Raw genomic sequence first — 57,671 nt, forward strand, 5'->3', positions numbered from 1 at the left:
CATCGGCCCGGGCCCACTGGGCGATGCCATCATGGACCACCCGCGGTTGGCCGGACTGTCCTTCACCGGCTCCACCGGGGTCGGACGCCAGCTGTGCGCCGCCGGCGCGGCGCGCGGGGTCCCGGTGCAGGCCGAGATGGGCGGCAAGAACGCCTCGGTGGTGCTGGCCGACGCGGACCTGGAACTGGCCGTGGAGCAGGTGCTGTTTGGCGCGTTTCGCTCCACTGGCCAAAAATGCACCGCCACCTCACGGCTGATCCTGGACGCGGACATCGCCGAGGACTTCTTGGGCCGGCTTACCGCCCGGCTCGATGACTGGGTAACCGGGGACCCTCTGGACGCGGCGGTGCACATGGGTCCACTGGTGGATGCCCGGGCCCGCGATGCGGCCCAGCAGGGGCTGGAACGTGCCCTGGAGCAGGGCGCCAGCATCCGCTATCGGGGCGCCGCCCCGCAGGAGGCCGGGTTCATGCCGCCCATCATCCTGCAGCTGCCCGAGGGGCCGCGGGGGCGTGAGAACGCGGGATGGCGTGAGGAATTCTTTGCCCCCATCCTCTCGGTCATCCAGGTCGCCGGCGCCGAGCAGGCCTTCGCCGCCGCCCAGGACAGTGAGTTCGGGCTGAGCCTGGCGCTGTTCACCACCAACCTGGCCACGGCGATTCGCGCGCAACAGCAGCTTGATGTGGGTATTCTGCATGTGAATTCCGAATCGGCCGGGGCCGACCCGCACGTACCCTTCGGTGGGGCCAAGGCCTCCGGATACGGGCCGAAGGAACAAGGGGCTGCGGCCCGCGAATTCTATACGCACACCACCACCACCTACCTGCGCGGCTAGCACGGGCACGGGAATCGGAAGGACAACGATGCAGATACAGCGGATCCTGGTCATCGGGGCGGGCACCATGGGGCGCCAGATCGCCATGAGCGCGGCCCTGGCCGGCTACAACACCACCCTGAACGACATCTCCGGCGAGGCGCTAAAGGCCGCGGGGCGGGAACTGGATAAGTGGGCCGCGGGCCGGGTGGCCAAGGGCAAGCTGACCCAGGCCGATGCCGACGCGGCCCTCGCCCGGCTGGAACGCAGCACCGACCTGGACGCGGCGGCCGGCAACGCGGATCTGGTGATCGAGGCGGCCGTGGAGAAGCTGGAGGTCAAGAAGGCGCTCTTTGAGCAGCTGGGCCGCAGCACCCCGGCACACGCGATCCTGGCCACCAACTCCTCCACCTTGGCCTCCTCGCATGTGGCGCAGGCTTCCGGGCGCCCGGACTTGGTGTGCAACATGCACTTCTTCAACCCGGCCCTGGTCATGAAGTGCGTCGAGGTGGTGCGCAACGAACACACCAGTGACGCCACCGTGGAGGCCGTGATGCAGGTGGCGCGCGCCATGGGCAAGGACCCGGTGCTGGTGCAGAAGGAGGTCCCCGGGTTTGTCGCCAACCGCATGATGGGCGCGCTGCAGCGCGAGGCGCTGGAACTGGCCGCCAACGGGGTCGCCAGTTTCCTGGACATCGACACCACGGCCAAGACCGCGCTGGGACATCCGATGGGTCCCTTTGAACTGATGGACCTGGTGGGCATCGACGTCATCGACTTCATCGCCCAGGCCACCTACGCCGAGACCGGCGACGCCGCCGACAAGCCGCACCCGCTGATAGCCGAGAAGGTCGCCGAAGGCCGTCTGGGACGCAAGAGCGGCGCCGGGTTCTACGACTACTCCTAGCGTCGGGCACCGCCGATGGGAAACGTCAGGGGACCGCGAGAATTCCCGGTCCCCTGGCGTGGTGGCGCCCGGCGCGGGGCAGGGCGGGTGAAGCGGGAATCAGGCCTCGTCGGTAACCTCGGGTTGGGCGCCGAGGATGAAGTGGCGTCCGGAGATCCGCTCGACCTTGACCCGGACCCAGGCGTCCTTCAGGGTGGGGATCCACGGGGTGACGCCCGACTCGCGGGCCTCGCGGATCTCCTCCTCGCTTTCCAGCACGGCCGCGGTGCCGTGCACCACGACGCTCCAGGCTTCGTCGGAGAGCACCCCGTCGGCCTCGAAGGCGATGGAGGAGTTCACGGTCATTGCCGCGAGCTTGTTGCCCGGAGCGGTGCGGATGAAAATATAGCCCTTGTGCACGGCAAAATTCACGGGAACGATGTCGATGATGCCCGCCGCGGCGGTGGCAACACGTCCGTGGGCGCTATGGGCCAGCAATTCCCAGCACTGTTCCTCGGTCAGTTTAAGGACCGGATCGTCATTGTCGTGTTCAAATCTCATACCCTCAGTTTTCTACGTCCTGTAGAAAAAGTCCAGTGCATTCGGGCACAAATTTCTGGCGACACCCCCAGTCGGGGCCAGTCGTGAAAGACTGGTTGCATGACTCATGCTGCAACTGACGGCACCGCGCGCCATATTGCCGCACGCATGGAAGACGGCTTTCACCGCTGGCGCGCCCGTCGGGCTCAGGGCCGGGGGCTGCGTCCCATCATTATGCCGTATCTGGGTTATGGATACAGCAGCGGCGACGGGGGCTGGGTGCGCGTCTTCGCCCGGGTCGCCCTGGCGCGTCCGGGATTCTTCGAAAACGGGCGACACAAGGCCCAGATGATCGAGGACGGGATTCGCGGCTTTCGAAACTTCATTTCCCCGATCCTGCCTTACGCCGAGGTCATGGTCCACGTGGCCGGCCAGGACTTCAAGGTCCACGCCGACCGCGGCGGGGTGATTGATGCCAAGCTCAGCGTCGACCTGACCCCCGGGTGGCACCGGGTGGATGTCAGTGTGGCCCAGGGGGAAGGAGCCAGCACCGAGGTGCTGGTCATTGACGAAAACCAGCGCACCGGGGTGATCTGCGATGTGGACGACACCGTGGTGGTCACCGCGCTGCCCCGGCCGTTGCTGGCGGCCTGGAACTCCTTTGTGCTCTCCGAACATGCCCGGGTGCCCACCCCCGGGATGGCGGTCATGATGGAGCGGCTGGTCACATCGCGCCCCAACACCCCGACCATCTATCTTTCCACCGGCGCCTGGAATGTCGCGCAGACCCTGAACCGGTTCCTGAGCCGCAACCTCTATCCCCGGGGGCCCATGCTGCTCACCGACTGGGGACCCACTCCCAGTGCCTGGTTCCGCAGCGGAGTCCAGCACAAGGTGGACCAGCTGCGCCGCCTGGCCCACGAGTTCCCCAACATCCGCTGGGTGTTGATCGGTGACGACGGGCAGCATGACCCGAGCACCTACGCCGAGTTCGCTCGGCGCTATCCGCAGCACGTGCGTGCCATTGTCATCCGCCAGCTCACCCCATCCGAGGCGGTGCTGGCCGGCGGTCGCTCCCACGAGCTGCAAATGTCCACCCCGGACACCGACTGGGTCTACGAGGCCGACGGATCGCGCATCGCGCTGCGGCTGCAGCAACTGGGCCTGCTGGAAGGTGAAAAGCGTGGCGCCGCAGCCGCGCCGGAGTCCGGGAGCCAGGCCGATGACGGAAAGGGATAAAACGATGGAAGCCGGAACCGTATTGCGCGTCGAGGTCCCCATGCGCTGGGGCGACATGGATGCGTACGGGCACGTGAACAACGTGAACCTGATCAGGCTCATGGAGGAGGCGCGCATCGCCGGCTTTGGCGTGCCCGGGGGCACCGGCGCGCCGGGGATGCGTCCGAAGGTGGATATCTTCTCCGCCGTCCCGGCCGGGGTCCAGATCCTGGTGGTCGAACACCGCGTGCGGTACTCCAGACCGCTGGAATACCGCAACGTCCCGGTCAACGTGGACCTGTGGATCGCAAGCGTGAAGCCGGCCAGCTTCGATATCTGCTATGAATTCCGGGATCCCGTGGAGGACACCCTGTGTGTGCGGGCCACCACCACGCTGGCCTTCTTTGACACCGCCAGCTCGCGGGTACAGCGCCTGAGTGAGGCCGAACGCGCCGGGCTGGCACCCTTCCAGGGGCGGCCGGTCTTTGGGCGCTAGGTGCCGTTGGGCCCAAAAATGAATTAGGCTAGCTATATCTAACCTATTAGTTCAAGGGGTGTTTTTGTGGCCAAGAGTGATGGTCGTCGTCCGGTGCGTCCGCAGGTAGTGCTCGAAGTGGTGGCTCGCCAGCAGATCTCCGCGCACCTGGTGCGCCTGACCTTCGGCGGTCCAGGGTTTTCCGACTACCAGGACAAGGAGGTCACCGACCGCTACGTGAAGATCCTCTTCGCCAAGCCCGAGCTGGGGCTGCAGCCGCCCTACAACCTTGATGAGCTGCGGGCCATTCTCCCGGCCCAGGATCTGCCGGTACGCCGCACCTACACTGTGCGCAACGTGGACACCGAGGCCCGGACACTGGACATCGACTTTGTGGTCCACGGGGACGAGGGGCTGGCCGGGCCGTGGGCACGCGACGCGCAGGTCGGTGACAAGATCTGCTTCAGCGGTCCCGGCGGACGCTATGCGCCCAGCGCGGAGTACGACTTCCAGTTCCTGGTCGGGGACGAAACCGCGATCCCTGCCATCGCCTGCGCGCTGGAGGCCATGGATGAGGACATGGTTGGGCGGGTGATCATCGAGGTCAACGATGCCAAGGACGAAGTACAGTTCCAGGCGCCGAAGGGCATCGAGATCACCTGGCTGCACCGCAATGCGCCGTTCTCTCCGCAGACAACCATCCTTGAACAGGCGGTTCGCCAGGTGCCGTGGCCCGAGGGCAAGGTGCAGATCTTCTGCCACGGCGAGCGTGAGGTCATGAAAAAACTGCGCATGTACTTCCATGGGGAGCGCGAAGTGCAGCGCCAGGCGATGTCCCTGTCCGCGTACTGGGCCTACGGCCGGGTGGAGGATGAATTCCAGGCCGAAAAGCGCAGCGCCATCGGCCAGATCTTTGACGAGGAGCCGGCGCCGGCAAAATAGCGTCAGCGGCGGAAGATTCTAGGGGCCTGGCCCCGCAGTGGCTCGGAGCGACACCCGCTCCGGGCCGCTTTTTCTTAGATTAGACACACCTAAGAAAAGCTTTGAAAAATTAAGCCAGATGCACTTGACGTTATTGTGGTGGGGTGTCGTATGCTTAGTGCGGAGCCTTCCCCGTGTGTGGTCGGGGGAGGCGCTGACTTTGGTCGATGCGAGTCGACCAAGAGCCGTCACGGGACTTGCTCAATCCCCGGCGGTGGTCGGCCTAGCCGGCTTGAAGTAAAAGGGAAAGGGAACGGCTGACCTGCTCAGTCAGCCGATTCGCAGAATGAAGCGCATCAAGCATGCACGCCTTGATGCGCTTCTTCTGTTTTAAGTCCGGGTTTTGGCTGCGTGAGATTTGCCTGGGTGAGCCAGGGCCGTCCTCACATCGGTAGCGCGCCTGCGCCTGGCGGAGCGCCAAGTTCGCCCGCGACCTTCCAGAGCAGCACGGTCGCCAGCGCGTTGTCCTTTTCCCAATCCAGCAGGGACGCCTTCTGCTCCCAGCCCAGCAGTTGCAGGGCGCGGCGCACCACCAGGTCCGAAGCCAAGAAGACGCGCGGGTCGCGCAGCCCGCGCAACGCCACATAATCCACCGTCCACGGGCCGACTCCCTTCAGGGCCAGTAGACTCTGGCGCAGCTGCGGGGCCGGGGCCTTCATCGACGGGCCGAAATCCAGGTACCACTGGGCCACCCGTTGCAAGGTTGCCGCCCGGGAGGCGGGGCACCTGATGATGGACACCAAATCGGGAACCGATGTTCCGGCGACCCTCGCGGCCTCTGGAAAGGCGTGGAACCCGCTCGCGTGCTCGACCCCCAGTGCCGTGACAAGCCGCAGCGCCAGCGTGCGGGCGGCACGGGTGGAAATCTGTTGACCCAGCACCGTAGTCACCAGGGCCTCAAAGAAATCCGGGTAGCTGATCAGGCGCAGGTGCGGATGCCTTCGGGCGCAGGCGCTGAGCAATGGATCCCTGGACAGGCGGCGCAATCCCGCAGTGCCGTCCTGCGCCAACCCCAGCCAATGGGTCACGGCGTCCCGCAGCCCTGCTTCGGCGCTCGCCGGCGCCTCGGTGGTCACCCCGACGCCGCCGGCATCTACCCGCAGCTCGGTCAGCTGCCAGCCGGTGGCCGTGCGCAACAGCCGGGTGATCGTGCCCTGCGCCGGATCCAGGGTTTCCTGAATGGGCAGTGAATGCACCTGCAGCACCTGGAACAGATGCGCCACATCCAGCGCCCCGGTGGAGGTGAGGCGGAACCGGTGCGTCACTGTCGCCAGATTCCGGAACTGCCGCGGCGGTGCGAACCCAGCAGGTGGGTGTCCACCATGCCGATGGCCTCCATCAGCGCGAACATGGTGGTGGGTCCCACGAACCTGAAGCCGGCCCGTTTCAGCGCCTTGGACAGCGCCACCGATTCGGGGCTCTGCGTGGGAATCTCGGCCAGGGTGGCCGGCTGTGGGGTGTGCTGCGGGCGGTGTGACCAAATTAGCTCCGATAATCCGCCGGCGGCGCGCAGGGCGACGGTTGCCCGCGCGTTGCTGATGGTGGCCTCAATCTTGCGCCGGTTGCGCACGATCCCCGGGTCCTGCAGCAGCTGGTCAATCTGCGATTGGCCGAAGGCCGCGACCGCGTCGGGGTCAAAGCCGGCGAATGCCCGGCGGAAGTCCTCCCGCTTCTTCAGGATGATCGCCCACGACAGGCCGGACTGGAAGGCCTCCAGGCTCAGGCGCTCAAACAGGCCGCGCTCATCGGTGATGGGCATGCCCCATTCGGTGTCGTAGTACTCACGCAGCAGCTCGCTGCTGGCTGCCCACGGGGGCCGCGCCAGCCCGTCGACCCCGATGATTAAATCTCCCATGCCACCATCCTGCCACTGCCGCCTGGCCCCGCTTGCCCTCGCGTCCGTTCCTGCTATCATCGTTATATGGCGATAATAGAGTCAGTGACCGATGAAGATGCGGGTGCGGTGACCCGCCGACGCACCGCGGCCCTCTTCCACTGCCTGGCCGACCCGATGCGGCTGATGATCCTGGAACACCTGAAGACCGGGGAGCACAAGGTCAAGGAACTGACCGAGCACCTGGGCCTGGCCCAAAGCACCGTGAGCGCCCATTTGGCGTGCCTGCGCGAAGGCAACCTGGTCAAGGCCCGTTCGGTGGGGCGTTCCAGCCTCTACTCGCTGAACGACGAGGCGGGGCTGCAGACCCTGCTGAAACACGCAGGACCGTTGGTGCGCGCCGAGCGGGGCGAGCACCACTGGCTCGACGAACACGAAGGCCCGAATTCCAACCAGGAGGCGCTGCACAGTGTCCCATGACCACTCCCATGACCACGGCCTGGCCGAGATGAACCGCAAACGCCTGGCCTGGGCGTTTGGCATCACCGCCACGATCCTGATCGCCGAGGTCGTCGGGGCGCTGCTGACCAACTCGCTGGCGCTGCTGGTGGACGCCGCCCACATGCTCACCGACACGCTGGGGCTGCTGATGGCGCTGACCGCCGCCAACCTGGTGATGCGCAAATCCACCGACCAGCGCACCTGGGGTTTCCGACGTGCCGAGGTGCTCTCCGCGACGCTGCAGGCGGCGCTGCTGCTGGCGGTGGGCATCTATGCGGCCATTGACGCGGTGCGCCGCATCTTTGAACCGGCCGAGATCCAGTCCACCGGCCTGCTGGTCTTTGGCGTAATTGGGTTGCTGGGCAACCTGGTTTCCATGTGGATCATCTTCGCCGGGCGGCAGGACAACCTGAACATGCGCGCCGCGTTCCTGGAGGTGCTGAACGACGCGCTGGGTTCGGTGGCGGTCATTGTGGCCGCAGTGGTCATCTGGCTGACCGGCTGGGCCACCGCCGACTCGCTGGCCGCACTGTTCATTGCCGCGCTGATTGTGCCCCGCGCACTGAAGCTGCTGGGGGAGACCACCCACATCCTGCTCGAATCCACCCCCCGGGGCCTGGACCTGCATGACGTGCGCCAGCACCTGGAGAAGCTGCCCGGGGTGTTGGCGGTGCATGACCTGCACGCCAGCCAGATCGCCTCGAACCTTCCGGTGCTCACCGCCCACGTGGTGGTGGCCGATGAAATGTTCTCCTCGGACTCCACCGGCGAGCTGCTGCGCCTGCTGCAGCAATGCGTCGCCGAGCACTTCGAGGTGAGCATCAGCCACTCGACCTTCCAGATCGAACCGGCCTCACATCGCCGGAGCGAATACCACGTGGACTGCTGATCGTGTGGGGCGCGTGCCTTGCGGCACTGCGACGGCCGGTGGGCGCAGCTCTCCACCCCTGGTATGACACTGTGGCGCCAAACACCGTTCATTTGGCCGATCCCTTGGTGGCATGCGGGTTTGTAGTCTTGGACTATGAATCAAGAAACCGTTGTGGAAACAGATTTCGCCGTGCAGGCCCGGGGCCTGACCAAGACCTACGGGCACGGCTCGACCCGTGTCGAGGCGTTGAGGAGCGTTGACGTTTCCTTCGTGCGTTCGCGCTTTACCGCCATCATGGGCCCCTCCGGCTCCGGCAAGTCCACCCTGATGCATTGCCTGGCCGGGCTGGACACCGCCGATGACGGGCAGATCCTGATCGGCGGCAAGAACCTGATGCAGCTCAGCGACGACCAGTTGACCGAGATGCGCCGCGAACAGATCGGCTTCGTCTTCCAGTCCTTCAACCTGGTGCCCACCATCACCGCGCGGGACAACATCCTGCTGCCGCTGGCGCTGGCCGGCAAGAAGCACGACCCGGCCTGGTTCGAGCAGGTGGTGGGGATCCTGGGGCTGAACGACCGCCTGGATCACAAGCCGCACGAGCTCTCCGGCGGCCAGCAGCAGCGTGTGGCCGTGGCCCGCGCCCTGCTCACCCGCCCCGAGGTGGTCTTTGGCGATGAACCCACCGGCAACCTCGATTCGCGCACCGGCGCCGAAGTGCTGTCCCTGCTGCGCGCCTCCACCCGCGAAATGGGCCAGACCATCATCATGGTCACCCACGACCCGGTGGCCGCCTCCTACGCCGACGAAGTGCTGTTGATGAAGGACGGGCAGCTGGTGGGCAAGCTGGCCGAGCCGACCGTTGCCTCGGTGACCGACGCGCTGGCCAACCTGGCGGAGTAGGACTGATCATGCTTCACGTCGCATTAGCGAATATCAAGACCTATGCGCGGCGCTACATCGCCGCGGTGTTGGCGGTGGCCATCGGCACCGCATTCCTCGGGGCCAGCCTGGCGGTGGACACCTCCACCCGGGCCACATTGAAGAACTCCGTGGGCGAGGTCTACCGCAACGCCGACCTGGTGGCCTTCCAGGACTGGAAGAACGAGGACTACGGCACCGAGTCGGACAAGCCCATGACCCTGGACGTGCTGAACTCGGTGCGCAAGCTGCCCGAGGTGTCCACCGCCTACGGTTCGGTGCGGGCCGGCACCAGCCTGCGCACCGACAAGAACGCGTTCGGCGCCTGGCTGGTTCCGGTCTCCGCCGAGAACCGCTTCTCCGGGCTGAACCTGATCGAGGGCCGGGCCCCGACGAAGGAAACCGAGATCACCGTCGATGAGAAGGGCGCCCAGGAGGAAGGCCTTTCGCTGGGGGACGTCGTCGCCCTGGACGGGGTCAGCGGCGAGGACGGACTGCAGGAAGTGCGCATCGTGGGGCTCAGCGCCCCCAGCGCCGACCCGTTCATGGGCGGGATGATGCAGGTGGGCGTGTCCGAAGACGCCTTTGAATTTTTGATGGGCGAGCAGGCGCAACTGGATGAGCTGATCGTCAACGCCTCCGGTGACGTTTCCGCCGCCGCGCAGGCGCTGCGCGAAGAACTGGCCGAGCAGTCGGTGAAGAGCGCCTCGGTGCTTACCGCCGATGAAAAGATCATCGAGGACGTCGCCCAGCTCACCGGCGGCACCGACCAGCTGACCGTGGTGCTGCTGATCTTCGCCCTGGTGGCCCTGGTGGTCACCGGCCTGGTGGTGATGAACACCTTCTCCGTGGTGATCGCCCAGCGCACCCGCGAACTGGCCCTGCTGCGCACCCTGGGGGCCAAGCGGGGGCAGATCCGCTCCTCGGTGCTCATTGAGGCGCTGCTGATCGGCGTGGTCTCCTCGCTGCTCGGCGTGGCCGCCGCGGTGGGCCTGATGGCCGGGCTGATCAAGCTGCTGCAGGTGACGGTGCCGGACATGGCCTACGCCACCCTGGCGCTGGATCTGAAGGTGCTGCTGGTGCCGTTGGCCATCGGCATCGTGATGACCGTGCTCTCCGCCTGGGTCCCGGCCCGCCGGGCCATGAAGCTGGCCCCGCTGGCGGCGCTGCGCCCCTTTGACGCGGCCAGCGTGAAGAACCGCGCCGGCAAGCTGCGGATCGTCTTTGGCGCCATCCTGGCCCTGGCCGGGATCGCCGGGCTGGTGGCCGGGGCGATGCTCAAGTCGCTGCCGATCGCCTTCCTGGGCGGATTGTTCTCCTTCCCCGGCATCCTGATGCTCGCCTCGCTGTTCGTGCCCTCCGCGGTGTACGGCATCGGGCGCCTGGTCTCCGGGGGCAAGGTGGCCGGCAAGCTGGCGGCACTGAACTCGGTGCGCAACCCCGGGCGCACCACGGCCACCGCGACGGCACTGCTGATTGGCGTGACCCTGGTGTCCATGATCATGGTGGGCGGGCAAAGCGCGAAGGTGTCCCTGAACCAGGGGCTGACCGAGGAATACCCGGTGGACCTGATGGTCCAGTCCGGGGACCTGAACCCGGCGCAGGAAACCCAGCTGCGCCAGATTGAGGGGATCTCGGCGGTGAGCCGGTACGAATCCGGGGCACCGAAGATCGAGCTGGACAACGGCACCAGCGACGAGTCCTACCTGTTCATCGTGGACACCACGACCCTGCAGGATGTGCTGCAGCAAAACGCCCCGCTGCCGCAGGACGGCGAGCTGGTGTACGCCACCGGGGCCAGCGGGGACGCCAAGGCCACCACGGCCACCATCAAGGGGCATGAGCTGAAGCTGGTCACCTCCTCGGCCAGCTACCTGCCGAACATGATCACCCAGGACACCGCGCAGCGGATCGGGCTGCAGCATGAAGAGGTGATGGGCGGTGCCCTGGTTCGCCTGGACGACTCGGTCAGCGACAGCCAGGTCAAGCAGATCGTGGAGCAGATCTCCAAGACCCTGAACGTTGACCAGGCGCTGGTCAGCGGCGGGGTGACCGAGAAGGCGATGTTCTCCCAGATCATCGACGTGCTGCTGATGATCGTCTCCGGCCTGCTGGCAGTGGCGGTGCTGATCGCGCTGATCGGTGTGGCCAACACGCTCAGCCTCTCGGTGCTTGAACGCACCCGGGAGAACTCGCTGCTGCGGGCCCTGGGCCTGAAGAAGAAGCAGCTGCGCTCCATGCTGGCGGTGGAGGCGGTGCTGATCGGCGGGGTGGCCGCCCTGCTGGGCCTGATCCTGGGCGTCATCTACGGCATGTTCGGGGCATACAGCACCCTGGCGGCCGTGGGCACGGTGTACTTCGACATCCCGTGGCTGCAGCTGGCTCTGGTGCTGGGTGTCAGCCTGGTCGCCGCGCTGCTGGCCTCGCTGACCCCCTCCCGCCGGGCCGCGAAGCTCTCCCCGGTGGAGGGCCTGGCCACCGAGTAGCCCTCCGGGGCTGGGCACAGTGAAGGGCTGGTTCCACCTGATGGTGGGACCAGCCCTTCACCTGGTTAACCACAAGGTTGGGGCCGCGGCAACCAACGCCGCCGCCCGCCGCCCCTTCTAGTCGCGCAGCGCGATGGTGGTGGCCATCGCCGGGGAGCGCCCGGTGGTGACAAACCCGGAGATGTTCGAGCCCGGGTGCTTGATGATGTCGGTGATGGAGCCCAGGTGGCTGCTCAAGTCGATCTTGTCCTCCGGGGCGGCCAGCACCAGGTGGAAGCCGAACTCCTGCAGGGCCCGGATGCCGGCGGCGGCATATTCCGAGTTCGCCTGGATGAAGGCCTCGTCGATCATCACGGTGCCGTAGGAGGTGAACCCGGCGGTGGCGAAGCCCAGCTGGTAGGCCAGGGCGGCGCCCATCACGAACGAGGTGAAGCGCTGGCCCTCACCGCCGGAGAGGGTTCCGGGCTCCAGCCCGGTTTCCACCTCGCCATTGGGCTTGTGCTCATCGCAGCGGATCACCACGTGGTGGCGCACATCCAGCACGGTGGCCCGCCAGGAGCTGCGGCCCGGGTCGGCCAGCGCCTCCACGATTGCCTCCAACGCGGCGTAGGAGCGCTTCAGGGTGCTTTCCTCCCGGGTGCTGTAGGCCTCGTTCAGGGCCTGCTTCAGCTCGCGGCGGAACGTTCCGGCCTCGGCCGGGATGGCCGGCTCCACCTCGAAGCGCAGGATCGATCCGTGCTCGAAGGGCACGTCGGCCAGGATCTGGTTCAGCGGCTTGATGCGTTCGGCGATCATCCTGCGTTCCTCGTCAAGCAGCTGCAGCAGGTCGCTGAAGCGCTCGTAGGAGCGGTTGGCGAAGTACTCGCGGAACTGGGCCTCATGGTGCGGCAGGCCCTCGGCGACGATCTGGTCGTGCAGCCGTTCATAGTGTTCGCCGGCCTGCGCCCCGGTGCCGTGGGTCTGGGCGTGGGAGGTGCCGAATTCGCGGGCGAAGCGCTTGAAGGTGTCGCTGAGCTCGTTGGCCACCGCCACCCGTTCGGCGTTCAGGGTGCCCAGTTCACCGGTCAGCTGCACCCGGGCCTCGGCGAAGACGGTGGTGAGCTGCGCCGGGTCGGCGTGCTCGGCCTGCTGCAGCGCACCGATCACCGTCTTGACCGGTTCCAGCTGGGTGACGCCCTCGGGCAGGCGTCCCAGCAGCTGCCGGGCGTCGGCCTGCTCCTCGCCCAGGGCCTGCACCACCCGGCGCGCCTTGGCGATCTCGGCCTCCAGCTCCTGGATCCGGGAGCGGATCAGCGCCAGCTGGCCGATCACCTCATCGGATTCGGTCTGGGCCTGCTTCAGCTGCTGACGCAGCCCGGAGGAGTCCCCGGACCGGCTCAGCGCGTCCCCGAGCTTCTGTTCGCTGCGGCGCAGCGCCTCCAGCGCCGCGGAGGTGTCCAGCTGGGCGAAGCTGCGATCATCCTCGGTCAGGGCCTGGAGCACCCGCGCCTTGGCCAGCACCTGCTCCTTGGCGGCGCTGCGCTGGTCGGCGGCGGCCTGCGCGTCGGCGATCTGCTCCTGCAGCCGGGCCTGCTTGGCCTGCAGCTCGGTGATCTTCGCTTCGTTGGTGAACCCCAGCAGGTGCTCGGAGACCGGCAGGCTGCGGGTGTCGCGTTCGAAGCTGCCGGTGCCGGACTTCAGGGTGCCGGCCGGGGTGATCGCCTTGGCGTGCCGGTGCATCTGGGCATCGTTTTCCACGCACACCAGCGGATAGTCGGCGGTGATCTTGGCCTGCAGCCAGTGCCCGGCGGCGGTGGACATGAATTCGAGCTTGCTCACCAGGTCTGAGGCCCCGGCAACCGCCGGCTTGGGGGTTTGGGACATGTCCACCCAGCGGATCCGGCCCAGCCCGTCCAGCTGGTCGATGGCGTGGGTGACCGCAGCCAAATGCTCCCCGGGGACCAGGATCGAGCGGGCCAGGGTGCGCAGCGCCTTTTCCGCGGCCGTGCGCCAGCCCGCCTCGCTGGCCGCCACGTCCATCAGCTCCCCGGCAAAGGGCAGCTGGTCCTCGGGCACGCCGCTGGCCGAGGCGATCGCCCGCCGGGCGGCCACCGAACGGTCATCGATGTTGCTGGTGCGCCGCTGGTAGGAGTCGATCTGCTTTTGCAGGTTGGCCGCCCGCTGGCGCAGGTTCATCAGCGAGGCCATGGCCTCGTACTCCACGGTCTGCGCGTCCTTGGTGATCGAGTCCAGCTGCTGCACGGTGCGCGCCGCATTGGCGCGCAGCTCATCCAGGCCGGTGGCGCTGAAGTCAAAGCTCAGCCCGGCCTGGGTGACCTGTTCGTGCAGGGCACGCAGCACGCTCTCCTTTTCGGACAGCGCCTTGCGCGCCGCATCGGCCTCCCGCTCCAGCAGCATCAGCGCCTGGGCGCCGGTGTCGTCCTGCAGCTGGCGCAGCTGGCCAAGCTGGCCGGCCAGCTCCTCCTTGCGGGCCTGCAGCTGCCCCTCCTGCTCGCGCAGCGTGGAGAGCTGCGTGGTGTGCACCTGCAGGTCCCGGCGCAGCACCTGGGCGCGCACGGCCTGCTCCAGTTCGGCCAGCTGGGTGTTCACCAGCTGCTCAATCCCGGCGATCTGCTCGGCCAGGGCCGCGTACTGCCGGTTCTGTGCCGGCACCTGGGCCAGCACGTCGCGCTGGCGCCGGGCGGTGTCCAGCTGGCGGTAGATGCCGCGCAGGTGGGCGAAGTCCTCCACGGCCGCGGCCGCGGCCTTCAAGGTGGCCGGTTCCTCCAGCACCTCGTGGCGGAAGAACTGGTTCACGCCCTTGGCCAGGCCCTTCCCATTCTGCAGGGTGCGCAGCAGGGCGAAGGCCTTGTCGTTCTCCACCCCGAGCCGGCGGCGCAGCCGTTCCACGAACGCCTTGTGGGTGTCGAACGCCTCGGCCGGGTCCAGCAGCTTCTGCAGCGAGGAGACGGTGAAGCGCCGCGCCCCATGGTGTTCCAGCTCGGCCACCTCCAGCGGCCCCTCGCACAGCAGGTAGTGCTTGGAGACCTGGTTCTCCAGGCCCGCCTCGGGCAGGTCGAAGACGGCCGCGGCGGTGACCGTGTTGCCCATCCCGTCCTCGTAGCCCAGACTGACCGCGCTCCAGGTGGCCCCGGGCCGCTGGTAGACGGTGCCCGAGCCGGTCTTGAACTTGCGTCCGCGCATGTAGGAGAACGTGGTGCGCCGATCCTCGCGGGTGGCCGCGTCGTTGGCGGACTCGTTCAGCCTCGGGGTGGCGAAGAACAGGTGGCCCATCGCGTCAAAAAGCGTGGACTTGCCCACCCCCGGGTGCCCGGTGATCAGTGTCCCGGCCCGGTCCACCTGCAGGGTGTGCAGGCCGTGGAAGGTGCCCCAGTTCACGATCTGGATCCGGGAAAGCCGGTGCTGGCCCGGGTTGAGGGTGTCGCCCAGCGGCAAGGTCATTTCTATGCTCATCGGTGCTACTCCTGAACCATCTGGGATTCGTCGCTGATCCGGGCGTCGCCCCCGCCGGGCAGCGGCGGCTCATCAGGATCCTCCGCCAGCTGCCCCTGGTGGGCTTCGCCGGGCTGATCGGGCAGCGCCGGCTGCGCCTCGGTGTTGTCGATCGCAGCGATGTAGCCGGGGATGTCCTGGATGCTGGCGATCGGCAGGGCCATCGCCAGGGCCGGGGAGATGCGGTACTCGTCGACCAGCTCGGTGCCGGTGATCAGCCGCAGCGTGTTCAGCCGGCCGATCGCCGCGTCGCAGGACTCGGCGAAGCGCTTGTCGTCGCGGTCGCTGGCGGTGCGGTGCTCGGCCAGGATCTCGTGCATGGCGGTGCGCGAAATGACCGCGTCGGTGCCGCTGCCCGAATGCTGTTCCAGCAGCAGGCGCAGGCGCAGCGCCAGCAGCGTCTCGTCCCGCTTCAGGCCACGACGCGGGGCGATCGGGGCCGAATGCGGCAAATCCACGTCCACCGGGCTGAGCATCGCGATCTTGCGTTCGGGATCGATGCTCAACCCCAGGAAGATTTCCGAGACGTACCCGGTGATCGCGGCGCGCTGATCCAGCAGCAGCTGCCAGCCGGCCGGGTCCACCGCGCCGTCCAGGTAGGGGCCGCGCAGCAGCTTGACCAGCAGCTGGCGCAGCTGCACCGGGAAGGAACCGGTGTCGCCGTCGAACAGGGGCTCGGTGATCGTTTCGGGGTTCACGGTGCTGGTGCTCATAGCGGCTCCTTGGTAAAGCTCAGTGCGGGCAGCAGGGCGGTACGGGTGCTGCCATCGACCTGGAAGTATTCGACCGGGTGCAGTTCGGCGGGGCTCAGCGCCTCACCGTTGGTCCGTCCGATCTCGATCAGCGCCCTGATCGTGTTCAGGTGCCGGTGTTCGGCCGGCAGCCGCGTGTACAGCTGGTGCAGCGCCACCGGGGCATGGCCGGCGTCCTCCAGCCCGGTGCGCACCGCCTCGCGCAGGAAGGGCATGTCGGCCTTCGCGGTGCTGGGGGTGCGCACGATGTCCGCGGCGTCGAACTGCGGCGCCTCGGCCAGGGGCGGGGGAGCCACATGCTCGGAAGGGTCAAAGATGCCCAGCCCGTGCAGGGTCACGAACTGCGGGGCGTACAAGTCCAACGGGGCCAGCGCGCTGCGCGGCTTCAGGTTCGTGGAACGGCTGATCGCCAGCTCCGCTTCACGCACCGCCAGGCGCAGCAGCTGCGCCTGCTGGTAGTCCTCGGACTGCACGAACGCGTGCAGCGATTCGGAGAGCCGGCCGTAGGATTCGTGGACCTCAGCGGCCTGGCGGCGCAGTTCGCGCAACAGGTTGGTCAGGATCTGGCGTTCGGGGGCCTGCAGGTCATCGACGAAGTCGCGCTCCAGCACCTCGTTGACCGCGGCCCGGAAACGCTGCTGCGCCTCGGGAGAGCCGAGGAATTCGGTGAAGCCGGAGAAGGTTTCCCCCTCCGCGGTGGAGCGCAGCTGCCGGTCGGCCTCCAGCACCTGGCCCACGGCCACGCCCTTGGCGGTGGAGGCATCCAGGATCCCCTCACGCAGGCTGTGCAGCATCTGGCGCACCCCGTCACGCATCCGCCGGAAGTCGGCGGGCAGGCTGGAGGCCAAATCCAGTACCGAGCGGGTGGCCGACAAGGCCGAGGCCGGGGAAAGCACCGCCGGGTCGTGCCCGGCCCGCAGCGCATCGATCTTCGCCTGGCGCTGGGCAATCTCCGCCTCCAGCGCCCGGATGCGGGCCTGCGGATCCGGGTCGGTCTCATGGGCCAGGGATTCCAGGGAGGTCAGCAGCGTGTTCAGCCGGGAGGAGTTCAGCCGCGAGTCGTCGGTGGACAGCTCGTCCAAAAAGCGCAGCACCCGCAGGGTCGCCGCGGACGGCTCGTAGCTGAAGCGTCCGTCAATCAGCGGCCGGGCCAGGATGCCCTGGCGCACCCAGCCTTCGGCGAAGTCCTCGGCCGTGGAACTGGCCGGAACCTGCTCTTCGCTGTCCCGGGCCTGGCGCAGGAAGGAATCCAGGGAGGCGTGGAACAGTTCCAGGGACACCCGGGGACGGTCGGCGGTGAATTCGGCCCGAATAAACGCCAGCGCCCACGGCGGGGCGGTGATCAGCCGGTAGGCGGCGGACCGGCGGAACTGCTGGGACTGGTGCCACAAGCGATTCGCGCGGTGCGAGGGCTGCATAAACTTCCTTCGTCCTTGTCTCCTGCCTAACCTGTTTATCCTAGTTCATCTGCTGCAACACGCGGTGGGCGCCACAGCCGAAGCAACCCGGGCACCCGGGGCTGAGTAGGGGGGGGATGTTCACCTCGGGCAACACGCTTGTCCAAAGTTACACCGGCGGTTCTGAACCGGCCCCGGCCTGTGTAGGGTCGAAGCAAGGAAAGCGTAAACCTGCCGACCTTTGGAGGCTGTCAACCCGTGAACCGAACCAAGCTGCTCTCATCCGTGGCAATTCTCTCCCTGCTGCTGGCCGGCTGCAGCCAGGCAGACGACGCTGCGGGCGGCCCGGAGGCCGCCGGATCGCAGCAGGATGAACAACAGAGTCAGGAGCAGGCCAAGGCCCAAGAAGCCGAACGGGTCAAGCAGGTCAAGGCCGAGGTCAACCGGCTGGCCGACGGGTACGACTATGACGCGGCGATGAAGCTGGTCAAGGACGAGCCCAATGAGGAACTCAGCTCGCTGGCCAGCGGCCTGCAGGAGGAAAAGGACGCGACGGTGGCCTGGGCTAAGCCGAACCAGATCCCGCACCTGTTCTTCCACTCCCTGGTGATCGACACCGACCGCGCCTTCGACGGGGACGGGGAAGCCCAGGGCTACAAGGACTACATGGTCACCCAGGACGAATTCTCCAAGATCCTGGACCAGCTCTACGAGCGCGACTACGTGCTGGTCAACCCGACCGACTTCGCCAAGCCCGACAAGAACGGGAAGATGAAGTACGGCAAGATCATGCTGCCCAAGGGCAAGAAGCCGCTGGTGCTGTCCATCGACGACGTGAGCTACTACGAGTACATGGACGGGGACGGGTTCGCCGACAAGCTCATCGTCACCGACGAGGGCAAGGTGCGCAACGTCTACACCGACGCCGAGGGCAAGGAACACACCGGCGCCTACGACGTGAGCACCATGGTCGATGACTTCGTGGAGGAACACCCCGACTTCTCCTACCGCGGGGCGCGCGGGCTGCTGGCGATGACCGGCTACAACGGCCTGTTCGGCTACCGCACCTCCGACAGCCAGTATCCGGAGAACAAGAACATGGACAAGGACAAGGCCGCCGCCAAGGAAGTGGCCGAGGCGATGAAGGACAACGGCTGGGTCTTCGCCTCGCACTCCTGGGGCCACATCGCCACCGGAAAGGTCTCCCTGGACCGGCTCAAGCGCGACACCAAGCTGTGGAAGGACGAAGTGGAGCCGCTGGTGGGCAAGACCGACCAGCTGATCTACCCGTTCGGTTCGGACATCGCCCAGGTGGGCCAGTACTCCGGGTCCCGCTACAAGGTCTTCAAGGACGCCGGCTTCCGCTACTTCTACGGGGTGGACGGCACCACCACCGCCTGGATGCAACAGACCGACGAATACCAGCGGCAGATGCGGGTCAACGTTGACGGCCTGCAGTTCGCCAAGGAAAAGCGGGGGGACCGTCCGGTGCTCTCCCACTTCTTCGACGTGGACGAGGTCATCGACAAGGCCCGGTAGCGGCCGGTAGCCAACCTCATCCCCGTGTGCGTCCTGCTGTCACCAAGACGGCAGGACGCACCGCGTTGCGGCATGAACGCAGATTGATGCCGCAGGAGTCCCTGCGTTGATGCGCCAAACTTGGGCCAAACCTGGGGCACCGGGGAGCGGGGATGGGCTGGCAACGCAGGATCAGCGGCTGACGTCCAGGGCTCTGCCCCGGAGCACAAGAAGCCCGTCCTGCCGGTGAACCTGCACCTGCTCCAGGTTTTGCACCACGAAATCAGCATCGGAGAGCTCTTGGGCAGCGTGGGAGGTCGCGACGGCCAGTACCGTGGCTCCGGCCGCCCTTCCGGCGTGAATGCCGGCCGGGGCATCTTCGATCACCAGCGCTTGTGAGGGAGCTACCCCTAGCCGCTGTGCCGCCAACAGGTACCCCTGCGGATCCGGTTTGCCCTGCGACACGTCTTCGGCGCTGATGAAAACTTGCGGGGACGGCAACCCTGATGCCGTCAAACGGGCACGCATGAGCTGCGCGCCACCCGAGGTGACCACGCCCCAACGCTGCGCAACGAGACCTTGAAGCATGCTTGAAACTCCCGGCAGCGCCACAACACCGTCCAGGTCAGCAAGCTCCATCTCCAGCAGTACGGCACACGCCTCGTCGACCTGATCCGCCGGCAGCAGCATGGAGACCACATCCTCGGTACGCCGACCGTGGCTCTGGGTGAGGATACGGGCCGCATCAAGCCCATAGCGCTCTGCCCACGTCCGCCAGGTCCGTTCGACCGCGGGAGTCGAATCCACCAACGTTCCGTCAATATCGAACAGTAAGGCCTTTGCGCGCAGTTCCATTCCTCCAGCCTACTGACCCCGCACTGCCCCCTGAGCGGTGCCCAGCTGCAGAATAGATTCAGCCGCCATGCTGCTACGGTCTTTTGCCCACCATGGACGGTCAGAACGCCGCTTGCCCGCTGGTTCCGTTGGTGCCGGTGGTTCACCGCGACCCGTCTTTCCCGTTGCGTCAGTCAGTGCGCGTCTGTCGAGGCGGGCCGCTGAAGTCTTGCCCGATGAGCCCACAACCTCTTTCCTCCCCATGAAGGAAGCCGGATGCTGAGGATCTATGGTGCTAGAGGCTCAAGAACGCACCGAGCTGGGAGAGGTTGGGAATCGAGGTTGGCAGGTAGTCGGTCAGCCGCGGGGAACGCACAATCACCGCCCGCCATTGGCCGCGGGAGATCGCGACGTTGATCCGGTTGCGGTTGAGCAGAAAGTCGATGCCGCGGGCCGCGTCCTCGGCGCTGGAACAGGCCATGGAGACCAGCACCACCGGGGCCTCCTGGCCCTGGAACTTGTCTACGGTGCCCACCCGGACATCGGCGTAGCCGTTGTCCTGCAGCAACTGCTGCAACAGGTTCACCTGCGCGTTGTAGGCGGCCACCACCAGGATGTCGTGCTGTTCCAGGGGCCGCGGCGCCGATTGCGGGCCGTCGGCCCATTCCAGCCCCAGATGCTCATCCACCAGCCGCAGGATCTCGTGGGCCTCCTCCACGCTGCTGGTGGTGTTGCCGCGGTGCTCAACGAAACGGGTTTCCACCCCGGCCCCGGGCCCGGCCAGGTGCCGTTGCCCGGCGGCCGGGGCCGCCTGCAGCTGTCCGTCGTAGCTGAGCCGGGACACCTTCTCACACAGCTGTGGGTGCATGCGCCACGAGGTGTCCAGGAAGTAGCCCAGCTCGGCGGGCAGGATCGGCTGCCCGTCCGAAAGCCAGCCCAGCGCCGAAATGTCCACCGGCTGCGGGTGGGAGCCCTGCGTGACCTGCGGCAGCTGCTGCGGATCCCCGAGCAGCAGCAGGTTGCGGGCCGCCACGGAGACCGCCAGCGTGTTCGCCAGCGAATACTGTCCGGCTTCGTCGATCACCAGCAGGTCCAGGGCCCCGGGCGCCACCTGCTTGCCGGTCATGGTCCAGGCGGTCCCGCCGACCAGGCAGCCGCCCTCCTGCTCAAGCAGTTCGGCGACGGCGTTGGCCCCGGTATGCTGCCAGGGAACCTCCTTGCCGTGGTTGGGTTTCTTGCCCACCTGGTCCGCCGGAACCCCTGCCTGCACCGCCTTGTTCAGCACGTTTTCGATGACAGCGTGGGACTGGGCAACGACCCCGATCTTCCAGCCGTGCTCCACCAGCTCGCGGATCACGTGGGAGGCCACGAAGGTCTTGCCGGTCCCCGGAGGGCCCTGCACCGCCAGGTAGGAGTTGTCCAGGTCCAATAGCGCGGCCACCACAGCCGGATAGACCTGGGCCGAACCGTCAACGACCTCCGGCGGCGGGGGAGCGGTGTAGCTCTTCAGCCGCGGAGGGCGGCGGCGCAGGATGTCCAGCCCGGCGGTGTCCGGCAGCGCTGGGACCATGGCGCCGACCTGGTTCGCGACCTGCGCCAGGGCCTGTTCAATGCTGGCGGTGCGCAGCGGCTGGTCCGGGGTCAACGCGACCGGCACCGCCCCATATTCGGGGACCCGGGTGGTGGACTTTTCCTGGATCACCAGGTGGTCCTCGCCGACCTCCAGCACAGTGGCGTTGAACGCACCGCCGCGCACGGACTCATCAACCTCCATGCCCTCGGGCAGTGGATCGCCGAACATGGCGAAGAAGCCGGTGCCTTCGGAAACCAGGGACCCCTCGGCCAAGGTCCCGTAGACCTTGGAGTGCCGCGCCAGGGTGCGTGAACGCGGGGTTGGCTTGTGCCAGTCCTGCAGCACCTGTACCGAATCGACGGTGAATACGCCCCGCGTATCGGACCAGTCCTCCATGGGCGCGGCGAGCCGGTCGAAGTGCTCCCACCAGAACTGCTTGCGTTCCCGGCGGTGGTAACCGGTGGCTGCGGCCACCATGGCAATTGCCCGGTCATCTGCGCTCAACGCCTGCCCAGCCGGCAGCCCGGCGATGTAGCGCTGCAGCCGTGCCTCCTCTGCGGTGGGTTCCGCCGTCGAGTCCGGCAGCTGCTCCTGGACCAGTGGCGCGGGGGCCTGGACCGGGCTGGCGGGAACCAGCCCGAGCAGCCAGTCGCGCAGCCGCAGGGTGGACAGGCAGTCATACTCGTTGTAGTCGGCGATGGACTCAAGCACCTCACGGGCCTCGGCCTCGCGCCCGGCATCCCGGGCCTGCATAAAGTGTGCATAGGCGACCACCGAGGCCCCGGCATCCACCACGTCCCCGGAGCGCAGGTGCTCGCCCATGTAGAGCGGTTCAAGCTTCTTGATGGAGTAGGAACGCGTGGAGAGCACCAGTGAGTTGCGTACCGTTTCATACAGGTCCACCAGCAGGCCCTCGCGCAGCCACTGGTCGATGGCTTCCTCCCCGGTCACGTGCCCCTGGGACAGGTTGCGCAGTGCCGACTTCTCATACGGGGCGTAATGGTAAATGCGCATGTGGGGGAAGCGTTCACGCCGGGCGGTGACGTAGTCGATGAACTGCAGGAACGCGGTGCGCTCCTCGCCGCGGTTGTGCGCCCAGAAGGGGCGGAACACCGGGGTGCCGGTGTCGTTTTCCACTACCCCGAACAGGTACTCCAGTCCCCAGCTGCCGTCGGCGGGCTCCTGGTACATGGGATCGCCCTCGAAGTCGAAGAAGATGTCTCCGGGATCAGGCGCCGGCAGCCGGTTGATGGTCTGTGTTTCCTTGACCCGGTAGGACACCGCGCCAACCTGCCCGTCGGGTTCGGCCAACCCCAGCTGCATGCGGGCCTGGTCGACGTAGCGGCCCAGCGCGGTGCCGGGGGCCGCCTCCACCTCGGCCAGCTGATGGATGCTGTGAATTCCGCGACGGCGCAGCTTGGCCCGCTGGGTCATGGACATGTTCGCCACCTGCAGTACATCCCCGGTGGCGCTGACCTGCTCGGCACAGAAATCGCAGCGCCCACACACATTGATGGCATCCGAATCCCAGAGCACCGGGTCCCCGGACTGGCGGTGACGTTCGGTCAAGGCCAGGAATTTGCGCCGTTGGGCCCGGAACACCGGCAGGATTTCGGTGATCCGGTGCACCGAATGGGTGCCGTCGCCCAGCACCAGGGTTGCCTGCGGGCTGAGCGGGATGCCCTCGGTCTGCAGCTGGTCGGCGTAGGCTCCGAGCTGCAGCAACGCGCTGACCCGGGCGTGCCGGGCCAGTTTGGTGTCCCACACCGCCCAGGACCCGTCGGGTTGGCGGACCAGGAAATCGGCGAACCCCACAAAGGAGCCGTCATAGAAGGTGGCCTGGTAGACCACGTCCGCGCCGTTGCGCAACACTTCGAGGGTCTGTTCGTGGGCGGCCAACAATCCCTCATGGGTCATCACCGGACGATCCGGGAAGGACTTCACGCCCCGGTGGGCCGCCGCATCGTAGGGCCCGTACTTCTCCTCCAGCTCGGTCAGGATCCGCCGTTCGTGCACGTCGCCGAGCTCCGCGCTGCGTTCGAGCATCTCATCGGGGGCAAAGTGCGGCTTCGGACGCAGCCCCAGCTTGATTTCCAGCAGGTACAGCGACTGGTACTCGCACCCTACGGCGATGGCCAGGTCGCTGGCCGAGTAGATGAAACGGTCCTGGAGGAAGAACACGGGGACAGGTGCCTTTCGTTGACCTGGAAGTTACCCTGTCAACCTAGCACCGGTCCCCGACGTTTGTGGTGTGCCGGATCCTGCGTTCGGGCACTGGCCCGCTGCTACTTGGCCCGGCGCCCGCCGAAGATCAGCGAGGCGGCGGCCACTGCCGCACTGACGGTGTTGACCGCGGTCCACGGGCCCATGTTCTTGGCCAGCGGATGCGAACCGCCGAACGCCCCCAGGTAGGCGGCGGTCAGGGTCACGGCCCGTGCGGTGCCGGCATCCTTCTTCCAGATCAGGAACGCGCCGGTGCCGGCGGCCGCCAGCACGGCTCCGCCCAGGGCGCGGTTGCGGGTGCTGCGAGCGGTGGCGAACCCTCCGGTCAGGCCGCCGACGGCCAAAGCGGTTGAGACGATACGCGACATGGGTGCTCCTTGCGTCGGGGTGGTTGGTACTGATGCCATCCTATGCCGAGCCCCTCCGGTTCCCGGGCGCTCGCCGCACGGTCCGGTAACGCGAGCCCCGGCACGGGAGGACGGAAATCCGGGCGACGGGCCCGGTGTTGCGTAAGCTCGACTGCAGGCGCGCCGCCCGACGCGCCAATCAAAAGCTGAAAGGTGCGGTGTGGGAGAAACGCTCAACGCGATGTGGCAGCGGCTAAGCCTGCAGCATGAACTGCAGCTCAGCCCTTGGCAATGGGTGTTGCTGGGCGCACTGGTGGCGCTGCTGGTGTTGCCGCGACCCGCCTGGCGGCTGACCGGGATGTACTCCACGCTGGTTCACGAGCTCGGGCACGTGGTGCTAGCGCTATTCACCGGCCGCTTTGTCACCGGGCTGCGCCTGGGCTGGGACCACTCCGGGGAGGTGGTCAGCCGGGGGCGCGGCAAGGCCTCGGTGATCATCTCGGGCGTTGCCGGCTACCCGGCTCCGCTGTGGTGTTCGGCGGGACTGCTGGCCGCAACGGCGGCCGGCTACCCCGGACTGGCCCTGGGGGCCTACGCGATCCTCTTCTGCCTGGCCCTGGTTTTCGTGCGCAACCTCGCGGCCCTGCTGGTGTGCGTAGCCAGCGCGGCGCTGGCGTTGGGCATCGTGTTCTTCGCGCCGGTGGACATGTTCGTCTATGTGGCCGTGCTTTTGGCAGGGTTCCTGCTGGTCGCCGGGGCCCGGGACTGTCTGAAGCTGTTGGCCGTGCACACCTGGCGCCGGCAGGATGTGCGCCAATCCGACGCCTATCTGATCGGGACGTCCACCGGAACGTTCTCGGGGATTTGGCTGCTGGTGATCCTGACGCTTGCCGGGAGCGGACTGTGGCTAGCGGTGCGCAGTCTCATCCTGCTGATCTGAGGCGGCGGCCGGATCGGCGGAGGCCTCGTGCTTCCTGATGAGATGCCGCATTCCCAGCCAGGCGGCGGTGGCGGCCCCGGCCGCGAAAATCAGCCGATGGTGCGACTTGTGCTGCGGAAGCATGGAACCGTCCACGCTCTCCAAGGGGTCCCCGCCGTGCTGGATCCGAATCTGCTGGGCGTGGACCAGGTCGCGGAAGTTGCTCAGTTCCCGGCGGGCAAAGAGCGTGTCATCGCGCACCGGGTACTGCAGTTCTTCATCGGCGGCCACCCCCTTGCGCAACTGCGACAGGCGGGAGAACTCGACGTCCACGACCGCGCCCATCAGCAGGGCAATGTTGATGATCCAGCAGGCCACCACCAGGATGATTACACCGCCAATGGCGCCGTAGGTGGCCGAATAGGAAGCAAAGTTGGCGATATAGAAGGAAAAGCCGCCCACCGACAACCCCAGCACCACCAGGGCGCTGATGGTGCCGGTGGAGAACCATTTAAAGGGGCGCTTCACGTTCGGGGTGAAGTAGTACAGCAGTGCCAGGACCAACAGCGCCATGACAAACATGGTCGGTGGTTTGAGCCAGTTCAGTACGGTGGCGAATTGGTCTCCCAGCCCCACCACGTTGCCTATGCCGCGGGCGACTGGCCCGGAGGTGACCAACAGTGCGAAGGAGACCACCATGACAATCATGATCAGGATGGTGATGCCCAGCATCTGGGGGCGGCGTTTCCACTGGGGACGGCCTTCTTGCACCTTGTACAGGCGGTTCATGGCGCGGCTGAAGGCGTTGACGTAGCCGGAGGTACTCCACAGGGCGCCGGCGATGCCCAGGAAAATGGTGAGGCTGGTGCCCGAGGTTTCGGCCGCCAGACCGGTCAGCAGCTGCTCGGCCATGTCCATGACCTGTTGGGCGTCTTCGCCCAGGTGCTCATGGCCCTGCGGGTTCAGCGCCTGGTGCAGGATCTCCAGGATCGCCTCGGTCGCTCCCTGGCTGGCACCCACCAGTGCGAGCAGAGAAACCAGGGCCAGGACCCCGGGAAAGAGCGCCAGCACCATGAAGTATGAAAGGGATGCCGCCGAGTCCAACCCGTTGTTGCGGAAGAACTCCCGCACCGCCCGGGAAAATGCCTGCAGGACTTCCGGTGCCTTGCGTGGGCTGGCACTACTGGTCATGGATGTCCTCTCGGCTCGTTTGGCTCACCAAGGGCAACGGGCACCCTGATCAGTCCCACCCTACCCAAACTGGTCGGAAGCGCCCTGCTCAGAGCGGTCATGGCTACCGGATGACGAATGCGATTTGAGAAGCTGATCGCGTAGGTCATCTAGTGGGTTCTGGATGGTTCAAAGGCTCTGTCGGATCGCCCTCCGTTGCCTCATTGAGCTGACCGGGAGCGTGCGGCAGCTTCCCAGCAAGGGAACAGCTAATACCACATTTTGTAGCACGCATCACCCCAAATTCGCTTCCATCCAAATAACGTTTTGGTTCCAAAATTCGGCGCTCCGGGGTGTCTCGAAGAACTTTTTTTGAAAATTTTTTAATGGGGTTGACTGCAACAAACGCCGATTCTGGAAGGAACCTGAGTTGCCAAGGGGGTCAGGGTGTGGGCTATCGTCATGGATAACGTTTCGATAACACTCGCAGTGTTATGGGAAAAAGCAAAACGCCGCCGGAACTTCCGTGTGCCCATTCGGTAGGCGTTTCAGTAATGTCGAAATGCGACGCTGGGCGCAGCGCCAGGATGGCTTGGACAGCCTACGCGTGGGAAGAGCACTGGAGAACCATGATCCAGCAGAAGAGCAAGAAGACCATCCGTCGCGGCACCGCCGCTCTGGCAGCAGTCGCCGTTGCAGGTGGCGCCATGGCCGTAGCAGCAGTTCCGGCCTCCGCAGCCAGCACCTGGGACGCCCTGGCTCAGTGCGAATCGAGCGGTAACTGGTCGACCAACACCGGTAACGGCTACTACGGTGGCCTGCAGTTCTCGGATTCCACCTGGAAGGCCTACGGCGGCAAGGGCTCGGCAGCCAACGCTTCGAAGGCTGAGCAGATCCGCGTTGCCACCAAGGTCCAGCAGGGCCAGGGCTGGGGCGCATGGCCCGCATGCTCGGCCAAGCTGGGTCTGAGCGGGAAGCCGACCGGCACCCCGAAGGCTCAGACCAAGAAGGCTGCTCCGCAGCAGAGCACCCAGAAGACCACTGCCAAGAAGTACACCACTCAGAAGGCTGCCCCGAAGAAGCAGACCACCCTGAAGTCGGTGGAGCGCACCGCAGTGAAGACTCAGTCCGGCAAGCACGTCGCACCGGTTGCCAAGGCTCCGGTATACAACGTGAAGGCCACCGACTCGGGCAAGAACTACACCGTCAAGGCTGGCGACACCCTGTTCAAGATCGCCCAGGACCTGGGTCTGGACGACTGGCGTTCGCTGTTCTCGGTGAACAGCGACAAGCTGTCCAACCCGGACCTGATCTTCGTGGGTCAGACCCTGAACGTGCCGACCAAGTAATCACCTACCTGGTCTTCAGCCCCGGACACTGCCGCATGCGGCAATGTCCGGGGCTGAACACGTTAAAGAGGTACGCACCTTAACGGTAGGCAGAGCGGAGAATTCCTTCGAGCGTGAACTGACTGACTGCCCAACCACTGCATGGCGCACGCCACGCCGTCGATCTTCCCCACAGGCAACACAGCACTCATCCCCGCGCTGCCCACTGAAGACACGAGCAGAGGCAAGAGTCACCTTTTGAAGCAAGTCGGCTAGACACTATCGAAGCCACGCGTTGCCGGAGCTTTCCCTATGGCGCAACGTAATACCCGTGCTGGTGGTTCACGGTAAGTCCACGCGAACACTGTGCACCTGCTGTCCGACCTGGGCATGATGGTTCCATGTCGCGCAGCACTCAATTGGTCTCCGGTTCCGCTAGTGCGGCGTTGCCGCCTTTGAATGCACCGTTTCTTGCGCATGGTTTGCTGCCTTCTGACGTGCACAGCGCGCCGCCGCTCCCGCGCCGTTGGTGGGCCGGGCCCCTGGATGTGGAGGGGCTGGCCCTGGCTGCGGTCCAATTATGCGTGCAGGCCCTTGAGTGCTGTGGCGCTGGCGCGCACCGGCTGACGACGCCAGCGCACCGGGTGGCGCAGGCCTTCAACTCCTTCGGGCTGCTTCGTGTCGATTCCCAGCCCATCCCGGGTTTTGCGCCTCATTCCGGGTTCTTTCGCTGCGCCGAGGGATGGATCAGGACGCATGCCAACTACCCGCACCACGAGCAGGCCCTGCTGCGCGGGTTGGGGCTGGGGGCGGATGGCAATGTGGAGCAGTCTCTGCGGGAACTGACGGCGCTAGAGGCCGAGCAAAAAATTGTGAATGCCGGGGGAGTGGCCGCCACCGTAAGAACACGCAACGAGTGGAATGCCATGATCGAGCGCGGCAGTTCGAGCACGCCGGACTGGGTCGAGTTCGATATGGCGTCTGGGGGCCCAACGCGATCATGGCAGCCCGGGCCCACCGGCGACGCCCCTCTGCGCGGCCTTCGCGTACTGGATTTCACCCGGGTGCTAGCTGGCCCTACGGCTGCCCGCACGCTAGCCGTGTTTGGGGCCAGTGTCTTGCGGATTGACCCGCCTCAGCTGCCTGAAATCATCGGACAGCACATCGAGACCGGCTTCGGGAAGCGAAGCGCCACGGTGGATGCCGGCAGGCGCGCGGGACGAAGGCAGCTGGAGGACCTTCTATCCAAGGCGGACGCTGTTCTGCTCGGCTACCGCCCAGGGGCCCTGGAGCGCCATGGGCTATCCGTTCAGGGCCTACGGGAACGTTTCCCGCACTTGGTACTCGTGACCCTCGATGCCTGGGGAGATGCGAACCCCTGGTTCGGGCGACGCGGTTTTGACAGCATCGTTCAGGCCGCCACCGGGATTGCAGAACTTTATCGAGCGCCCGGTGGTGCGCCCGGCGCCCTGCCCGTGCAGGCTCTGGACTACGCCACCGGGTACGGCATGGCGGCAGCGGCCATCGCCCTGCTTACAGAACGCACTCGCAGCGGACAGTGCGGGGTGGCCCATTTCGCGCTGGCACGCACCGCCAGGGAACTCATTGACGCCCCGGTGCCGCAGGTTAAGGCTGAGCGGCTGCCGGACGCGCCACTGCGGTCGATGCCGAGCCCGTATGGAACCCTGACCTACGTGCCACCTCCTTTTAATAGGAGGCACCGCACCGTTGACTATCCCGGGCCTCCACCGGCCTACGGCGCGGACGAACCGGTGTGGGACACCCGGGAACCTTCGTAGGTCTAAATGATGAGCCCCCTGGCATAGTCGTCGGCGCTGTGGGCAAAGCGCCGCGATAACTTGAGGAATCGCTCCCGGCTGGTGCTGCCCGGCCAGGTCCCCGGCAACATGTAGGCCGGCAGCCCGGGATCCAGGTAGGGAATGGCACGCCAGGCATCGATGAGCCGGACATAGTGGCGGTAGGCCAGGGCATCGGTGAGCTCACGGTCCTGGTCCATGGTCGAGACGGTCTGCAGGAAGTCCTCGTGTCGCCGTGACAGCCGCTCCAGGTCCCACCACTGCTCGGCGGCAGTGCGCGCTGAGCCGGGAAAGTCGGGCGTGTGGGCGCGGAACACCGTGACGTGGTTCCTGGCTTGCAGGGCCTGAACCACGGCCGAGACCTCATCGTGCAGGTATTCGGGAAAGATCCATACCCCGGCCGTTACCTGTCCGCCGCCGAGCTGGCCGAAGTGCTTGCGCAGTTGGTGACGCAGGGGGCGCAGGGATTCGGGCACGGAGTAGGTCAAGAGGGTCCACCCATCATGGGCGCTCATCTGCCGGGGGGTGAAGATGCGCCGGTTGCCGCGGGCAAACATGGCTTGGGCCGGTGAGGTGACGTGGATGGCCCCGTCACCGCTGGTGCCCAGCAGCCCCCGGTCCACCAGTCGAGACAGGGCGGTTTGGGCCGCCGGTTGGCTTACGCCGGCGGCAACTGCCAGCTCCAGCACGGTGGCGCGAGCTATCGGGGCATCGTGATGGCGCAGGTACAGGCCGGCGATGGTGCGGATGATGGAGGTCGCGCTGCCGCTGCGGGATTCAAAGTCGTCCAGCGTGAACGCGGCCAGTGCGTTAGCTGGCGCCAATTTCGGTGCGCACCGCGAAGAGCTCGGGGAAGAAGGTCAGGTCCAGGGCCCGCTTCAGGAAGCCAACCCCGGATGATCCACCGGTTCCGGTCTTGAAGCCGATGGTGCGCTGTACGACCCGCATATGGCGGAAGCGCCAAGCCTGGAAGTTGTCCTCCACGTCCACCAGGTCCTCGCAGGCCTGATAGAGGCTCCACAAGGTGTCCTCGGATTCATAAATGTCCTTGAAGACCGGGATCAACCCTTGCTGGAATTCCCAGGCCTTGGTCACGTCGCGGTGCAGGACTTCTGCCGGAATGGCGTACCCCTTGCGCGAGAGCGCGGCCAGGAACACATCGTAGAGCGTGGGCTCATGCAGCAGCTGCTCCAGCAACTGGTGCGCCTTGGGGTCGGCCTCATGCACCGTGAGCATTCCCGCGTGCTTATTGCCCAGGATGAACTCCACCGCACGGTACTGGAAGGACTGGAAGCCGGAGGAGGAGCCAAGGAACCCGCGGAACTGGGCGTATTCACGCGGAGTCAGGGTAGCGAGTACCGACCACTGCTCGGTGAGGGTCTTTTGGATGTGCTTCACGCGGGCCAGGCACTTCAGCGCCTTGCCGATCTCGTCCTGGGTCAGCAGGCGCCGGGCCTCCATCAGCTCGTGCAGCATCAGCTTCAGCCACAGCTCGCTGGTTTGATGCTGGATGATGAACAGCATCTCGTCATGATGCTGGGGCTGGCTCACCGGATGCTGGGCGGAGAGGATCCGTTCCAGATCCAAGTAGCTGCCGTAGGACATTGTGTTGTGGAAGTCGGTGTGCACTCCCGGTTCAATGTCGCGCTGGTTGGTGCCCTGCTGCTCAGTAGTCATACCCAAACTGTATCAATATCATGGCGACCGTCACAATGATGAAACCGTGAACGGGCGGCGACTGCATGAGGGGCATCTCCTTGAGTCCACGGGAATGTTTTTGCAGACGAGGGTGTTTTGTATGCAAACGCATGAACTACGGAGGGTATGAGATGAGCGAATCGATTGTTGTGATTTCCGGGGGACTGGGCACCCCCTCCAGCTCCGGACTGCTGGGCCACCAGCTGGCGGACGCCGTTGCCCGCGAACTGGCCGTTACCGGCGTGCAGGGTGATATCAACGTCATCGAGTTGCGCGACTTCGCCACGGACATCACCAACACCCTGCTCGCCGGCTTCGCCCCGCCCCGACTGCAGCAGGCCATCGATTCGGTGGTGGGCGCCGACGTGCTGATCGCCGTCTCCCCGGTTTTCACCGCCTCGGTCTCGGGCCTGTTCAAGTCCTTCATTGATGTGCTGGACCCCAAGTCGCTGGAAGGCAAGCCGGTCGTGCTGGCCGCGACCGCCGGCAGCGCCCGCCACCAGCTGGCCATCGACTACGCGATGCGCCCGATCTTCTCCTATCTGCGCACCCATATCCTGCCCACCACCGTCTTCGCCTCCTCGGAGGACTGGGGTGCGGACCAGGGGTCGGGAACGCTGGCCGAACGCGAACAGCGCGTGGCCCGCGAAGTGGTGGCCACCCTGGCCGGCAGCAAGGGGCTGAGCGCGGACCTGGATCTGGGAGATACCCGCTCGATTGCGCCCCGGGTCAGCGAGAACGCCTCGTCCCGTGACGAGATGACGTCGCTGCCCTTCGAACAGCTGCTGGAACAGGTTCGTTCGGGCATCAACTCCTAAGGGAACATCGGCTTTCCCGGCCCACCCTGGCGGGCCGGGAATCTAAGTACGATGTGCCAAAGCGTCGGCATCCTCGATAGCATTCCCCTTACGAGCCGTGAAGTGATCCGGCTCGCAGGGCAACGAATCGAATGTGAAAGGTTGATCCGTCGATGCTATCTGAGGAAACGATCACGGCAATCGCCGATGAGCTGGTCCAGGCCGGTGCCACGCGCACCCCGGTGCCGCGGCTCACGGCCCGCTACCCGGAAATGACCGTGGAGGATTCCTACCGGGTCCAGAACCTGTGGCGCCAGCGCTCGGAAGCCAACGGACGGGTGCTGGCCGGACGCAAGATCGGGTTGACCTCCCGTGCCATGCAGATGGCCACCGGCATCACCGAGCCGGATTACGGGATCATCTTCGATGACATGGTGCTGGACTCTGGCTGCACGGTGCAGTGGGAGGACTACACCCACCCGCGCATTGAAATGGAACTGGCCTTCAAGCTGAACAAGGACATCGAAGGCCCGAATGCGAACATTTTTGACGTGCTGCAGGCCACCGAATACGTGATCCCGGCACTGGAAATCCTCGACTCGCGCATTGAGATGGAAGGCCGCACCATTGTGGACACCATCAGCGACAACGCCGCGATGGGTGCCATGGTGATCGGCGGGAACCCGGTCAAGGTGGACACCCTGGACCTGCGGTGGGTTTCGGGCATCCTGTTCAAGAACCAGAGCGTGGAGGAGACCGGCGTCGCGGCCGGCGTACTGAACCACCCGGCCGCCGGCGTGTACTGGCTGGCCAACAAGATCGCCCCGCACGGCGACAAGCTGCAGGCCGGGGAGATCATCCTCGCCGGCTCCTTCACCCGCCCGATGTGGGTGTACCAGGGCGACACCGTCTTCGCCGACTATGGACCGTTGGGAACCGTGACATGCCATTTCGAGTAGAACCCGACCCCTCCTTCAAGGACGCGCTGCACGGCGCGGACCGGGCGTTGCTGGGCATCTGGGTGTGCTCCGGGTCGGCGCTGAACGCCGAGATCTGCGCCGGGGCCGGCTTTGACTGGCTGTTCATTGACGCGGAGCATTCACCCAACGACCTGTCCAGCATCCTGGCCCAGTTGCAGGCGGTGCGCAGCTACCCGGTGGTGCCGGTGGTCCGCCCGCCATTCAACGACACCGTCTTGATCAAGCAGTACCTGGACCTGGGCGTCCAGTCACTGATCATCCCCATGGTGCACACCGCCGAGGACGCGCGCAACGCGGTGGCCGCCTGCCATTACCCTCCGCACGGGGTGCGCGGGGTGGGTTCGGCGCTGGCCCGTTCGGCCCGCTGGAACCGCATCGACGGCTATCTGCAGCGTGCTTCGGAAACCCTGACGCTGATGGTCCAGATCGAATCCGCCGAAGCGGTCGAGAACGTGGAACAGATCGTGGGCACCGAAGGTGTTGACGGGATCTTCATCGGACCCTCGGACCTGGCCGCCTCCATGGGAGTCATCGGCCAGCAGGGCCACCCGGACGTAGTCCAGGCCGTCACCACGTCGATCAACGCGGGACTTGCTGCCGGCAAGTTCGTGGGCGTCAACGCGTTCGACAAGTCCACCGCCCAGCGCTACATCGACGCCGGGGCCCATTACGTGGGGGTCGGGGCCGACGTGGCGCTGTTGGCCCGCGCCAGCGAGGCGCTGGCCGCGTCCTTTGGCGAGGAACGACCGACGGACGCCCCGGCCAGCTACTGAGCAGGTCAACCTCAGCACTACCCCAGCAGTTGCCATCATTGCGCGTCGCAGAGCAAAGCACGACGCCAATGGTGGCAACATTGTTTTTTAATGAGCCGCGAAAAGAAACCCATGAAGGCAGTAATGCTGCGCCTGCGCAATGGCTGGCCGATGCCATTGATGCTGCAGGGAGTATTTGAGATCCTGCAATCGGTGGTGTTCGTCGCTGCCATCCTGCTGGTGCCGCTGATCGCGGTCTACTTCAGCGGGGGCTTCAGCGAGGAATCCTTCGAAGCGATCATGCAGTTCGGCGGACTGATCTGGCTGGCCGTGCACGGGGTGCCGATCCAAATCCACAACCTCGGCCCGGAAACCGACCCGAGTTCGGTCTCCGGGTGGTTCACCCTGATTCCGCTGGGTTTGAGCCTGATCCCGCTGTTCTTCGCCATGCGCGCCGGGCGGCGCATCGCCCGCGCCTCCTACACAGACCAGCTCTGGCAGGGCCTGCTGGGCGCCTTCACCGCCTATGGGCTGGTGGGCCTGGCCACCGGGTTCCTGGTCAGCAACGACTACGCGTCGGTCAACGTGGTGGCCGCGGCGCTGCTGCCGCTGGTGATCGTGTTCTTCGGACTGCTTATCGGTGCCCGGCGTGAAGCCGGGTCCTGGGGGAGGCTGATCGGAATCGATACGGCCAAGTACCTGACCAGCATCTCCCCGCACCGGCGCTGGGCCGGCTCCTACGTCTGGCACGTGATCGTGGCCGGGTTCGTGGGGTATGTCGCGGCCGTGGGCATCAGCGGGGTGGTGCTTTCCGTGGCGGTGGGCACGCACTGGGTGGACGTGGCCAATGTGTACCAGGAACTGCGGCCCGGGGCGGTGGGTTCCTTTGCGCTGACCCTGCTGCAGCTGGGGTTCATCCCCAATGCCGTGTTCTGGGTGCTGTCCTGGATCAGCGGCGGCGGGTTCGCCATCGGCACCGGCAGCACGCTGTCCACCCTGGAGACAACCGTGGGACCGCTGCCCTCGATTCCGCTGCTGGCTGCGCTGCCCTCCGGCGACCATGGAAACTTCTGGCTGTTCATGCTGCTGCCGGTGCTGGCCGGGGTGGCGGCCGGCTGGTACTTCCTGCGGGTGGGGGAGAACCACCTGGAGGACTGGTTCGCCCGCCGCATCCCCTACCACTGGCTTTCACTGGCCACCTCCACCGCGGCGCTGTCGGTGTTCACCGGCATTGTTGCCGGGGTGTTGAGCCTGGCCGGGGCGTGGCTGTCCTCCGGCTCACTGGCGGTGGGCCGGCTGACCGAGGTGGGCCCGCACCTGTGGGCCTCGGCCGGATGGCTGGCCCTGCAGGTCGGGTTGGGCACGGCAATCGGCTATCTGATTGCGCCCTTGTTTGAAACGGACCCGGTGCTCGAAGGGTAGCCAGGCCCTTCCGCCGGGCCGGGCATGGCGGCCGCTACGCCTTGATGTCCCATAAGTGGTGCAGCACATCGTGCCACGCGTATTGTGCGAGGCTGGCCACCGTGAAGGCGGCGCCGTTTGAGCGCAGTCCCTTGCGGGAGTACTCATGCGGTGAAATCCCATCCAGCCGGGTCATGAACATCGCCGAGGCGGCACGCAGCCGGCTGGCCGCCTCCTCCGGATCCAGCTCGTTGTACCGGGCCTGCTCGGCCGCCTCATCCTGGTCCCAGTTCGGGAACGTGGGTTCGTCTTCGGCCAGCATCAGATTAAAGCGCAGCACCATCACCCGCAGCATGTCCGCCACATGCACCACGTATTCCTGGACACTCCAGCGGGAGGGATCGGTGCGCTCGCGGGCGTGCTCACGGTGCAGGGCCAACAGGTAGCGGTCCACCTTGTCCGGCAGCTCATCGACGATTTCCTCCGGTGTCGTCGAGCGCACGTCATGGGCGCATTCGGTGCAGATTTCATCCAGCACCACGGTCCAGTCCTTGTCGTCGGGGACGATGCCTTCCATTGCTCCTCCTGGGAATCGAAGAATGGTGGCTCCAGTCTAGGGCCGTGGCCGACGCATTCCGAGGGATGCCCAGTGTCTTCCGGCTGACTCTTGAGCTGCCACCCAAGCAACCCCCTGGGTCAAGAGCGCCAGTGCGCCGCCTGCCGGCCGGTAGCCCAGGCGGTGGGCTGGGCCCATGGCCAGCACCACGCGGTGCCGGGCCACCAATTGGCTCCCCGCAGCCCGCTGATCTACCCTGAAGGCAGGCACATTGCCGTTTTTCCGGTCGGGACGACCCGTCCGCTCGCTCGACATGGGGACGACCCCATGGAATAGGTTCTGAACCCTTGCGTTCCACTTCCTTGTTGCGATCAATCGTCACCCCGGTGGCCATCCTCCGGCTTATCCTTGGCTGGGGCACCTTCTTCCTGCTGCTCGGGCTGGGGCGGTTCCTCGCCCCACCGGTGTCCGGCGGGCTGCTGGTGCTGGCCCTGTCAGTGATCGTCGCGGTCATCCTGCTGTGCTCCTTCGGGGTGGTGCACGAAGCCGAGCAGCTCGCGCGCCGGCTGGGAGACCCCTACGGTTCGCTGGTGCTGACCCTGTCCATCGTGCTGATCGAAGTCATCCTGATTTCCGCGGTCATGCTGGGCCCGGGCGATCATTCGACGATCGCCCGCGACTCGGTCATGGCGGTGTCGATGATCATCATGAACCTGGTGATCGGCCTGTCCCTGCTGGTGGGAGGCACCCGGCACGGGGCCATGGCCCCCAACCGCACCGGTGCCTCGGCCTACCTGGCGATGCTGGTGGTGCTCACCTCCCTGGCGTTCGCCCTGCCGGCGCTGATCGGCACCGGGGGCAGCTACACCACCGCGCAGGAGATCCCACTGGTTCTGCTCACCGTCGTGCTGTACGCCTACTTCCTGTACCGCCAAATGGGGGCGCAGTCCGGGGACTTCATTGAGGTGGACCCCAAGGTGATCCAGCGCCTGGGGATTGGCGGAACCGAGGGCCAGGCCGGTGCGCAACGGACCCCGATCGGTCAGCTGCTGGCCACCCACCGCACCGAAGTGCTGCTGCGGCTGGGACTGCTGGTCATCACGGTGCTGCCGATCGTGCTGCTCTCCCATGACATGGCCAGCCTGCTGGACGTCGGCCTGGGCCGGCTGGGGGCACCGGTGGCCCTGTCCGGGATCCTGATTGCCATGATCGTGTTCCTGCCCGAATCCATCACCTCGGTGCGCGCCGCCCTGAACGGGGAAATCCAGCGGGTGAGCAACCTGTGCCACGGCGCGCTGGTCTCCACGGTGGGCGTCACGATTCCCGCCGTGCTGGTCATCGGCATGCTCACCGGGCAGAGCGTCGTGCTCGGTGAATCCCCGGCAAACCTGCTGCTGCTTGGGCTGACCCTGCTGATGACCGTGGCCGGGTTCGGGGCGAAGCGGGTCACCGCCGTGCACGGGGCCGCCCACCTGGCGTTGTTCGTGGTCTACGGGCTGGTGGTGTTCGCCTAGCGGGCCGCTGCTGCGCCCGCCCACCTTGCCGGTGCCAGGCGGCGGGCGCAGCCACCGTAGAATTGAAGCCATGCGTATTGTGGTTTTGGTTTCCGGCACCGGTTCGAATCTCCAGGCAGTCATCGACGCGATCGCCAGCGGCGAGCTGCCCAATGTGGAAATTGCGGCGGTCGGCGCGGACAAGCACGGCACCCTGGGGGTGCAGCGCTGCGCGGATGCCGGGATTGAAACCTTCGTGGTGAACTTCAAGGACTATTCCGAGCGGGCGCAATGGAACCATGCGCTGACCGAAAAGTGCCTGTCCTACGCCCCGGACTACGTCATCTCCTCGGGCTTCATGCGCATTGTGAACGAGGAGTTCATCAATGCCTTCGAGGGCACCTACATCAACACCCACCCGGCACTGCTGCCGTCCTTCCCCGGCGCCCACGGGGTGCGTGACGCCCTGGCGTACGGGGTGAAGGTGACCGGCTGCACCGTGCACATCGCCGACACCGGGGTGGACACCGGCCCGATCCTGCGCCAGGAGGCGGTCGAGGTGCTGCCCGGGGACACCGAGGAATCCCTGCACGAGCGCATCAAGGTGGTTGAACGCCGGCTGCTGATCGCCACCCTGGCGGATTTGGCCGCCGGCAAGGCGTAGCCCGGACGCACTATTCCGGCGCGTCCCACAACGCGCGGTAGGCGGCAATGCGCTCCCAATCCGGCGCCACCCCGTAGGCGCTGAAGAAGAGCTCCTCGTAGCCGGGGCCGAAGTTGATGTCCCAGCCGATGCTGTAGCTGGCAATCGCCAGGTCCGACCAGCGGTCCGCCACCCCCAGCAGCCCCAGGTCCACGTGGGCGGCAAAATCGCCGGACGAATCCAGCAACGTGTTCGGCACGCACGGGTCCCCGTGGCAGACCACCAACTGCTGCGGTGCCAGAAGCCGTGCCGCGTGGGGCTGCGCCCAGCTGCCGGTGAACGGGCAGTCCTCGACCGGCAGGGTCTCATGCAGCCTTCGCAGGCCCCGGGCGATCGCGACGACGGCGGTGCGCGGCTCGGCGCGCCACCGCTCATCCACGGCGCTGGTGCCGACAACCCCCTGGGTCAGCAGCCAGGATCCGTCGGATGTGGCTCCCTGCCCGAGCACCAGGGGAACCGGGTGATACATCCGGGCCCAGCGCAGCCGCCGGGCCTCGGCCGCCAAATCCACCGCCCGCGCATCTTGCCGGTCAACCGGCGGGCGCGGCTGCCACTTCAGGTACAGGCACCGGCCTGCGGGGGCCAGCCGAAAGGTCGTCCCACCCAGCTCGTTGCGCCACACCGGTTCGGCCCCGCCGTCCGCGGCCAGCCGCAGCAGGTGCTGCGGCAGGTGGGCGGGAAGTTCAGTCAAGCTCGCGGCCCTTGGTTTCCGGGGCCACCCGCGCCATGACCAGCAGGGCCAGCACCACCAGCACGGTCGCCCCGGCGAACAGGGCGCTTAGGCCCACCACCGGCCACAGTGCGGCGAACAGCAGCGGACCGAACCCGGCCGCCAGCCGGGACATGGTCGAGGCCCACCCGAACCCCGAGGCGCGCAGCTCGGTGGGGTACAGCTCCGAGACATAGGCGTAGAGCACCGGGATCGCCACCTGCACCACCATCCCGAACACCAGCACCCAGCCGATGGCGGCGGCCGGCACGTGAAGCACCTGGGCCACCAGCACCAGCACCAGACCGGAGAGTGGCGCGGAAACGCCCAGCAGCCACTTGCGGCCCACCCGCTCAACGAGCAGGGCGGCGATCACCACCCCGAGCAGACCCATCAACGCCATCACCGCGGTGGTGAACAGGGCCGCGGACTGGGCCATCCCGGCCTCGGCCAGGATGGTGGGCAGCCAGGTCAGTGCCAGGTAGTAGACCAGCAGGATGGTGATGAACAGCAGCCAGCTGGTCGCGGTCAGCGACGGGGAGTACCGCCACAGCGCCACCACCTGCTGCCACCACGGTGTGGGCTTGGCGTCCGGCACCTCGATCCGGTACTCGCGCACCTTGGCCCCGGTGCGGGTCACCAGGTCGTCAATCACCGCCCGCGCCTCGGACTCCCGGCCCCGCGAGGCCAGGTACAGCGGGGACTCGGGCACCTGGCGGCGCACAAAGTAGACCAGCAGCGCCGGCAGGATCATCACCACCAGGATCAGCCGCCAGTTCTCGGTCGTGGCAATCACGGCCCCGGAAATGAAGAAGGACAGCGCCGCACCCACCGGCCACCACCCGTCCATGGCGGTGAGCACCTTGCCGCGCAGCCGGGCCGGGGTGAACTCGCCCACCAGCGCATAATCCACCGGGATGCAGCCGCCCAAGCCCACACCGGCCAGGAAGCGGAACGCCACAAAGAACCCGAAGTTCGGGGACAGCGCGCCCAGCACCGTGAAGACCGAGAACATCAGCAGGGTCGCCGAGAACGCCTTCTTGCGCCCATAGCGGTCCGCCAGCCCGCCCCAGATGAACGCGCCGATCGCCATCCCCACCAGGTTCGAGGTGCCCAGCAGCGCCGCGGTGGTGCGCTCCAGCCCCCACTCGGCGGCGACCAGCGGGATCAGTGCGCCGTTCAGCGTCACGTCCCAGGCGTCGAACATGAACCCCAGGCCGCCGATGATGAAGATCGAGCCCTGCACGGACCACTTGAAGGGCAGCTCCTGCACAATGCGGGCGCCGGAGGGGCGGGTAATGGTAGACACGGTCAAAGTCCTTCGGTGGAGGATGCGGCTGCGGAGGCAACAGGCAGTAGCCTACCGACACTGCCGTGGCTTCGGGCACATCGCTACGCCCGATTGCCCGGTGCGTCAAGGCCTACCGGTGGCCCGCCGAACGGGGTAATCTCTGGACATGGGAGTAGATTGGACCGCTCTCGAAGAGGCGCTACGGGTGTCCGCCCTTCGACACGCGGCGGAGATTTTGGAACAACACCCGACCCAGGACTTCTACGCGATTGCCCTGCACGGGGTCAGCAGCGAGGAGTCCGAGTCCATTGACATGCCCCTGCTGGCGTTGAACTCCATCCAGGCGCTGGAACGCGACCGGCTGACCGAAACCCGCGAACTGCTGGTGGCGCGCGGCGAGGACCTGGACGAGGACGAGGAATACGAGGACCGGGCGGACGCCGATGACTACTCCGGCGTCGAACCCGGGGACCGTGAAACGGAGGATGACTCCACGGACGGGCACGGGGCCGAGGACGAGGACCACGACGGCCAGGACCTGGACGATGTGCTGCAGGCGCTGGAAGCGGACCTGGAAGCCGACGACGATGACGGATTCTATTCGGATAAGTGGGAACCCACCGAATGGCACTGGTCCTCCATCGGGCTGGTGGAGGAGGTGGCCGCCGAAATCTGGAGCGACGCGCTGGCCACCCAGGCCCAGCGTGAGGGGTGGAGCGAAACCATCCGCGCCTACTACCGCACCATGGTCAGGGTGGCCATCGGGTTGCGTGATGCCCTGAACGAACGCACCAAGCTGGACCTGGTCACCTACGTGGCCGACGACGACCACGCCGAGACACTGCTGAAGCTGTGCCTCACCCCGGAACAGCTCAGCGAACATTTCCCCGACATCGTCCAGGACCAGACCCTGTCCGAAACATCCTGAAGGTTGACCGCACCCCGGGGCTAGAATGGTTGCGGCGGCCGCCGTGCCGCCGCAACCACAATGTCGCACTGCCCGGGAGACCATTTACGTGAGCAAGACCGCCCTAGACCGTGTAGCGATCCGTCGCGCCCTGATTTCCGTTTACGACAAGACCGGTCTGGAGGAGCTGGCCGCCGGACTGCATGAGGCAGGGGTGCAGCTGGTCTCCACCGGTTCAACGGCCCAGCGCATCGCCGCGGCCGGCATCCCCGTCACCGAGGTGGAACAGGTTACCGGTTCCCCGGAAATGCTGGACGGGCGCGTGAAGACGCTGCACCCGCGGATCCACGGCGGCATCCTGGCCGACCGCCGCGTGGGCAAGCACATGGACACCCTGGCCTCCATGGACATTGACCCGATCGACCTGGTGGTCGTCAACCTGTACCCGTTCGTGCAGACCGTCGCCTCCGGCGCCGCGCAGGACGACGTGGTCGAGCAGATCGACATCGGCGGTCCGGCCATGGTGCGTTCGGCCGCGAAGAACCACGCTGCGGTCTCCATCGTGGTGGACCCCTCCTTCTACGGGCAGGTCATCGAGGCCGCCAAGGCCGGGGGCTTCGACCTGAAGACCCGCCAGCGCCTGGCCGCCAAGGCCTACGCCCACACCGCCGCCTACGACACGGCCGTGGCCTCCTGGACCGCCAGCCAGTTCCTGGACGAGGACGAACAGGGCCAGGTCCAGTGGCCGGCCTACGCCGGGGTGGCCCTGGAACGCGAAGCGGTGCTGCGCTACGGGGAAAACCCGCACCAGCAGGCCGCCCTGTACACCGATGCCGCCGCGCCGGCCGGGATCGCCCAGGCCAAGCAGTTGCACGGCAAGCCGATGAGCTACAACAACTACGTGGACGCAGACGCCGCCCTGCGCGCCGCCTTCGACTTCAGCGAACCAGCCGTGGCCGTCATCAAGCACGCCAACCCGTGCGGTGTTGCGGTGGCCACCCCGGGCGCCGCGGACCCGATCGCCGACGCCCACGCCAAGGCCCACGCCACCGACCCGGTCTCCGCCTTCGGCGGGGTGATCGCCGCGAACCGCACCGTCACCAAGGCGATGGCCGACACGGTCAAGGGCATCTTCACCGAGGTGGTCATCGCCCCAGACTTCGAAGATGAGGCCGTGCAGATCCTTTCGGCCAAGAAGAACATCCGCCTGCTGACCCTGCCGGAGGGGTACCGCCGCGCCGCCAACGAGTTCCGCCAGATTTCCGGCGGCATGCTCATCCAGGCGTCGGACACCATCGCAGCCGACGGTGATGACACGGCCAACTGGACGCTGGCCGCCGGCTCGGCCGCCGACGAGCAGACCCTGGCCGACCTGGCCTTCGCCTGGCGTGCGGTGCGCGCCGCCAAGTCCAACGCCATTCTGGTGGCCAAGGACGGTGCCGCGGTGGGCATCGGCATGGGACAGGTCAACCGCGTGGACTCCTGCAAGCTGGCCGTGGAACGCGCCAACACCTTGGGCGTGAGCGTTGAATCCGGGGCCGACGCCGCCGGCGGGGCCGAGAACGTGGACGGCGCCGAGTCCAAGAACCGCACCCGGGGCGCCGTGGCGGCCTCGGACGCGTTCTTCCCGTTCGCCGATGGCCTGCAGATCCTGATTGACGCCGGAGTCAAGGCGGTAGTCCAGCCCGGCGGCTCGGTACGCGATGAGGAAGTGATCGCTGCGGCGAACGAAGCCGGCATCACCATGTACTTCACCGGCGCCCGCCACTTCTTCCACTAGATCCTGGCGCATGGCGGGCCCCCGCACGACCTGAATGACTCAGGCGGGCGGGGGCCCGCCGCGTCTTGCCGGTGCCTCCCGGGGATTTTGTGTCGGCAAGCCGCCGGTGGCGGCAGCGGAAACGCGCTTTAACCGCGTCGAGGGGCAGCGCCCGGCGCCGTGGCGGATAACCGTGAGAGCAGCTCGCTTTCGGTCGCTTCCAGGTAGCTGCGCAGTTCATCGGCTGCCGCGACCCGCTGCCCGCGATCGAGCAGTCCCACGACGTTCACATTGCCCTGCAAGTAGGTGCGATGAAAATCCGTGGTGCCCTGCGCCGACTGGAACGCCAACCGCATCCGGGCCAGCACGCGGTGCATCAGCTCCTGCAGGTGCCTGCTGCCTGACCCGGCAACAATCTGCTCGTGAAACCGCTGGTTCGCATCCGCGACCCCGACCGTGTCGCTGGCCGCCATCGCCTCCAGGCCAGAAACCACGGTGCGGTGCAGTTGGGCAACATTTAGGTCCGCGCCCCAGGCCACCGCCGCCGGTTCGATCATCCGGCGCACCGCGTAGATTTCACGTACATCCTCCGGCCCGGGACAAGCCACGAACACCCCGCGGTTGGGGACCCGCGTGATGATCAGTTCGTTGTTCAACATCCGGAACGCCTCGCGCAACGTGTTGCGGGAGATCCCAAAGGTTTCGGAGAGCGCCTTTTCCCCAAGCTTTTGGCCGGGAACCATCTTGCCCGCGGCGATGAGCGCACGCAGCCGTTCGGCCACCCACGCGCCGGTGTGCGCGTGAGCGGCCACCCCGCGTTCCAACAGGCCGTGGCAGGGGGCAGCATCCGTGGCGGCGGCTGCTTGATGGGGCTCGTTCATCTGCGCCCACCTCCCGTCCGCGGCATCGATGAGCCGGGTTCCAGCAGCACAAAGCGGATGGGGGTGCCGGGGGCGAGCTGAGCGGCCTTTGAGACGTCCTCATCGACCAAGGTCGCGATGACCGGATAGCCGCCGGTCACCGGGTGATCTGCCAGGAACAGCACGGGCAATCCGGAAGGGGGAACCTGAAGCGAACCGCGGACCATGCCTTCGCTTTTAAGCTCACCGTCGCGCAGCCGGACCAGCGGCCTGCCGCCCGCGGCATTGCTCAGGCGCAGTCCCACCCGGTTGGACTGGGCACTGACTTCCCACGTTTGGGAAACAAGCCGTTCCAGGCCCTCCGGTCCGAACCAATCATCGCGTGGACCGGCCACGAGGCGCAGCCTAAAACATCCGTCCGGCTCGGGCTGGGGCAGCGTGGAGGGTTCGGCGCCGCCCACCGGATGGGTGCCGCGGATCCTCGCCGTGGGCAGGCGCTCGCCGGGTTGCAGGGGTGCTGGTCCGAGGCCGGAGAGGGAATCGGTGGACAGGGAGCCCAGAACCCGGTGGCCATCAAAGCCGCCTCGGACCGCCAGGTAGCTGCGAAGCCCGGCCGTGGCCGCGGAACAGCTCAAGGTTTCCTTGTCCCTGAGGATGAACGGCACGTTCATCTCTGCGGTGCGCATGCTGGTGTGATCCTGGGCCTCGCCGTGGATCTCGAGCCGCACCTCGGCCCCGCTGACCGCCAGCACCTGGTGGCCAATGGCCCGCACCCGCAGCGAACCGGCAAGGGTCTCGATGACGGGCGCACCGGGCAGGTTCCCGACCAGCCTGTTCGCCTGGTGCGCCGAAATCACATCCGCAGCGCCGGAGGGGGAAACGCCAAGGTTGCCGGCGCCGCGGCGTCCTGCATCCTGGATCGTTGATTGCGGGCCGGGGCTGATGACTTCCACCCCCGACGTCACCTGTGGTGCCGGTGGCTGGTGGTTCGCGGCAGGAGCGCTCAGTCGCAGTGCCGCGCGTTGCGGCACGAATTTCACCTTGTCGCCCGGTTGCACCAGGACCGGGGGCGTGCGGTTCACGTCCCACATGCGGGTGTCGGTATGCCCGAGCAGCTGCCAGCCGCCGGGGGACGCCGCGGGGTAGATGGCCGAGTACTTCCCGCCCAGGGCAACCGCGCCGGCGGGCACCGTGGTTCGAGGCGTGCTGCGACGTGGAACCTCCAAGGGCGTGCCCTCGGACTGCAGGTAGGCGAATCCCGGGGCAAAGCCGGTAAATGCGGCAGCCCACCGTCGTGAACTGTGCAGTTCGATCAGCGCTTCGGTGCTCAGGCCGAGCAGCTCGGCCACCGCGTGCAGGTCCGGCCCGTCGTAACTGACGTTCACCGTGATGAGCTCGCCTTCGTGCCGGCGGTCCAGGTCAAGATGCAGCGTGGGAATGACCCGGTACGCGTAGCCGGCATTGGGCAGGCAGTCGGTCCTGAGCAACACCGTGCGCGCACCGGTTTGCACATCCTGCTGTCCTGGCAGGGGATGGGATTCCAGCCAGGCGGTCAGCGCCATCGCGGACGCGGCATCGGACAGCTCCACGAGCACCGCTCGGGTGCCGGCAAAGTGGACGGCATCGATCGTCATGCGAAGCTCTTGATGTCTATCCCCGAGGATTCCAGCCCGCCACGCACCGCGGCGGCCACCGCCACGGCTCCGGCCGTATCCCCGTGAACGCAGATGCTCTCAGCGGAAGTGCGGATGATGGTGCCATCGATGGCCCGGATGGTGCCTTCGCTGGCCAGGCGAATCATGTTCTGGGTGATGCGTTGGGGATCATGCAGGACGGCAGCGGGATCCGTACGCGAAACCAAGGTTCCGTCCGGGTTGTAGCTGCGATCGGCAAAGGCCTCGCTGACCGCCCGCAACCCGGAACGTTCGGCCTTGTCCAGGGCGATCGACCCGGGAAGCAGGAGCACGGGAAGGTCGCGTCCGAAGGCCCGTATCGCGTCAATCACCGCCTGGGCGTGCTCTTCATGGTGCACGATGGCGTTGTACAAGGCGCCATGCGGTTTGACGTACTTGACTTCGCTGCCGGCAGCCCGGGCCATGGCGTCCATCGCCCCCAGCTGGTAGAGCAAGTCATCTGCCAGTTCGCTGCCCGGAACCTCAATGAAGCGGCGACCGAACCCGGCCAGGTCGTGGTACCCGACATGAGCCCCGATGGTGATGCCCGCCTTCGCCGCCTCGCGGCAGGTGTGGGCGATGGTGCGCGGGTCACCGGCATGGAATCCGCAGGCCACGTTGGCCGAGGAGACGGATTGGAAGATCGCGGTGTCATCTCCCATGCTCCAGCTTCCATACGATTCGCCCACATCGGAATTCAGGTCGATGTATTGCACTGTGATCCCCGTCTCTACTTGCCTCCGACCTTAACCATGCAGCAAATGACTGGATTGTTCAACAATCTGGTTGCGTGCTCGTTGCCGGGTTCTTCCGGCGGGAGTCCCGGAGGCGTCTGGGTTGCTGTTATGCCCCTCCCATGGCGGGGTTTGCGAAAAAGCGGTTTGAGTTACGAGACCTTAACTTAAAGCGGGGATGCCGATCTGGGGCCGCCAAGCCCGACATTTCAGCGCAAAATCAGGGCAGTTCGCAGGGATAACTAGGCCACAAAACGTGTCGTGGAGCCCGAAATCAGGTAAGTTGGGAACGTTGAGTTTAGGGCGGTTAACCCCGCTTCCGCACGACGATCAGGGAGACGCCACACCTATGGCCAAGATTATCTACACCCACACCGATGAAGCGCCGATGCTGGCGACCCACTCGTTCCTGCCGATCGTCGAGGCCTACGCTTCGACCGCCGGGGTGGAGCTGGAAACCCGCGACATCTCGCTGGCCGGCCGCATCATCGCCAGCTTCCCGGACTACCTGACCGAGGAACAGCGCATCGCCGATGCCCTGGCCGAGCTGGGTGACCTGGCCAAGACCCCCGAGGCCAACATCATCAAGCTGCCGAACATCTCCGCATCGATCCCGCAGCTGAAAGCCGCGATCGCCGAACTGCAGGCCGCCGGCTACGCCCTGCCCGATTACCCGGACAACCCGAGCTCGGATGAGGAAACCGACATCCGCGCCCGCTACGACAAGATCAAGGGTTCGGCCGTGAACCCGGTGCTGCGTGAAGGCAACTCGGACCGCCGCGCGCCACTGAGCGTGAAGAACTACGCCCGCAAGAACCCGCACTCGATGGGTGCCTGGTCCTCCGACTCGAAGACCAATGTCGCCACCATGGGTGCCGATGACTTCGCCTCGAACGAGAAGTCCGTGGTCATCGACAAGGACAAGAGCATCTCGATCCGCTTTGTCGCCGAAGACGGTGAAGTCAAGATCCTGAAGAAGCCGTTCAAGGTGCTGGCCGGCGAGGTCATCGACGGCACCGTCATGCACGTGGCGGCCCTGGACGAGTTCCTCAAGGACGCCGTGGCCCGCGCCAAGCGCGATGACGTGCTGTTCTCCGCCCACCTGAAGGCCACCATGATGAAGGTCTCCGACCCGATCATCTTCGGCCATGTCGTCAAGGCCTACTTCTCTGAGCTGTTCGACACCTACGGCGAGCAGCTGGAAGCCGCCGGGCTGAACCCGAACAACGGCCTGGCCGCCATCCTCGGCGGGCTGGACGAGCTGACCGACGAGGTCCGCGAGGGCGTGGAGAAGCTGATCGCCAAGGGCCTGGAAGAGGGCCCGAAGCTGGCCATGGTGGATTCGGACAAGGGGATCACGAACCTGCACGTGCCCTCCGATGTGATCGTCGACGCCTCGATGCCGGCCATGATCCGCCTGGGCGGAAAGATGTGGGGCCCGGACGGCGAGGAAGCCGAAACCCTGGCCGTGCTGCCTGACTCCTCCTACTCCGGCGTCTACCAGGCCGTGATCGAGGACTGCCGCGCCAACGGCGCCTACGACCCGACCACCATGGGCACCGTGCCGAACGTGGGCCTGATGGCCCAGAAGGCCGAGGAATACGGCTCGCACGACAAGACCTTCGAGATGACCGGCAACGGCCACGTCCAGGTGCTGGACGAGTTCGGCACCGTACTGATCGAGCACCAGGTCTTCACCGGCGATATCTGGCGCGCCTGCCAGACCAAGGACGTTGCCATCCGCGACTGGGTGAAGCTGGCCGTCAACCGCGCCCGCGCCTCCCGGACCCCGGCGGTGTTCTGGCTGGATGAGAACCGCGCCCACGACGCGGTGCTGATCAAGAAGGTCAACGAATACCTCAAGGAGCACGACACCGAGGGCCTGACCATCAAGATCCTCTCGCCGATCGAGGCCACCAAGTACTCGATTGAGCGCATCCGCAAGGGCGAGGACACCATCTCGGTGACCGGCAACGTGCTGCGCGACTACCTCACCGACCTGTTCCCGATCCTGGAGCTGGGCACCAGCGCAAAGATGCTCTCGATCGTTCCGCTGCTGGCCGGCGGCGGCCTGTTCGAGACCGGTGCCGGTGGCTCGGCCCCGAAGCACGTACAGCAGCTGGTGAACGAGAACCACCTGCGGTGGGACTCGCTGGGTGAGTTCCTGGCCCTGGCCGCTTCCTTCGAGCACCTGGCCAGCAACTACGACAACGCCCGCGCCCAGGTGCTGGCCGACACGCTGGACGCCGCGACCGGTACCTTCCTGCTGGAAAACAAGTCGCCCAAGCGCAAGGTGGGCGAGCTGGACAACCGCGGCAGCCACTTCTACCTGGCCAAGTTCTGGGCCGAGGAGCTGGCCAAGCAGGACAAGGACGCCGAATTGGCGGCCGCCTTCGCCGACGTGGCCAAGGCACTGTCCGACGATGAGGAAACCATCCTCAGCGAGCTGGCCGAGGTCCAGGGCCACAGTGTTGAACTGGGCGGCTACTACCGTCCGGACGAGGCCAAGACCACCGCGGTCATGCGTCCGAGCAAGACCCTGAACGCTGCTTTGGAACTGCTGACCAAGTAGTCCCGGCGCGCTGAACCACTGGAGGCACCAGCCATGGGCTGGTGCCTCCACTCGTTAAGGCGGATGCGCAACCATTCAGTGGCCCCGACATCCTGCACCAGCTGCCGGGTTCCGGGTCGGCCTGACCCGTCCGGGCTCCCAGCGAAACCAGCCATGGCTGGTGCAAAACATCCTGCGCCCCCGGGAAACTGGGACTTTTTTAACTCGGCGGCATCGGTAACGACCCCTAGCCTTGAAGTAGTACTGACGAGGAAGTGGACATCACCATGCGACTGGCAATGCTGCAAGACACCGCGACCGTGCTGGATGGGGACGCGAACATTTCCCTGATCGCCCATGCGGCCGAGCAGGCCGCCAAGGCCGAAGCCGACCTGCTGCTGACGCCTGAGCTGTTCATTAGCGGGTACGCGCCCGAGCAGATCCTCCAGCGGCTTGTCCCCGAGCAGGCCGCGGCGTGGGGCCAGCGGATGCCCGAGGTGGCGCGCGCCGCCGGGATCGCGATTGCCTATTGCCTACCGGAATACGTTGACGGCCAGTGGATGATTGTCGGCTATGTGGTGGACCGGAACGGGGCCCAGCTGGCCCGCTATGTGAAGGTGCACCTCTACGGGCCCGAGGAGCAGCGGGTGTTCAAGCCCGGCACCGGCGCCCCGGCCCTGTTCGAGCTTGAGGGCCTGCGCATCGGGCTGATGATCTGCTTTGACGTTGAATTCCCCGAAACCGTACGCGCCGCGGCCGTTCGTGGTGCCGAGCTGGTCATCGTGCCGACCGCGTTGAGCGTGGGCAACGATCCGGTCACCGATTCGCTGATTCCGGCCCGCGCCATGGAAAACGGGGTCTACGTGGCGTACGCGAACCACAGCGGCATGGAGGCCGGACTGGAGCTCTCGGGGCACTCGGTGGTGGCGGCGCCCTCCGGCACCGTGCTGGCCGCCGCCGGGGCCGAGGCCGAACTGCTGATCACCGACCTTGCGGCCCGCCAGGTGAGCGAAGCCCAGCGGATCACCCCCTACCTGGCCGAACTGCGCAACGACCTCTACCAGCGCTGGGGTGCCGAAACCTGGGCGGACTAGCCGCTGGGCTGGACTATGTTCCGGTATTGGAAATGAAACGCAGCGCCAGATAAAGCTCCTGACGCACCGCCGCCTCGGACAGGTCCACGCCCAACAGCTCGGCAATGGCGCTTACGTGCCGGCGCATGGAGTTGCGGTGCAGCTGCGCAGCGGCTGCCGAGGCATCCCACTGCCCGTTGGCCTCCAGCCAGGAACGCAGCACCCTCAAGTACAGCTCGCGGCGGGCCGCGGGCAGTTCCAGCAGCGGGGCGAGCAGGTCATGGGCCAGTTGTCGAGCCGCATTCAGCGGCAGCAAGTCGGCGAAGGTGCTGCCCAGATCCGCGGCCCTGAGGCTGCGCTGCTCATCGAGCACCCGCCGCAGCAGCCCCGCGGCCTGCAGATAGGCCTCGTGCAGTTCCGCGCCGCGTTGCCGCCACCCGGCGGCGGACGGATCCAGGGCGCGGGAGACCGCCACCAGCATTCCCGCTTCCCGGGCGCGCAGCATCAACGGGTCGTCGACCGGTTGGCGGGTGACCACGGCCAGCTGCCCATCCAGCCGGGCCACCAGCCGGGTGTCGAACAGGCTGCGGCAAAGCACCACCTGGTGATCGGGATCGGTGTCCCCGTCTTCCTGGCCGGCGGCGAGCACCACGTGGAGCGGCTGCCTGGGGTTTCCGCCCACCGCAGCATCAAGCAGCTCATCGGTGCGCCCCGATTCGGGGTCCTGCCCGGTGATTCCCAGCGCCAGCAGCGTGGCCAGCTGGGTCGCGGCGAAGGAGCCAACCAGGCGCTGATGCAAGATGACCTCCAGCAGGCTCAACGCCGTGCCGGCGATGCTGCGCACCGCGACCGACGGGGGTTCGGCCAGGGAGAGCACCAGGGTGCCGGTTCCCGGGTCCGGACGCTGGCTGGCGGCATCCTTCTGGCCGGGGGAGGCCGTGGGCTGGCGGGCCCGCAACGGGTAGACCAGGTGCGTGGCCGCCCCGTCGCTGAGCACCTCCAGGCGTGCCGAACGGTGGGAGGCGAGCTTGTGGCGCACCGCGTGCAGGGCATCCTCATCGGGCAGGTCCACGCTGCTGCCGCGGGCCACATGGCGCAGGCGGCCATTGGGGTCCAACAGCTGCACGGCCGCGCCGATGCGTGGGGCCAGCTCCTCGATCAGCCTCGTCTCGGGCCGGTCGCGGTCCAGGGCGCGCAGCAGCGCCCGGTTCGCCTCGGCCACATCCTTCATCATCCGCGCGGTGTCACTGCGCAGCAGTTTGGCGAACGTGATGCCCAGGTGCGCGAACGGCACGGAAACATCGATCTGCCACAGGCTCAGTCCGTGGCGGCGGCAGGCGGCGCTCAGGGCCGCAGGCACGTTTTGGAAATAGGGTTCGGTGCCAAAGCCCAGGGCGCTGGCCCGGGCACCAACCAGTGCGGCCACGTAGTCATCGATCCGCCGATCGCGCTGCGGCCCGGCCGGCACGTCCAGCCATTGGGCGCCGGTGGTCAGCACCAGTTCGTGGGGGATCAGGTAGGCGGTGGGGTCGGCCAAGTCGCTGGGCTCCACCCAGTGCAGCGGGGCGTCCCCGCCCTCCACCACGACCCGCACCCCGCCGCGGATTTCGCGCAGGAAGCGGGCCACCGTCAGTCCTTCCCAGGGCACCTCGGCGTCTTCAGCCACAGGTGCGCGATCCAACCAGTCCGGTGCATTTTGTCCCATGTGCTCAAAGTTTAGTTCAAATCGGCTAGGGTTGAGATGCCGCTCACAGACCTAGTCTGGAAAGCGATGGATGAACAGCTACGCAAGGAACATCATGAGTACACCGAGCGGCTTGACCAGGTCCCCACGCCCCACGCTGACGGCGCAGCTTCGACGCCGTAAGTCGATTTCCCACATGGTGGAGTCAGCCCACGCCGACAACGGCGGCGGGCAGCTGAAGCGCACCCTGGGCGTTTTCCAGCTCACCATGATTTCCGTGGGTGCCACCCTGGGCACCGGCATTTTGGTGATCCTTGGCCAGGCGGTGCCGATCGCCGGACCGGCGGTCTTCATCTCCTTCTTGCTCGCCGGTGTCACCGCCCTGCTCTCGGCGGTCAGCTACGCGGAAATGGCCGGCATGGTGCCGGTCTCCGGGTCCAGCTACTCCTACTCCTACGCCACCCTGGGCGAGGGCATCGCCTGGGTGTGCGGCTGGTGCCTGGTGCTGGAGTACGCGGTCTCGGTGGCGGCCGTGGCGGTGGGCGCCGCCGAATACGTCAACGAAACCCTCAGCGTCTTCGGCCTGGAGCTGCCTGCCGCCCTGGCGGCAGGACCCAGCGAGCCAGGCGGAATGGTGAACCTTTCGGCCCTGATCGTGGTCGGGCTGGCCACGATCCTGCTGATCCGCGGTGCCCGTGAATCGGCCCTGGTGAACACCGTGGTGGTCATCATCAAGACCGGCATCCTGGTGTTCTTCTCCATCGTTGCCTTCACCGCCTTCAACGCCGGAAACTTTGAACCGCTGCTGCCCATGGGCGCGGCGGGGGTCACCGGCGCAGCCTCCATCGTGTTCTTCTCCTACATCGGCTTCGACGCCGCCTCCACCGCCGGTGAGGAGGCCCGCAACCCGAAGCGGGACCTGCCCCGGGCAATCCTGTGGTCAATGGTCATCGTGACCACCGCGTACGTGCTGGTGGCCGTCACCGCCGTCGGTGCGCGGCAGTGGCAGTGGTTCGAAGGCTCCCAGGCCGCCCTGGTGCAGATCATCCACGAACTGACCGGCCAGCAGTGGATCGTGCTGCTCTTTGCCGCCAGCTCGGTGCTGGCCATCGCCTCGGTGGTGCTCACCGTGCTCTACGGGCAGACCCGCATCCTGCTGTCCATGTCCCGCGACGGACTGGTGCCCAGCATCTTCTCCCGGGTCAACGCCCGCACCGGCACCCCGATCGCCGGCACCGTGATCACCGGGAGCGTGGTGGCGCTGACGGCCGCCTTCATCCCGCTGGGACAGCTGGCCGAGGCCACCAGCATCGGCACCCTGTTCGCCTTCGCGCTGGTCAGCGTCTCGGTGATCTACCTGCGCCGCAAGCAGCCGCTGGCCACCCGCACCTTCAAGGTGCCCTTCTACCCGCTCACCCCGATCCTGGGCGCCGCGGCCTGCCTGTTCCTGATGAGCCAGCTGGCTCCGGTGACCTGGCTGGTCTTCGGGCTGTGGATGTGCGTGGGCATCGTGATCTACTTCGGCTACGGCCGGCGCCACTCCCGGCTGGGGCAGCTGAGCAAGCAGCAGTACATCGACGCCCACCTGAACCGGCCGGCCGACTAGATGAGTAAGTCCTAAATCCGTATAGGTACGAAAAGGCCTCCTGAACAGAAAGAATCTGTTCAGGAGGCCTTTTAATGCTTAGCGGAGAGTGTTAAGAGTTATGGTGTGAACAAAAACCTAAACACTCTCCTGACAACACTCTACGTGTTCATCACTGACCATGTCATCCCGAACCTGCCCACCGGACCACGGCGGGGACGACCCCAGCTACTCAGCGACGCGGAGCTGCTCTGCCTGGCCGTGGCCCAGCACCTGCTTCATGCAGACTCCTCAGAGACCCGGTGGATCCGGTACGCCCGCACCCACCTGAAGTCGATGTTCCCAAATATCCCGCAGCAATCCGGATACAACAAGCGCATCCGCGCCGCTGCCCCGCTGATCGCCCACACCCTGACAACGCTGGCTCAAGACGTTCCCACCTGGCATGATGTTCTGCGACTTTTGGACTCCACCCCGGTACCGTGTGGTCAGTCCCGCGAAACAGTCAAACGCTCAGACCTGGCCGGGCAGGCCGGGTACGGGTACTGCGCTTCGCACTCCAGGTACTTCTGGGGCTTACGGCTCTACCTACTCTGCACGCCCGAGGGAATGCCAGTGGTCTGGGGCCTGGCCAACCCGAAAATCGGCGAACGCGAAGCCATCGCAGCGATGTTGGAAGCCAGCAGTGACCTGGTCGCCGATGGGCAGGTAATCCTGGCGGACAAGGGCTTCGCCGGCAAGGAGTTTGAAACATTCATCACCGCAGATCTCAAAGCTCACCTGCTACGCCCGGACCGGAAGGACGAGACACCCCGATTCGGGGACTTCGGAGGGATTCGTCAGTGGGTTGAGTCCGTCTTTGACACCCTCAAAGGCCAACTCGGCCTGGAACGTCATGGGGCGCGTACTCTGGGCGGTGTCATGGCCCGTGTTGCGTCCAAGCTACTAGCCATGGCGGCCGGGATCTGGCACAACTGGAAAATAGACGCACCCCGCAAACGCTCATTGACCGCGTATGACCACTGAACACACGGGACAACCATTAGGAATTAATCATCTAGGTTTTGGCGGGCCGGGCCGCCCACGACTTTTCAATCCCAACGTTTCACGCACGACCAAGGAGCAACACCGAATGAGCCTGAGCATGCTCAACCCCGACTTCCCCTTCAGCTACGACCACTACCTGGCCGGCGCCGAGGGGCTGGGCCAGATTCCCCGGGAACATCACGGCACCGAGGTAGCCGTGATCGGTGCGGGGCTATCCGGGCTGGTCACCGCGTATGAGCTGATGAAGCTGGGGCTCAAGCCGGTGATTTTCGAGGCCGACCAGATCGGCGGGCGGCTGCGCACCGCCTCCTTCGCCGCCGCCCCGGAGGTCACCTGCGACCTGGGAGGGATGCGTTTCCCGAGCACCGGCAAGGCGTTCTACCACTACATCGACAAGCTGGGCATCGACACCTTCGAATTCCCCAACCCGATGGCCGGGCCCACCCCCTCCACGGTGATCGAGCTGAAGGGGGAGAAGGTCTACGCCGAACGCCCCGACCAGCTGCCCGCATTCTTCCTCGAGGTCGCCGACGCCTGGCGCCGGGCGTTGGCCGAGGACGCCGACTTTGAACGGATGCAGCAGGCCCTGATCTCCCGCGACACCGCGAAGATCAAGGAGCTGTGGGACCGGATGGTGCGCGACCTGGACGAGGAGACCTTCTACGGCTTCATCGCCAACTCGGCGGCCTTCAAGGAAGCCGGCTTCGAGCACCGTGAGGCGTTCGGCCAGGTCGGATTCGGCACCGGCGGCTGGGACACCGATTTCCCGAACTCGATCCTGGAAATCCTGCGGGTCGTGTACACCGACGCGGATGACAACCACCGCGGCATCACCGGTGGGGCGGCGAAGCTGCCGCACGCCCTGTGGAACCACGCGCCCCAGGACCTGGTGCACTGGCCGGCCGGCACCAGCCTGTCCTCGCTGCACCACGGGGCACCGCGCGGTGCGGTCTCCCGGATCGTGCGCGGGCAGGGCCACGGCCCGCACGGGCAGCGCATCGCGGTCACCGAGAAGCACGGGCGGACCCAGGAATTCGATGCGGTGGTCTCCACCACCCAGTCCTGGCTGCTGTCCACCGGCATCCACGTGGAGGAGTCCCTCTTCGAACCGAAGATGTGGACCGCCATCGAACGCAGCCACTACATGCAGTCCTCCAAGACCTTCGTGATGGTGGACCGGGCGTTCTGGAAGGACAAGGACCCCAAGACCGGCCAGGACCTGATGTCCATGACCCTCACCGACCGGCTGAACCGGGCCACCTACCTGCTGGACAACGGCCCGGGCAAGCCGGCGGTGATTCTGCTGTCCTACACCTGGAACGATGACGCGCTGAAGTGGCTGTCCCTGGATGCCGAGCGCCGTACCGAGCTGATGCTGCACTCCCTGGAGCAGATCTACCCGGGCCTGGACATCCGCAGCCACATCGTGGGCACCCCGATCACCGTCTCCTGGGAGGCGGACCCGAACTTCATGGGCGCGTTCAAGGCCAACCTACCGGGCCACTACCGCTACCAGCAGCGGCTGTACACCCACTTCGACCAGCGGGAGCTGCCTGAATCGCAGCGCGGCATCTTCCTGGCCGGCGATGACATCTCCTGGACCGCGGGCTGGGCCGAGGGTGCGGTGACCACCGGGCTGAATGCCGTGCACGGGGTGATGCGCCACTTCGGCGGGGACAGCTTTGCGGCGAACCCGGGCCCGATCCACTTCCTGGAGGAATACGGGCCGATCGCGCTGGACTAGCGGACCCGGCCCTGGGGGATGGCGGCTGCGGCGCGGATCATGTTTCGTGCTTCGGTCCCGGCCGCCAGCGCCTGGACCTGGGTGAGCGCCAGGTCGTAGACCAGCTCCATCACCCGGTGGGTGTTCCCGCCCACGTGCGCGGTGATCAGGCAGCCCGGGGCCTGCCACAACCGGTGGCCGGCCGGCAAGGGCTCGGGGTCGGTGACATCCAGGGCCGCTCGCAACCGCCCGGCCTCCAGCTCGGCCAACAGGGCGGGGGTGTCCACCACGGCGCCGCGGCCGATGTTCACCAACAGCGCCCCGTCACGCATCCGGGCCAGGAACCCCTGGCTGACCAGCCGCTGGGTGTCATCGGTGTGCGGCAGCGCCACGATCACCACTTCGGCGTGCGGCAACAGCGAATCCAGCTCATCGACGCCGTGGACAATCGTGCCATCGGGCAGGGTGCGCGCCGTGCGGGCCACCGGCAGCAGTTGTGCTGGTTTGAAGGGCAGCAGCCGTCGCTCGATTTCCTGGCCCACCCCGCCGTAGCCCAGCAACAGCACCCGGGCCCCGTGCAGGCTGGCGCCCCAGGTGGGTTCCCAGCGCTGTTCACGCTGGCGGTGCACGGCGGTGCCCACCCCACGCAGCGCGGCCAGGACCAGGGCCAGACAGTGCTCGGCGGTCGCGTCCTCGATGGCCCCGCGCGAGTTGCTCAGCCCCACCCCGGCGGGCAGGTGCTCCAGCACCCACTCGTAGCCGATCGACATCAGGTGCACATGCTCCAGTCCCGGAATGCGCGAGACCCTGGCACGGTGCTGCGGGTTGCGGGGCCGCTCGGTCACCAGCACCTGCGCGGGCGGGGCATCCGCGGCAGTGTCGTTCAAATGCCACACGATCGGCTCGACCCCGGGCAGATCCAGGCGGCGGGCCAGCTCGTTGGAGGGAACAAGAACACGCAACACCAAGGTTCATCCCGTCGTAGAAGTCAGGGGCCTGGCTTGGACCCAACCCCAGACCATTCTTGGCACAAGCCCTGCCGCCGCGCCAATCCCCGCAGGCAATGTGACCGACAGGGGCTGCCTGAAGGTTGGGCGCGTTCGGCAGCGACCGGGCCGGGTGCTAGAGCCCGCGGCCCACTTCCCAGATCCCTTCCGAGGTTCCGGTCAGCAGAGCGTTGACCGACACCGCCTGCGCGTCGGTGAAGGATGCGATGTAGTCCACGATCGCCCGGGCCTGGCCCAGGCGCTGGACCTCTCCGTCCCCGGCCGGCCCAAAGCGCTGCGGCTCCATGGCCCGCAGCTGGCAGTACTCCTCGGTGGCGGCCTCCACCGAATCCAGCAGCCGGCGCGGGGCGCGGGAGGCGTCGTCCGGGTCATTCAGCCAGGCCTTGAACCCCTCGGCCAGCGAGGAGATGATCCGGGTCTGCCCGCGCTGGTAGACCGCCAAATCCGAGCGGTCCAGCACGAAGCGCGAGTGCACGAACTTGAGCACCACCACATCATGCCAGGCAGCGTCCGCGAGCCGGACGTGGCCGCTGCGGACCACCGGGGTGCGTTCCACCGCGATCGAGGCCTGCAGCCGGTCAATCCAGCGCCGGGTGAAGCCGGTGACCGCCCGGTCCGCCTCCAGCCCGCCGTTGTACGGCACCGCCAACAGCCCCTCCACCAGGTCGTGTTCCACCCGTTCCACCGAGTCGCGGAACGCCTCCGGGCAGGCGACCCACGGGTCCTTGGCCAGCAGCCGGCGCCAGGTGCGCTCCAGCGCGTGACCCGGGCGGCGCAGGTCCAGTTCCCCTTCGGGGATCTCGGCCAGGGAGCGCGAATGGTTCAGCCAGGCCCGCAGCTCGGCGGAGACCGTGGTGTACTGCAGCACCCCGGCCCGGTAGAAGTCATCCAGGTCGTGCACGGCATAGGCGATGTCGTCGGCGATGTCCATGACCGAGCATTCCAGGGTCTGCTGGTGGGCGGCGATGCGCGGGAACACGGAGAGCACATCGTGCATCTCGGCGATCTCGATGTCATAGCAGGAGAACTTCGCCGCCCCGGCCCCCGAATGGTTCCCGGCCCCGCGCGGCAGGTCCTGCGGGGAGCGCAGCGGCTGGTTCAGCCATTCGTTGCGCGACCACGGGTACTTCAGCACCCCGGCGCGCACCGCCCGGGTCAGGTTCAGCCCGCGGGCGGTGGCGTCGCAGCTGTCCAGGGCGGTGAGGATGCGAAAGGTCTGGGCGTTGCCCTCAAACCCGTCGGGCAGCCCCAGGCTCTGCCGCGCCACCCGGTCCAGCTCCTGCTCACCCAGGTGCCCAAACGGCGGGTGGCCCAGGTCGTGGGCGGCGGCCGCGGCCTGCACCACCACCGGGTCGCAGCCGCCCAGCTCCTCCACCAGCTGTTGGGTGCGCGGATCCGAGTTGCGCAGCCCGATCGCGATCGAGCGGGCCACGGCCGACACCTTCAGCGAATGGGTCAGCCGGTTGTGCACCACGGTGCCGGCCCCGGCCTGCGGGATCACCTGGGTGACCGCGGAGAGCCGGGAAAAGTAGGGGGAGAAGCGGATCCGCTCAATGTCCACACGGAACTCGTCCTCATCGGGGCGTGCAGCTTCGTTGATGGCGCGCTCGCGCCCGCCGCTTAGGTGGGTCTTCTGCCTGGCATTCATCGTAGTCACCAGCCTAGATGATGCACCGGCCGCGGTCCGGGAAGCGTGCGGGTTCATGCCCCGGCCCGCCGATCCAGCGGGCGGGCCGGGCGGCGCAGCAGCAGTGCACCGAGGGTGAACCCGATGTACACCAGCGCGGCCAG

General features: G+C 66.5%; 48 protein-coding genes (2 of these 48 cut by a window edge). 26 read left to right on the forward strand and 22 right to left on the reverse strand.

Translation table 11 applies throughout. The features are described from left to right. A protein-coding gene (locus tag AC6I21_RS02685) for an aldehyde dehydrogenase family protein (RefSeq protein ID WP_497763048.1) crosses the window boundary here: on the forward strand, positions 1-835 show its 3' portion. It extends 623 nt beyond the left edge of the window; 835 of the gene's 1,458 nt are visible here — the last part of the coding sequence; the start codon falls outside the window, past its left edge; it ends in the stop codon at positions 833-835. Positions 836-863: 28 nt separating this feature from the next. Then, positions 864-1,721 carry a 3-hydroxyacyl-CoA dehydrogenase family protein gene (locus AC6I21_RS02690; protein ID WP_138174772.1) on the forward strand — a complete coding sequence of 286 codons (858 nt, stop codon included), beginning with the start codon at positions 864-866 and terminating at the stop codon, positions 1,719-1,721. A 99-nt stretch (positions 1,722-1,820) separates the two neighbouring features. On the opposite strand, the gene AC6I21_RS02695 is transcribed toward AC6I21_RS02690, so the two are convergent. Then, positions 1,821-2,261 (reverse strand): pyridoxamine 5'-phosphate oxidase family protein, encoded by a 441-nt coding sequence (locus AC6I21_RS02695; protein WP_054820856.1) that lies wholly within the window; start codon positions 2,259-2,261, stop codon positions 1,821-1,823. Positions 2,262-2,360: 99 nt separating this feature from the next. Between AC6I21_RS02695 and AC6I21_RS02700 the strand changes: the two genes are divergently transcribed. The 3 genes from AC6I21_RS02700 to AC6I21_RS02710 all read left to right on the forward strand — a co-directional run bounded on the left by AC6I21_RS02700 (position 2,361) and on the right by AC6I21_RS02710 (position 4,875). Beyond that, positions 2,361-3,479: an App1 family protein phosphatidate phosphatase gene (locus AC6I21_RS02700; protein WP_138174770.1), complete on the forward strand. Its 1,119-nt coding sequence runs from the start codon at positions 2,361-2,363 to the stop codon at positions 3,477-3,479. 4 nt (positions 3,480-3,483) lie between these two features. Beyond that, a complete protein-coding gene (locus AC6I21_RS02705; protein WP_138174768.1) occupies positions 3,484-3,954 on the forward strand; it encodes an acyl-CoA thioesterase in 471 nt (156 codons plus the stop codon). Positions 3,955-4,020: 66 nt separating this feature from the next. Continuing rightward, on the forward strand, positions 4,021-4,875 hold the full coding sequence (locus AC6I21_RS02710) for a siderophore-interacting protein (RefSeq protein WP_171021090.1): 855 nt from the start codon (positions 4,021-4,023) through the stop codon (positions 4,873-4,875). A gap of 422 nt (positions 4,876-5,297) precedes the next feature. Here AC6I21_RS02710 and AC6I21_RS02715 read toward each other — a convergent pair whose 3' ends face one another. Together AC6I21_RS02715 and AC6I21_RS02720 are read right to left on the reverse strand one after the other, a co-directional pair. After that, the gene (locus tag AC6I21_RS02715; RefSeq protein WP_346921486.1) at positions 5,298-6,179 is read right to left on the reverse strand and encodes a DNA-3-methyladenine glycosylase family protein; all 882 of its coding nucleotides are present in this window, start codon (positions 6,177-6,179) and stop codon (positions 5,298-5,300) included. Continuing rightward, positions 6,176-6,769 (reverse strand): DNA-3-methyladenine glycosylase I, encoded by a 594-nt coding sequence (locus AC6I21_RS02720; RefSeq protein WP_497763049.1) that lies wholly within the window; start codon positions 6,767-6,769, stop codon positions 6,176-6,178. The genes AC6I21_RS02715 and AC6I21_RS02720 overlap by 4 nt, the downstream gene beginning before the upstream one ends. Before the next feature lie 84 nt (positions 6,770-6,853). Between AC6I21_RS02720 and AC6I21_RS02725 the strand changes: the two genes are divergently transcribed. From AC6I21_RS02725 to AC6I21_RS02740, 4 genes are all read left to right on the forward strand, one after another. Beyond that, positions 6,854-7,228 carry an ArsR/SmtB family transcription factor gene (locus AC6I21_RS02725; protein ID WP_281283955.1) on the forward strand — a complete coding sequence of 125 codons (375 nt, stop codon included), beginning with the start codon at positions 6,854-6,856 and terminating at the stop codon, positions 7,226-7,228. Continuing rightward, positions 7,218-8,138 carry a cation diffusion facilitator family transporter gene (locus AC6I21_RS02730; RefSeq protein WP_246049706.1) on the forward strand — a complete coding sequence of 307 codons (921 nt, stop codon included), beginning with the start codon at positions 7,218-7,220 and terminating at the stop codon, positions 8,136-8,138. The genes AC6I21_RS02725 and AC6I21_RS02730 overlap by 11 nt, the downstream gene beginning before the upstream one ends. Positions 8,139-8,291: 153 nt before the next feature. After that, complete coding sequence (locus tag AC6I21_RS02735) at positions 8,292-9,023, forward strand: ABC transporter ATP-binding protein (protein ID WP_374700223.1); 732 nt, start codon at positions 8,292-8,294, stop codon at positions 9,021-9,023. Between the two features lie 8 nt (positions 9,024-9,031). Beyond that, positions 9,032-11,527 (forward strand): FtsX-like permease family protein, encoded by a 2,496-nt coding sequence (locus AC6I21_RS02740; RefSeq protein ID WP_497763050.1) that lies wholly within the window; start codon positions 9,032-9,034, stop codon positions 11,525-11,527. A gap of 117 nt (positions 11,528-11,644) precedes the next feature. Here AC6I21_RS02740 and AC6I21_RS02745 read toward each other — a convergent pair whose 3' ends face one another. Genes AC6I21_RS02745 through AC6I21_RS02755 form a run of 3 tightly spaced genes read right to left on the reverse strand, consistent with a single transcriptional unit; the run spans position 11,645 to position 17,189 of the window. Next, on the reverse strand, positions 11,645-14,980 hold the full coding sequence (locus AC6I21_RS02745) for an ATP-binding protein (RefSeq protein WP_497763051.1): 3,336 nt from the start codon (positions 14,978-14,980) through the stop codon (positions 11,645-11,647). A gap of 5 nt (positions 14,981-14,985) precedes the next feature. Continuing rightward, entirely contained in the window at positions 14,986-15,732 is a 747-nt protein-coding gene (locus tag AC6I21_RS02750) for a DUF4194 domain-containing protein (RefSeq protein WP_138173456.1), read from the reverse strand. After that, positions 15,729-17,189 carry a DUF3375 domain-containing protein gene (locus AC6I21_RS02755; RefSeq protein ID WP_497763052.1) on the reverse strand — a complete coding sequence of 487 codons (1,461 nt, stop codon included), beginning with the start codon at positions 17,187-17,189 and terminating at the stop codon, positions 15,729-15,731. The genes AC6I21_RS02750 and AC6I21_RS02755 overlap by 4 nt, the downstream gene beginning before the upstream one ends. Positions 17,190-17,426: 237 nt before the next feature. Here AC6I21_RS02755 and AC6I21_RS02760 point away from each other — a divergent pair, with 237 nt between their 5' ends. Next, a complete protein-coding gene (locus AC6I21_RS02760; protein ID WP_346921479.1) occupies positions 17,427-18,707 on the forward strand; it encodes a polysaccharide deacetylase in 1,281 nt (426 codons plus the stop codon). Between the two features lie 171 nt (positions 18,708-18,878). Here the strand turns inward: AC6I21_RS02760 and AC6I21_RS02765 are convergent, their stop codons facing one another. The 3 genes from AC6I21_RS02765 to AC6I21_RS02775 all read right to left on the reverse strand — a co-directional run bounded on the left by AC6I21_RS02765 (position 18,879) and on the right by AC6I21_RS02775 (position 23,684). Further along, entirely contained in the window at positions 18,879-19,541 is a 663-nt protein-coding gene (locus AC6I21_RS02765; RefSeq protein ID WP_497763053.1) for an HAD family hydrolase, read from the reverse strand. A 274-nt stretch (positions 19,542-19,815) separates the two neighbouring features. Further along, positions 19,816-23,274 carry a TM0106 family RecB-like putative nuclease gene (locus tag AC6I21_RS02770; RefSeq protein WP_497763054.1) on the reverse strand — a complete coding sequence of 1,153 codons (3,459 nt, stop codon included), beginning with the start codon at positions 23,272-23,274 and terminating at the stop codon, positions 19,816-19,818. 104 nt (positions 23,275-23,378) lie between these two features. Further along, positions 23,379-23,684, reverse strand: a complete 306-nt coding sequence (locus AC6I21_RS02775) for a hypothetical protein (RefSeq protein WP_138173466.1) — start codon at positions 23,682-23,684, stop codon at positions 23,379-23,381. 199 nt (positions 23,685-23,883) lie between these two features. Between AC6I21_RS02775 and AC6I21_RS02780 the strand changes: the two genes are divergently transcribed. Further along, the gene (locus tag AC6I21_RS02780) at positions 23,884-24,603 is read left to right on the forward strand and encodes a M50 family metallopeptidase (RefSeq protein ID WP_497763055.1); all 720 of its coding nucleotides are present in this window, start codon (positions 23,884-23,886) and stop codon (positions 24,601-24,603) included. Here AC6I21_RS02780 and AC6I21_RS02785 read toward each other — a convergent pair. Further along, positions 24,571-25,773 carry a YihY/virulence factor BrkB family protein gene (locus tag AC6I21_RS02785; protein ID WP_446753646.1) on the reverse strand — a complete coding sequence of 401 codons (1,203 nt, stop codon included), beginning with the start codon at positions 25,771-25,773 and terminating at the stop codon, positions 24,571-24,573. The genes AC6I21_RS02780 and AC6I21_RS02785 overlap by 33 nt on opposite strands. Positions 25,774-26,381: 608 nt before the next feature. Between AC6I21_RS02785 and AC6I21_RS02790 the strand changes: the two genes are divergently transcribed. Further along, positions 26,382-27,101, forward strand: coding sequence for a transglycosylase family protein (locus AC6I21_RS02790; protein ID WP_138173472.1), 720 nt, complete (start codon positions 26,382-26,384; stop codon positions 27,099-27,101). A gap of 380 nt (positions 27,102-27,481) precedes the next feature. Then, positions 27,482-28,879 carry a CoA transferase gene (locus AC6I21_RS02795; RefSeq protein ID WP_497763056.1) on the forward strand — a complete coding sequence of 466 codons (1,398 nt, stop codon included), beginning with the start codon at positions 27,482-27,484 and terminating at the stop codon, positions 28,877-28,879. A gap of 2 nt (positions 28,880-28,881) precedes the next feature. On the opposite strand, the gene AC6I21_RS02800 is transcribed toward AC6I21_RS02795, so the two are convergent. Both AC6I21_RS02800 and kynA read right to left on the reverse strand, forming a co-directional pair. Continuing rightward, on the reverse strand, positions 28,882-29,721 hold the full coding sequence (locus AC6I21_RS02800; RefSeq protein WP_346921472.1) for a PaaX family transcriptional regulator: 840 nt from the start codon (positions 29,719-29,721) through the stop codon (positions 28,882-28,884). Then, on the reverse strand, positions 29,708-30,574 hold the full coding sequence (gene kynA / locus AC6I21_RS02805) for a tryptophan 2,3-dioxygenase (protein ID WP_497763057.1): 867 nt from the start codon (positions 30,572-30,574) through the stop codon (positions 29,708-29,710). The genes AC6I21_RS02800 and kynA overlap by 14 nt, the downstream gene beginning before the upstream one ends. A gap of 152 nt (positions 30,575-30,726) precedes the next feature. On the opposite strand from kynA, the gene AC6I21_RS02810 reads away from it, so the two are divergent. The 4 genes from AC6I21_RS02810 (at position 30,727) to AC6I21_RS02825 (ending at position 34,546) form a co-directional block, all read left to right on the forward strand. Next, positions 30,727-31,413, forward strand: coding sequence for a CE1759 family FMN reductase (locus AC6I21_RS02810; RefSeq protein ID WP_497763058.1), 687 nt, complete (start codon positions 30,727-30,729; stop codon positions 31,411-31,413). Between the two features lie 152 nt (positions 31,414-31,565). Next, positions 31,566-32,351, forward strand: coding sequence for a 2-oxo-hept-4-ene-1,7-dioate hydratase (gene hpaH / locus AC6I21_RS02815; protein WP_497763059.1), 786 nt, complete (start codon positions 31,566-31,568; stop codon positions 32,349-32,351). Next, entirely contained in the window at positions 32,336-33,145 is an 810-nt protein-coding gene (locus AC6I21_RS02820; RefSeq protein ID WP_346921469.1) for an aldolase/citrate lyase family protein, read from the forward strand. Before hpaH ends, AC6I21_RS02820 begins: the two co-directional genes overlap by 16 nt. A 111-nt stretch (positions 33,146-33,256) precedes the next feature. Then, complete coding sequence (locus AC6I21_RS02825; RefSeq protein WP_138173637.1) at positions 33,257-34,546, forward strand: cell division protein PerM; 1,290 nt, start codon at positions 33,257-33,259, stop codon at positions 34,544-34,546. A gap of 34 nt (positions 34,547-34,580) precedes the next feature. Here the strand turns inward: AC6I21_RS02825 and AC6I21_RS02830 are convergent, their stop codons facing one another. Continuing rightward, entirely contained in the window at positions 34,581-35,102 is a 522-nt protein-coding gene (locus AC6I21_RS02830; RefSeq protein ID WP_054820988.1) for a DinB family protein, read from the reverse strand. 326 nt (positions 35,103-35,428) lie between these two features. Between AC6I21_RS02830 and AC6I21_RS02835 the strand changes: the two genes are divergently transcribed. Together AC6I21_RS02835 and purN are read left to right on the forward strand one after the other, a co-directional pair. Beyond that, positions 35,429-36,595 carry a calcium:cation antiporter gene (locus AC6I21_RS02835; RefSeq protein WP_497763060.1) on the forward strand — a complete coding sequence of 389 codons (1,167 nt, stop codon included), beginning with the start codon at positions 35,429-35,431 and terminating at the stop codon, positions 36,593-36,595. 70 nt (positions 36,596-36,665) lie between these two features. Continuing rightward, positions 36,666-37,238 (forward strand): phosphoribosylglycinamide formyltransferase, encoded by a 573-nt coding sequence (gene purN, locus AC6I21_RS02840; RefSeq protein WP_138925681.1) that lies wholly within the window; start codon positions 36,666-36,668, stop codon positions 37,236-37,238. A 10-nt stretch (positions 37,239-37,248) separates the two neighbouring features. Here the strand turns inward: purN and AC6I21_RS02845 are convergent, their stop codons facing one another. Next, complete coding sequence (locus AC6I21_RS02845; RefSeq protein WP_497763061.1) at positions 37,249-37,968, reverse strand: phosphotransferase; 720 nt, start codon at positions 37,966-37,968, stop codon at positions 37,249-37,251. Next, entirely contained in the window at positions 37,961-39,295 is a 1,335-nt protein-coding gene (locus tag AC6I21_RS02850; protein WP_497763062.1) for an MFS transporter, read from the reverse strand. Before AC6I21_RS02850 ends, AC6I21_RS02845 begins: the two co-directional genes overlap by 8 nt. A 187-nt stretch (positions 39,296-39,482) precedes the next feature. Here AC6I21_RS02850 and AC6I21_RS02855 point away from each other — a divergent pair, with 187 nt between their 5' ends. After that, the gene (locus tag AC6I21_RS02855; protein ID WP_138925683.1) at positions 39,483-40,205 is read left to right on the forward strand and encodes a hypothetical protein; all 723 of its coding nucleotides are present in this window, start codon (positions 39,483-39,485) and stop codon (positions 40,203-40,205) included. Between the two features lie 88 nt (positions 40,206-40,293). Beyond that, entirely contained in the window at positions 40,294-41,964 is a 1,671-nt protein-coding gene (gene purH / locus AC6I21_RS02860; RefSeq protein ID WP_497763063.1) for a bifunctional phosphoribosylaminoimidazolecarboxamide formyltransferase/IMP cyclohydrolase, read from the forward strand. A 128-nt stretch (positions 41,965-42,092) separates the two neighbouring features. On the opposite strand, the gene AC6I21_RS02865 is transcribed toward purH, so the two are convergent. The 3 genes from AC6I21_RS02865 to AC6I21_RS02875 are packed head-to-tail and all read right to left on the reverse strand — an operon-like array spanning position 42,093 to position 45,192. Then, on the reverse strand, positions 42,093-42,824 hold the full coding sequence (locus AC6I21_RS02865; RefSeq protein WP_497763064.1) for a GntR family transcriptional regulator: 732 nt from the start codon (positions 42,822-42,824) through the stop codon (positions 42,093-42,095). Then, positions 42,821-44,437: a 5-oxoprolinase subunit B/C family protein gene (locus tag AC6I21_RS02870; RefSeq protein WP_497763065.1), complete on the reverse strand. Its 1,617-nt coding sequence runs from the start codon at positions 44,435-44,437 to the stop codon at positions 42,821-42,823. Before AC6I21_RS02870 ends, AC6I21_RS02865 begins: the two co-directional genes overlap by 4 nt. After that, positions 44,434-45,192, reverse strand: a complete 759-nt coding sequence (locus tag AC6I21_RS02875; RefSeq protein WP_497763066.1) for a LamB/YcsF family protein — start codon at positions 45,190-45,192, stop codon at positions 44,434-44,436. Before AC6I21_RS02875 ends, AC6I21_RS02870 begins: the two co-directional genes overlap by 4 nt. 367 nt (positions 45,193-45,559) lie before the next feature. Here AC6I21_RS02875 and AC6I21_RS02880 point away from each other — a divergent pair, with 367 nt between their 5' ends. Next, positions 45,560-47,782: an NADP-dependent isocitrate dehydrogenase gene (locus tag AC6I21_RS02880; RefSeq protein ID WP_497763067.1), complete on the forward strand. Its 2,223-nt coding sequence runs from the start codon at positions 45,560-45,562 to the stop codon at positions 47,780-47,782. Positions 47,783-48,048: 266 nt separating this feature from the next. Further along, a complete protein-coding gene (locus AC6I21_RS02885) occupies positions 48,049-48,855 on the forward strand; it encodes a nitrilase-related carbon-nitrogen hydrolase (protein WP_497763068.1) in 807 nt (268 codons plus the stop codon). Positions 48,856-48,868: 13 nt separating this feature from the next. Here AC6I21_RS02885 and AC6I21_RS02890 read toward each other — a convergent pair whose 3' ends face one another. After that, a complete protein-coding gene (locus AC6I21_RS02890; RefSeq protein WP_497763069.1) occupies positions 48,869-50,500 on the reverse strand; it encodes a PucR family transcriptional regulator ligand-binding domain-containing protein in 1,632 nt (543 codons plus the stop codon). 133 nt (positions 50,501-50,633) lie between these two features. Between AC6I21_RS02890 and AC6I21_RS02895 the strand changes: the two genes are divergently transcribed. From AC6I21_RS02895 to AC6I21_RS02905, 3 genes are all read left to right on the forward strand, one after another. Beyond that, positions 50,634-52,124 (forward strand): APC family permease, encoded by a 1,491-nt coding sequence (locus AC6I21_RS02895; RefSeq protein ID WP_497763070.1) that lies wholly within the window; start codon positions 50,634-50,636, stop codon positions 52,122-52,124. A 105-nt stretch (positions 52,125-52,229) separates the two neighbouring features. Continuing rightward, positions 52,230-53,129 carry an IS982 family transposase gene (locus AC6I21_RS02900; protein WP_396276687.1) on the forward strand — a complete coding sequence of 300 codons (900 nt, stop codon included), beginning with the start codon at positions 52,230-52,232 and terminating at the stop codon, positions 53,127-53,129. A gap of 106 nt (positions 53,130-53,235) precedes the next feature. Further along, positions 53,236-54,894 carry a flavin monoamine oxidase family protein gene (locus tag AC6I21_RS02905; protein WP_497763071.1) on the forward strand — a complete coding sequence of 553 codons (1,659 nt, stop codon included), beginning with the start codon at positions 53,236-53,238 and terminating at the stop codon, positions 54,892-54,894. Here AC6I21_RS02905 and AC6I21_RS02910 read toward each other — a convergent pair. The 3 genes from AC6I21_RS02910 to AC6I21_RS02920 all read right to left on the reverse strand — a co-directional run. Then, entirely contained in the window at positions 54,891-55,838 is a 948-nt protein-coding gene (locus AC6I21_RS02910) for a 2-hydroxyacid dehydrogenase (RefSeq protein ID WP_497763396.1), read from the reverse strand. The genes AC6I21_RS02905 and AC6I21_RS02910 overlap by 4 nt on opposite strands. A gap of 157 nt (positions 55,839-55,995) precedes the next feature. Further along, positions 55,996-57,528 carry a deoxyguanosinetriphosphate triphosphohydrolase family protein gene (locus tag AC6I21_RS02915; RefSeq protein ID WP_497763397.1) on the reverse strand — a complete coding sequence of 511 codons (1,533 nt, stop codon included), beginning with the start codon at positions 57,526-57,528 and terminating at the stop codon, positions 55,996-55,998. A gap of 53 nt (positions 57,529-57,581) precedes the next feature. Beyond that, a protein-coding gene (locus AC6I21_RS02920; protein WP_497763072.1) for a hypothetical protein crosses the window boundary here: on the reverse strand, positions 57,582-57,671 show its 3' portion. The gene runs 315 nt beyond the window's last position; 90 of the gene's 405 nt are visible here — the last part of the coding sequence; its start codon lies beyond the right edge, outside the window — the gene reads right to left on this strand; its stop codon occupies positions 57,582-57,584.

The organism is Glutamicibacter sp. St.4D3, from assembly GCF_059728615.1.

Excerpts from the sequence above, each read along its gene's own strand:
- AC6I21_RS02830 (WP_054820988.1), bottom strand. The coding sequence starts at position 35,102 with ATGGAAGGCATCGTCCCCGACGACAAGGACTGGACCGTGGTGCTGGAT.
- AC6I21_RS02765 (WP_497763053.1), bottom strand. The coding sequence starts at position 19,541 with ATGGAACTGCGCGCAAAGGCCTTACTGTTCGATATTGACGGAACGTTG.
- AC6I21_RS02745 (WP_497763051.1), bottom strand. The coding sequence starts at position 14,980 with ATGAGCATAGAAATGACCTTGCCGCTGGGCGACACCCTCAACCCGGGC.
- kynA (WP_497763057.1), bottom strand. The coding sequence starts at position 30,574 with ATGACTACTGAGCAGCAGGGCACCAACCAGCGCGACATTGAACCGGGA.
- AC6I21_RS02785 (WP_446753646.1), bottom strand. The coding sequence starts at position 25,773 with ATGACCAGTAGTGCCAGCCCACGCAAGGCACCGGAAGTCCTGCAGGCA.
- AC6I21_RS02810 (WP_497763058.1), top strand. The coding sequence starts at position 30,727 with ATGAGCGAATCGATTGTTGTGATTTCCGGGGGACTGGGCACCCCCTCC.
- AC6I21_RS02790 (WP_138173472.1), top strand. The coding sequence starts at position 26,382 with ATGATCCAGCAGAAGAGCAAGAAGACCATCCGTCGCGGCACCGCCGCT.
- AC6I21_RS02880 (WP_497763067.1), top strand. The coding sequence starts at position 45,560 with ATGGCCAAGATTATCTACACCCACACCGATGAAGCGCCGATGCTGGCG.
- AC6I21_RS02700 (WP_138174770.1), top strand. The coding sequence starts at position 2,361 with ATGACTCATGCTGCAACTGACGGCACCGCGCGCCATATTGCCGCACGC.
- hpaH (WP_497763059.1), top strand. The coding sequence starts at position 31,566 with ATGCTATCTGAGGAAACGATCACGGCAATCGCCGATGAGCTGGTCCAG.
- AC6I21_RS02795 (WP_497763056.1), top strand. The coding sequence starts at position 27,482 with ATGTCGCGCAGCACTCAATTGGTCTCCGGTTCCGCTAGTGCGGCGTTG.
- AC6I21_RS02705 (WP_138174768.1), top strand. The coding sequence starts at position 3,484 with ATGGAAGCCGGAACCGTATTGCGCGTCGAGGTCCCCATGCGCTGGGGC.
- AC6I21_RS02820 (WP_346921469.1), top strand. The coding sequence starts at position 32,336 with ATGCCATTTCGAGTAGAACCCGACCCCTCCTTCAAGGACGCGCTGCAC.
- AC6I21_RS02740 (WP_497763050.1), top strand. The coding sequence starts at position 9,032 with ATGCTTCACGTCGCATTAGCGAATATCAAGACCTATGCGCGGCGCTAC.
- AC6I21_RS02895 (WP_497763070.1), top strand. The coding sequence starts at position 50,634 with ATGAGTACACCGAGCGGCTTGACCAGGTCCCCACGCCCCACGCTGACG.
- AC6I21_RS02905 (WP_497763071.1), top strand. The coding sequence starts at position 53,236 with ATGAGCCTGAGCATGCTCAACCCCGACTTCCCCTTCAGCTACGACCAC.
- purN (WP_138925681.1), top strand. The coding sequence starts at position 36,666 with ATGCGTATTGTGGTTTTGGTTTCCGGCACCGGTTCGAATCTCCAGGCA.
- AC6I21_RS02915 (WP_497763397.1), bottom strand. The coding sequence starts at position 57,528 with ATGAATGCCAGGCAGAAGACCCACCTAAGCGGCGGGCGCGAGCGCGCC.
- AC6I21_RS02825 (WP_138173637.1), top strand. The coding sequence starts at position 33,257 with ATGAAGGCAGTAATGCTGCGCCTGCGCAATGGCTGGCCGATGCCATTG.
- AC6I21_RS02695 (WP_054820856.1), bottom strand. The coding sequence starts at position 2,261 with ATGAGATTTGAACACGACAATGACGATCCGGTCCTTAAACTGACCGAG.
- AC6I21_RS02870 (WP_497763065.1), bottom strand. The coding sequence starts at position 44,437 with ATGACGATCGATGCCGTCCACTTTGCCGGCACCCGAGCGGTGCTCGTG.
- AC6I21_RS02865 (WP_497763064.1), bottom strand. The coding sequence starts at position 42,824 with ATGAACGAGCCCCATCAAGCAGCCGCCGCCACGGATGCTGCCCCCTGC.
- AC6I21_RS02775 (WP_138173466.1), bottom strand. The coding sequence starts at position 23,684 with ATGTCGCGTATCGTCTCAACCGCTTTGGCCGTCGGCGGCCTGACCGGA.
- AC6I21_RS02720 (WP_497763049.1), bottom strand. The coding sequence starts at position 6,769 with ATGGGAGATTTAATCATCGGGGTCGACGGGCTGGCGCGGCCCCCGTGG.
- AC6I21_RS02690 (WP_138174772.1), top strand. The coding sequence starts at position 864 with ATGCAGATACAGCGGATCCTGGTCATCGGGGCGGGCACCATGGGGCGC.
- AC6I21_RS02750 (WP_138173456.1), bottom strand. The coding sequence starts at position 15,732 with ATGAGCACCAGCACCGTGAACCCCGAAACGATCACCGAGCCCCTGTTC.
- AC6I21_RS02885 (WP_497763068.1), top strand. The coding sequence starts at position 48,049 with ATGCGACTGGCAATGCTGCAAGACACCGCGACCGTGCTGGATGGGGAC.
- AC6I21_RS02755 (WP_497763052.1), bottom strand. The coding sequence starts at position 17,189 with ATGCAGCCCTCGCACCGCGCGAATCGCTTGTGGCACCAGTCCCAGCAG.